53 protein-coding genes and 2 tRNA genes are annotated in these 56765 nt (G+C 68.3%); 33 read left to right on the top strand and 22 right to left on the bottom strand.

Annotated features, from left to right (window positions below; genetic code table 11):
- Nucleotides 1–372 (top strand): glycerate kinase (locus ABD663_RS12515; protein WP_344739031.1); only part of this gene is annotated, 372 nt, incomplete at its 5' end.
- Nucleotides 373–391: 19 nt separating this feature from the next.
- Here the strand turns inward: ABD663_RS12515 and ABD663_RS12520 are convergent.
- From ABD663_RS12520 to ABD663_RS12535, 4 genes are read right to left on the bottom strand one after another with little or no spacing between them, the layout of a single operon-like run.
- Nucleotides 392–1435 (bottom strand): LacI family DNA-binding transcriptional regulator, encoded by a 1044-nt coding sequence (locus ABD663_RS12520; protein ID WP_344739034.1) that lies wholly within the window; start codon nt 1433–1435, stop codon nt 392–394.
- A 57-nt stretch (nt 1436–1492) separates the two neighbouring features.
- Nucleotides 1493–2371, bottom strand: a complete 879-nt coding sequence (locus ABD663_RS12525) for a sugar phosphate isomerase/epimerase family protein (protein WP_344739037.1) — start codon at nt 2369–2371, stop codon at nt 1493–1495.
- The gene (locus ABD663_RS12530; protein WP_344739039.1) at nt 2368–3585 is read right to left on the bottom strand and encodes a DUF993 family protein; all 1218 of its coding nucleotides are present in this window, start codon (nt 3583–3585) and stop codon (nt 2368–2370) included. The genes ABD663_RS12525 and ABD663_RS12530 overlap by 4 nt, the downstream gene beginning before the upstream one ends.
- A 14-nt stretch (nt 3586–3599) precedes the next feature.
- Entirely contained in the window at nt 3600–4805 is a 1206-nt protein-coding gene (locus tag ABD663_RS12535) for a Gfo/Idh/MocA family protein (RefSeq protein WP_344739041.1), read from the bottom strand.
- 357 nt (nt 4806–5162) lie between these two features.
- On the opposite strand from ABD663_RS12535, the gene ABD663_RS12540 reads away from it, so the two are divergent.
- The 5 genes from ABD663_RS12540 (at nt 5163) to ABD663_RS12560 (ending at nt 11614) form a co-directional block, all read left to right on the top strand.
- A complete protein-coding gene (locus tag ABD663_RS12540; protein WP_344739043.1) occupies nt 5163–7343 on the top strand; it encodes an alpha/beta hydrolase-fold protein in 2181 nt (726 codons plus the stop codon).
- Between the two features lie 151 nt (nt 7344–7494).
- Nucleotides 7495–8475, top strand: coding sequence for a sugar phosphate isomerase/epimerase family protein (locus ABD663_RS12545; RefSeq protein ID WP_344739045.1), 981 nt, complete (start codon nt 7495–7497; stop codon nt 8473–8475).
- Entirely contained in the window at nt 8472–10199 is a 1728-nt protein-coding gene (locus tag ABD663_RS12550) for a dihydroxyacetone kinase family protein (RefSeq protein WP_344739047.1), read from the top strand. Before ABD663_RS12545 ends, ABD663_RS12550 begins: the two co-directional genes overlap by 4 nt.
- Before the next feature lie 3 nt (nt 10200–10202).
- Nucleotides 10203–10664 (top strand): ribose-5-phosphate isomerase, encoded by a 462-nt coding sequence (locus ABD663_RS12555; RefSeq protein WP_344739049.1) that lies wholly within the window; start codon nt 10203–10205, stop codon nt 10662–10664.
- Nucleotides 10661–11614: a 3-hydroxyacyl-CoA dehydrogenase family protein gene (locus tag ABD663_RS12560; RefSeq protein WP_344739051.1), complete on the top strand. Its 954-nt coding sequence runs from the start codon at nt 10661–10663 to the stop codon at nt 11612–11614. The genes ABD663_RS12555 and ABD663_RS12560 overlap by 4 nt, the downstream gene beginning before the upstream one ends.
- Before the next feature lie 68 nt (nt 11615–11682).
- Here the strand turns inward: ABD663_RS12560 and ABD663_RS12565 are convergent, their stop codons facing one another.
- The 3 genes from ABD663_RS12565 to ABD663_RS12575 all read right to left on the bottom strand — a co-directional run bounded on the left by ABD663_RS12565 (nt 11683) and on the right by ABD663_RS12575 (nt 14682).
- A complete protein-coding gene (locus ABD663_RS12565; RefSeq protein ID WP_344739053.1) occupies nt 11683–13146 on the bottom strand; it encodes an alpha/beta hydrolase in 1464 nt (487 codons plus the stop codon).
- 29 nt (nt 13147–13175) lie between these two features.
- Nucleotides 13176–13505: a hypothetical protein gene (locus ABD663_RS12570; RefSeq protein WP_344739055.1), complete on the bottom strand. Its 330-nt coding sequence runs from the start codon at nt 13503–13505 to the stop codon at nt 13176–13178.
- A 145-nt stretch (nt 13506–13650) separates the two neighbouring features.
- On the bottom strand, nt 13651–14682 hold the full coding sequence (locus ABD663_RS12575; protein ID WP_344739057.1) for a LacI family DNA-binding transcriptional regulator: 1032 nt from the start codon (nt 14680–14682) through the stop codon (nt 13651–13653).
- A gap of 377 nt (nt 14683–15059) precedes the next feature.
- On the opposite strand from ABD663_RS12575, the gene ABD663_RS12580 reads away from it, so the two are divergent.
- From ABD663_RS12580 to ABD663_RS12605, 6 genes are all read left to right on the top strand, one after another.
- Nucleotides 15060–16430: an ABC transporter substrate-binding protein gene (locus ABD663_RS12580; RefSeq protein WP_344739059.1), complete on the top strand. Its 1371-nt coding sequence runs from the start codon at nt 15060–15062 to the stop codon at nt 16428–16430.
- Nucleotides 16431–16500: 70 nt separating this feature from the next.
- A complete protein-coding gene (locus ABD663_RS12585; protein ID WP_344739061.1) occupies nt 16501–17427 on the top strand; it encodes a carbohydrate ABC transporter permease in 927 nt (308 codons plus the stop codon).
- Nucleotides 17424–18353 (top strand): carbohydrate ABC transporter permease, encoded by a 930-nt coding sequence (locus ABD663_RS12590; protein WP_344739063.1) that lies wholly within the window; start codon nt 17424–17426, stop codon nt 18351–18353. The genes ABD663_RS12585 and ABD663_RS12590 overlap by 4 nt, the downstream gene beginning before the upstream one ends.
- A 66-nt stretch (nt 18354–18419) precedes the next feature.
- On the top strand, nt 18420–19925 hold the full coding sequence (gene arfA, locus ABD663_RS12595) for an arabinosylfuranosidase ArfA (RefSeq protein ID WP_344739065.1): 1506 nt from the start codon (nt 18420–18422) through the stop codon (nt 19923–19925).
- 46 nt (nt 19926–19971) lie between these two features.
- Nucleotides 19972–21354 carry a glycoside hydrolase family 5 protein gene (locus ABD663_RS12600; RefSeq protein ID WP_344739067.1) on the top strand — a complete coding sequence of 461 codons (1383 nt, stop codon included), beginning with the start codon at nt 19972–19974 and terminating at the stop codon, nt 21352–21354.
- 14 nt (nt 21355–21368) lie between these two features.
- Entirely contained in the window at nt 21369–22376 is a 1008-nt protein-coding gene (locus tag ABD663_RS12605; protein WP_344739069.1) for a LacI family DNA-binding transcriptional regulator, read from the top strand.
- Between the two features lie 92 nt (nt 22377–22468).
- Here the strand turns inward: ABD663_RS12605 and ABD663_RS12610 are convergent, their stop codons facing one another.
- From ABD663_RS12610 to ABD663_RS12630, 5 genes are all read right to left on the bottom strand, one after another.
- Entirely contained in the window at nt 22469–24010 is a 1542-nt protein-coding gene (locus ABD663_RS12610) for an alpha/beta hydrolase-fold protein (RefSeq protein WP_344739071.1), read from the bottom strand.
- Nucleotides 24011–24100: 90 nt separating this feature from the next.
- A complete protein-coding gene (locus ABD663_RS12615; protein WP_344739073.1) occupies nt 24101–24379 on the bottom strand; it encodes a hypothetical protein in 279 nt (92 codons plus the stop codon).
- Between the two features lie 152 nt (nt 24380–24531).
- Nucleotides 24532–26310, bottom strand: a complete 1779-nt coding sequence (locus ABD663_RS12620; protein WP_344739075.1) for an ABC transporter ATP-binding protein — start codon at nt 26308–26310, stop codon at nt 24532–24534.
- 145 nt (nt 26311–26455) lie between these two features.
- Complete coding sequence (gene aztD, locus ABD663_RS12625; RefSeq protein ID WP_344739077.1) at nt 26456–27646, bottom strand: zinc metallochaperone AztD; 1191 nt, start codon at nt 27644–27646, stop codon at nt 26456–26458.
- A 164-nt stretch (nt 27647–27810) separates the two neighbouring features.
- Nucleotides 27811–28800 (bottom strand): NADP-dependent oxidoreductase, encoded by a 990-nt coding sequence (locus ABD663_RS12630; RefSeq protein WP_344739079.1) that lies wholly within the window; start codon nt 28798–28800, stop codon nt 27811–27813.
- A 54-nt stretch (nt 28801–28854) separates the two neighbouring features.
- Between ABD663_RS12630 and ABD663_RS12635 the strand changes: the two genes are divergently transcribed.
- The 5 genes from ABD663_RS12635 (at nt 28855) to ABD663_RS12655 (ending at nt 32840) form a co-directional block, all read left to right on the top strand.
- Nucleotides 28855–29853, top strand: coding sequence for an alpha/beta hydrolase (locus tag ABD663_RS12635; protein WP_344739081.1), 999 nt, complete (start codon nt 28855–28857; stop codon nt 29851–29853).
- A gap of 123 nt (nt 29854–29976) precedes the next feature.
- Nucleotides 29977–30813 (top strand): DUF4397 domain-containing protein, encoded by an 837-nt coding sequence (locus ABD663_RS12640; RefSeq protein ID WP_344739083.1) that lies wholly within the window; start codon nt 29977–29979, stop codon nt 30811–30813.
- Nucleotides 30810–31466, top strand: coding sequence for a class F sortase (locus ABD663_RS12645; protein WP_344739085.1), 657 nt, complete (start codon nt 30810–30812; stop codon nt 31464–31466). The genes ABD663_RS12640 and ABD663_RS12645 overlap by 4 nt, the downstream gene beginning before the upstream one ends.
- Before the next feature lie 23 nt (nt 31467–31489).
- Nucleotides 31490–32044 (top strand): RNA polymerase sigma factor, encoded by a 555-nt coding sequence (locus tag ABD663_RS12650; protein ID WP_344739087.1) that lies wholly within the window; start codon nt 31490–31492, stop codon nt 32042–32044.
- On the top strand, nt 32031–32840 hold the full coding sequence (locus ABD663_RS12655; protein WP_344739089.1) for an anti-sigma factor: 810 nt from the start codon (nt 32031–32033) through the stop codon (nt 32838–32840). The genes ABD663_RS12650 and ABD663_RS12655 overlap by 14 nt, the downstream gene beginning before the upstream one ends.
- 39 nt (nt 32841–32879) lie before the next feature.
- On the opposite strand, the gene pgm is transcribed toward ABD663_RS12655, so the two are convergent.
- The gene (pgm, locus tag ABD663_RS12660; protein WP_344739091.1) at nt 32880–34523 is read right to left on the bottom strand and encodes a phosphoglucomutase (alpha-D-glucose-1,6-bisphosphate-dependent); all 1644 of its coding nucleotides are present in this window, start codon (nt 34521–34523) and stop codon (nt 32880–32882) included.
- 107 nt (nt 34524–34630) lie between these two features.
- On the opposite strand from pgm, the gene pheA reads away from it, so the two are divergent.
- The gene (gene pheA / locus ABD663_RS12665) at nt 34631–35608 is read left to right on the top strand and encodes a prephenate dehydratase (RefSeq protein ID WP_344739093.1); all 978 of its coding nucleotides are present in this window, start codon (nt 34631–34633) and stop codon (nt 35606–35608) included.
- An 83-nt stretch (nt 35609–35691) separates the two neighbouring features.
- Here the strand turns inward: pheA and ABD663_RS12670 are convergent, their stop codons facing one another.
- The 3 genes from ABD663_RS12670 to ABD663_RS12680 all read right to left on the bottom strand — a co-directional run bounded on the left by ABD663_RS12670 (nt 35692) and on the right by ABD663_RS12680 (nt 38874).
- Nucleotides 35692–36753 (bottom strand): LLM class flavin-dependent oxidoreductase, encoded by a 1062-nt coding sequence (locus ABD663_RS12670; RefSeq protein WP_344739095.1) that lies wholly within the window; start codon nt 36751–36753, stop codon nt 35692–35694.
- Nucleotides 36754–36784: 31 nt separating this feature from the next.
- On the bottom strand, nt 36785–37381 hold the full coding sequence (locus ABD663_RS12675) for a hypothetical protein (RefSeq protein WP_344739097.1): 597 nt from the start codon (nt 37379–37381) through the stop codon (nt 36785–36787).
- 131 nt (nt 37382–37512) lie between these two features.
- Nucleotides 37513–38874 carry a cryptochrome/photolyase family protein gene (locus ABD663_RS12680; RefSeq protein WP_344739099.1) on the bottom strand — a complete coding sequence of 454 codons (1362 nt, stop codon included), beginning with the start codon at nt 38872–38874 and terminating at the stop codon, nt 37513–37515.
- Nucleotides 38875–39134: 260 nt separating this feature from the next.
- Here ABD663_RS12680 and ABD663_RS12685 point away from each other — a divergent pair, with 260 nt between their 5' ends.
- Nucleotides 39135–39704: an Lrp/AsnC family transcriptional regulator gene (locus ABD663_RS12685; RefSeq protein WP_344739101.1), complete on the top strand. Its 570-nt coding sequence runs from the start codon at nt 39135–39137 to the stop codon at nt 39702–39704.
- 39 nt (nt 39705–39743) lie between these two features.
- Here the strand turns inward: ABD663_RS12685 and ABD663_RS12690 are convergent, their stop codons facing one another.
- Nucleotides 39744–40790 carry a diacylglycerol/lipid kinase family protein gene (locus ABD663_RS12690; RefSeq protein ID WP_344739103.1) on the bottom strand — a complete coding sequence of 349 codons (1047 nt, stop codon included), beginning with the start codon at nt 40788–40790 and terminating at the stop codon, nt 39744–39746.
- A gap of 53 nt (nt 40791–40843) precedes the next feature.
- Between ABD663_RS12690 and ABD663_RS12695 the strand changes: the two genes are divergently transcribed.
- The 6 genes from ABD663_RS12695 (at nt 40844) to ABD663_RS12720 (ending at nt 45564) form a co-directional block, all read left to right on the top strand.
- Nucleotides 40844–41542: a hypothetical protein gene (locus ABD663_RS12695; RefSeq protein ID WP_344739105.1), complete on the top strand. Its 699-nt coding sequence runs from the start codon at nt 40844–40846 to the stop codon at nt 41540–41542.
- Between the two features lie 95 nt (nt 41543–41637).
- The gene (gene serS, locus ABD663_RS12700) at nt 41638–42903 is read left to right on the top strand and encodes a serine--tRNA ligase (RefSeq protein WP_344739107.1); all 1266 of its coding nucleotides are present in this window, start codon (nt 41638–41640) and stop codon (nt 42901–42903) included.
- A complete protein-coding gene (locus tag ABD663_RS12705; RefSeq protein WP_344739109.1) occupies nt 42900–43808 on the top strand; it encodes an HAD family hydrolase in 909 nt (302 codons plus the stop codon). The genes serS and ABD663_RS12705 overlap by 4 nt, the downstream gene beginning before the upstream one ends.
- 116 nt (nt 43809–43924) lie before the next feature.
- A tRNA-Ser gene (locus ABD663_RS12710) sits at nt 43925–44009 on the top strand.
- 27 nt (nt 44010–44036) lie between these two features.
- Nucleotides 44037–45335, top strand: coding sequence for an LCP family protein (locus tag ABD663_RS12715; RefSeq protein WP_344739111.1), 1299 nt, complete (start codon nt 44037–44039; stop codon nt 45333–45335).
- 140 nt (nt 45336–45475) lie between these two features.
- Nucleotides 45476–45564 (top strand) — tRNA-Ser (locus ABD663_RS12720).
- A gap of 56 nt (nt 45565–45620) precedes the next feature.
- On the opposite strand, the gene ABD663_RS12725 is transcribed toward ABD663_RS12720, so the two are convergent.
- Together ABD663_RS12725 and ABD663_RS12730 are read right to left on the bottom strand one after the other, a co-directional pair.
- On the bottom strand, nt 45621–46736 hold the full coding sequence (locus ABD663_RS12725; protein WP_344739114.1) for a tyrosine-type recombinase/integrase: 1116 nt from the start codon (nt 46734–46736) through the stop codon (nt 45621–45623).
- 210 nt (nt 46737–46946) lie between these two features.
- Complete coding sequence (locus ABD663_RS12730; RefSeq protein WP_344739116.1) at nt 46947–47549, bottom strand: hypothetical protein; 603 nt, start codon at nt 47547–47549, stop codon at nt 46947–46949.
- 114 nt (nt 47550–47663) lie between these two features.
- Between ABD663_RS12730 and ABD663_RS12735 the strand changes: the two genes are divergently transcribed.
- The 4 genes from ABD663_RS12735 (at nt 47664) to ABD663_RS12750 (ending at nt 49759) form a co-directional block, all read left to right on the top strand.
- Nucleotides 47664–47930, top strand: coding sequence for a glutaredoxin domain-containing protein (locus ABD663_RS12735; RefSeq protein WP_344739118.1), 267 nt, complete (start codon nt 47664–47666; stop codon nt 47928–47930).
- A gap of 284 nt (nt 47931–48214) precedes the next feature.
- Nucleotides 48215–48988, top strand: coding sequence for a hypothetical protein (locus ABD663_RS12740; RefSeq protein ID WP_344739120.1), 774 nt, complete (start codon nt 48215–48217; stop codon nt 48986–48988).
- On the top strand, nt 48985–49266 hold the full coding sequence (locus ABD663_RS12745) for a hypothetical protein (RefSeq protein WP_344739122.1): 282 nt from the start codon (nt 48985–48987) through the stop codon (nt 49264–49266). Before ABD663_RS12740 ends, ABD663_RS12745 begins: the two co-directional genes overlap by 4 nt.
- 280 nt (nt 49267–49546) lie before the next feature.
- On the top strand, nt 49547–49759 hold the full coding sequence (locus tag ABD663_RS12750) for a hypothetical protein (protein ID WP_344739124.1): 213 nt from the start codon (nt 49547–49549) through the stop codon (nt 49757–49759).
- 51 nt (nt 49760–49810) lie between these two features.
- Here ABD663_RS12750 and ABD663_RS12755 read toward each other — a convergent pair whose 3' ends face one another.
- Nucleotides 49811–50815 (bottom strand): zeta toxin family protein, encoded by a 1005-nt coding sequence (locus tag ABD663_RS12755; RefSeq protein ID WP_344739126.1) that lies wholly within the window; start codon nt 50813–50815, stop codon nt 49811–49813.
- A complete protein-coding gene (locus ABD663_RS12760) occupies nt 50812–51066 on the bottom strand; it encodes a hypothetical protein (RefSeq protein WP_344739128.1) in 255 nt (84 codons plus the stop codon). The genes ABD663_RS12755 and ABD663_RS12760 overlap by 4 nt, the downstream gene beginning before the upstream one ends.
- A gap of 421 nt (nt 51067–51487) precedes the next feature.
- Between ABD663_RS12760 and ABD663_RS12765 the strand changes: the two genes are divergently transcribed.
- The 4 genes from ABD663_RS12765 to ABD663_RS12780 all read left to right on the top strand — a co-directional run bounded on the left by ABD663_RS12765 (nt 51488) and on the right by ABD663_RS12780 (nt 54950).
- The gene (locus tag ABD663_RS12765) at nt 51488–51799 is read left to right on the top strand and encodes a thioredoxin family protein (RefSeq protein ID WP_344739130.1); all 312 of its coding nucleotides are present in this window, start codon (nt 51488–51490) and stop codon (nt 51797–51799) included.
- Between the two features lie 262 nt (nt 51800–52061).
- Nucleotides 52062–52670: a GIY-YIG nuclease family protein gene (locus ABD663_RS12770; protein WP_344739132.1), complete on the top strand. Its 609-nt coding sequence runs from the start codon at nt 52062–52064 to the stop codon at nt 52668–52670.
- Between the two features lie 132 nt (nt 52671–52802).
- Nucleotides 52803–53753, top strand: coding sequence for a DUF4268 domain-containing protein (locus ABD663_RS12775; RefSeq protein WP_344739134.1), 951 nt, complete (start codon nt 52803–52805; stop codon nt 53751–53753).
- Between the two features lie 198 nt (nt 53754–53951).
- Nucleotides 53952–54950, top strand: coding sequence for an HNH endonuclease (locus ABD663_RS12780; RefSeq protein ID WP_344739136.1), 999 nt, complete (start codon nt 53952–53954; stop codon nt 54948–54950).
- A 212-nt stretch (nt 54951–55162) separates the two neighbouring features.
- Here the strand turns inward: ABD663_RS12780 and ABD663_RS12785 are convergent, their stop codons facing one another.
- Nucleotides 55163–56650: a toll/interleukin-1 receptor domain-containing protein gene (locus ABD663_RS12785; RefSeq protein WP_344739138.1), complete on the bottom strand. Its 1488-nt coding sequence runs from the start codon at nt 56648–56650 to the stop codon at nt 55163–55165.
- Nucleotides 56651–56765: the final 115 nt, after the last annotated feature.

Below are 56765 nucleotides of genomic sequence, written 5' to 3' on the forward strand. Positions count from 1 at the left end.
GCCGGCGCCGGCCCCGCCGGCGGCGCCGGCTTCGGACTGCTCGCGTGGGGTGCGCAGCTGGTGCGCGGCTCGGCGGCCGTCGCCGACCTGATCGGGCTCGACGCGGCGATCGCCGGTGCCGACGTCGTCGTGACCGGCGAGGGCTCGTTCGACGGTCAGTCGGCGGGCGGCAAGGTGCCGGCGCACGTCGCTGCGGTCGCCGCAGCGGCCGCGATCCCCGCGCTCGTCGTGGCCGGACGGATCGCGCCGGACGCCGACACCGCGGCGTTCGCGGCGTCGCTCTCGCTGTCCGAACTCGCCGGGTCGGACGAGGGGGCGATGGCCGACCCTGCACGGTGGCTGCGCGAGGCGGGCGCGGCGCTCGCGGGCTGAGGCCTCGGCCTGTGGCGGGTCAGGCTCGGCCCGGGGTGCTGCCGCGCACGATGACCTCCACCGGCAGCGCCGAGGGTGCGGCGTGCCACTCGTCGGCCACGACCGCGTGGAGTGCGCGGGCCCCGATCTCCTCGAGGGGCACGCGCACGGTCGTCAGTCCCGGGCGGATGTCGCGGCCGGTCGCGACATCGTCGAAGCCGGCGACCGCGATGTCGGGTCCGACGCGTCGACCGGCCTCGCGCACGGCCGACATCGCGCCGATCGCGACCACGTCGCTCACACCGAAGAGCACGGTGCCGTCGGCGAGGCCCTGGTGGAGCAGCCGTGACGCCGTCTCATAGCCGGAGTCGCGCGTGAAGGCGCCGCGCTCGACGCGCGGAGGAGCCCCACCCGCTCGGACGAACCCCTCGGTGAATCCGGCGATGCGGTCGTCCGATGTACGCACACCCTCGGCAGCCCCGATCACGACGGCATCGCGATAGCCGAGGGCGCCGAGCCGCTCGCCCAGAGCCGCGGCGCCGGCCCGGTTGTCGAGCGGCACCGCGCGCAGCCCGCCGGCCTCGCCGTCGACGCGACCGAGGGCCACTACGCGTGCGCCGGTCGCGGCGAACGCGTCGAGCTCGCCGCGCAGGCCGGCCGAGTCCTCGGCGTCGGTGCGCGACGCCGCGAGGATCAGGCCGCGCGGACGCTGACCGCGCAGCGCGCGCACGAGGCGCACCTCGCGCTGCGGGTCGCGCTCGGTGATGCCGATCGTGACGACCAGGCCCGCGCCATCCGCCGCACGTGCGACGCCGGCGGCGATCTGGCCGAAGTAGGGGTCGGCGATGTCTGCGACCAGCAGTGCCACGATCGCCGCCGTCCCGCGTGCGGTGGCCTGTGCCGAGAGGTTGGCCGTGTAGCCGAGTTTGTCGGCGGCGGCCTGGACGCGCACGGCGTACGCTTCGGCGACCTTGCGCGTCGACCCGTTGAGCACGCGCGACGCGGTCGCCAGCGACACACCCGCTTCGCGTGCGACGTCGTGGAGGGTGATGGCCCCGCGGTTCGGGCTCGACGGTCCGCTCACAGGCCCGATTCTAGAGGCGTGGCAGGGCCACGCCCGGCGGCGGGAATCCCCATCTGGTCACGCCCGAACCGGATCGAGGTGGGGCGACACGGCGGCCGCGAAGCTCTCGGCGGTCTCGCGCACGATCGTGCCGGTGTCCTTCGCCCAGATGTCGGCGTTGAAGATCTCGACCTCGATGTCGCGGTCGTAGCCGCTCTCGACCACCGCGCGGGTCATGGGTCCGAAGTCGATCACGCCGTCGCCGGGGTAGTGGCGGCTCAGCAGCACGTCCGCGGGAAGCGGTGTCTTCCAATCGCACACCTGGTAGGTCGCGATGCGGCCCTCGCGGCCCGCGCGTTCGATGGCGCCGATCACATCGGGGTCCCACCAGATGTGAAAGGTGTCGACCGTCACGCCGACCACCGCGGGATCGAAGTCGGCCGCGATGTCGAGGGCCTGCCCGAGCGTCGAGACGACGCAGCGGTCGGACGCGTACATCGGATGCAGCGGCTCGATCGCCAGCTGCACGCCGGCAGCCGCGGCATCCGGCGCGAGTTCGCCGATCGCGTCGCGCACGCGCTCGCGGGCGCCGATCACGTCGCGGGAGCCGTCGGGCAGCCCCCCGGCGACGAGCACGAGCACCGGCTGCGAGCCGGGGGCGCCGGCGGCGGCGAGGGTCGCGGCCTCGTCGATCGCGACGCGATTGTCGTCGATCGACGCGCGTCGTGCGGGTCCTTCGGGCATGGTGAAGAAGCCCGAGCGGCAGTGGGTCGAGAAGCGCAGGCCCGAGTCGGCGAGCATGGCCGCGGCGGTGGCGAGGCCGACCTCCTGCACCGGCTCGCGCCACAGGCCGATCGCCTGCACGCCGGCCGCCGCGGTCGCGCGCAGCGCCTCGGCGAGGTCGGCGTACTTGACGGTGCCCTGGTTGATCGACACGCGGGGGTCGACGGCGGTCATGCGAGCACCCCCGGCACGTCGAGGCCGTTGTGACGCAGCATCCCGTGCCAGCGCACCGCGGCGAGCTCGGGCTTCTCGAGGGCGCCCGACGCGTTGGCGAGCTCGACGATGCGCGACAGGTGCGGCAGGCTGCGAGCGGAGTGCAGGCCGCCCACCATCTGGAACGCCGGCTGATGTCCGTTGAGCCACGACAGGAACGCGACGCCCGTCTTGTAGTAGAAGGTGGGCGCGGCGAAGATCTGCCGCGACAGCTCCTCGGTGGGGCCGAGGACTTCGAGGTAGCGCGCAGGGTCGCCGGCGTCGAGCGCCTGGATGGCGGCAGAGGCGACCGGAGCCAGCGCGGCGAACGCGCCCAGCAGCGCGTCGGAGTGCTGTCGCGGGGAGGAGGGATCGCGCTCGGGTTGCGCGGCATCCGGCACGGAGGCACCCCCGATCAGGCCCACGTAGTTGAAGTCGTCGCCGGTGAACATGCGCACGCCCTCGGGCAGGCGCTCGCGCACCGACACCTCGGATGCGGCGTCGAGCAGGCTCATCTTCACACCGGCCACCTTGTCGGTGTTCTCGCCGATGATCTCGAGCAGCACGTCGGATGCCGCCCGCCAGTCGGTCGCGCCGAAGTATCCCTCGAGCTCCGGGTCGAACGCCGTGCCGAGCCAATGCAGCACGACGGGGCCGCCGGCCGAGCCGAGCACCTCGCGGTAGACGCGGCGGTAGTCGTCGGCCGACTCGGCGACCCGCGCCAGGTGGCGCGACGCCATGAGCACCGGGCCGGCGCCCTGCTCCTCGGTGTAGTGCAGCTGCTCCTTGTAGGCGTCGATCACCCGGTCGATCGAGATGTGCGCGTCGTCGACGTGGTCGGTGTTGACGCCCACGACGACCGAACCGCCCTCGTCCCGTGCGACCTCGGCCGAGCGGGCGATGAGCTCGCGTGTGGCGGCGGCGTCCAGCCCCATGTTGCGCTGAGCGGTGTCCATCGCGTCGGCGACGCCCAGCCCCCAAGAGTAGACGGCGCGGCGGAAGTCGAGTGTGGCGTCCCAGTCGACATCGGCGGGCTGTCCGGGGGTGTTGTCGGCGGCGATCTTGGGGACGACGTGCGCGGCGGCGTACGCGACGCGGCTGCGCAGCGGTCCGTCCGGTTTCGTGTACCCGGCGGCTTCGACGAGGCCGACCTGCGAGGTCGCCCCGTCGACGCCGAGGAGGGTGAGGTGCGGCATTGCGTGCTCTCCGATCAGCCGAGCTCGAGCGCGGGCAGCTCGACCTTGCGGCCCTCGCGGCTGGACTGCAGACCGGCTTCGGCCAGCAGCACGCCGCGAGCGCCCGCGAGCAGGTCGTACTCGTAGTCGGTGCCGAGCACGTACGACGCGAGGAACTCCTCCCACTGCTGGCGGAAGCCGTTCATGAACACGTCGTTCGTGGGCACTTCGGCCCAATCGTCGTCATAGTCGTGGTCGTCGGCGAGGTCGGGGTTCCACACCGGCTTCGGGGTGGCGTTGCGGTGCTGGATCTTCGCGCCGAACAGGCCGACCACGGCCGACCCGTGCGTGCCGTCGACGTGGAACTCGACGAGCTCGTCGCGGTTGACGCGCACGGTCCACGAGGAGTTGATCTGGGCGACCACGTCGTTCTCGAGCTCGAAGATGCCGTACGCGGCGTCTTCGGCGGTCGCGGTGTAGTGCTCGCCCTGCTCGTCCCAGCGGTCGGCGATGTGCACGGATGCCTGTGCGTACACCGTCTTCACGCCGCCGAACAGGTTCTCGAGGATGTAGTTCCAGTGCGGGAACATGTCGACGATGATGCCGCCGCCGTCCTCGGCGCGGTAGTTCCAGCTGGGGCGCTGCGCGGGCTGCCAGTCGCCCTCGAACACCCAGTAGCCGAACTCGCCGCGCACCGAGAGGATGCGGCCGAAGAAGCCCGAGTCGATGAGGCGCTTGAGCTTCTGCAGGCCCGGCAGGTAGAGCTTGTCGTGCACGACGCCGGTCTTCACGCCGGCTTCGGCGGCGAGCTTCGCGAGCTCGAGCGCCTCGTCGGCGGTCTCTGCGGTGGGCTTCTCGGTGTAGATCGTCTTGCCGGCGGCGATCGCCTTGCGCAGTGCCGTCGCGCGCGCCTTGGTGACGAGGAAGTCGGCGTAGATCTCCCAGCGGGGATCGGCGAGCGCCGCGTCGAGGTCGGTTGTGTAGTCGTCGATGCCGTGACGGGCGGCCAGTTCGGCGAGCTTGGCCGCGCTGCGGCCGACCAGCAGCGGCTTGACGGTGACCTTCGTGCCGTCGGGCAGCTCGATGCCGCCCTGCTCGCGGATCGCGAGGATCGAGCGGACCAGGTGCTGGCGGTAGCCCATGCGGCCCGAGACGCCGTTCATGATGATGCCGATCTCGCGTACCTCGGGCAGGGTGTCGGATGCGGCGGCGGTCGCGGGTGCGATGGTCGTGTCGGTCATGAGGTCCTTCTCCTGATACAGCTGGTAAACGCTTTCCACATCTTCACACATCGAATCCGTCCGGCGCAACATCACCGTCGCGCGTTCAAGGTCTGAACGGAATGTACAACGTTGGAATTGACCCTTGACCTGTACTCCGTTCTCGCGCAACATGGGGCGTGACGGGATTTACGACGTTGTAAACCGACACGGAGCTTCGTCGGGGGTCACGTCGAGACGCGCGCCGGAGCTGCTCGATCGGCTCAGGTGACGCTCTCGCACAACGCGATGCGGGATGTATACGAGAGGAAATCAAAGGTGATTGTGACAGAACAGAGGCGGGGCAGCGAGAAGCGCTCCCGCCGAGCATGGGTGGCGTTGGCCACCGCTGCGGCGATGGGGGCATCCACGCTCCTCGTGGCGCAGCCGGCCGCGGCCGAGGAAGACCCGTGGGTGTCCGAGGTCGACAACGTCGTCTCGGATGTGTACCGCTTCGCCGTGCCCGACGCGGCGATCGAACCGGAGACCGGCGTCGACCCGTCGGTCGTGGCCGTCGAAGGCAACTTCGGTCCCGGGAAGACCTGGACGAACCTGAACATGGGCTCCGGCAGCACGTGGACCTCGACGATCGGCCCGCTCGAGCCCGGTCTTTACTACTACGAGTACACCGCCCGGCCCTCGTGGAGCGAGGACAAGGTGGCGTTCCGCAACCCCGCCAGCCCGCAAGAGGTCACGTCCAAGCCCACGTGGAACACGCTGTTCGTCGACGGTCCCGGAGCCGAGTGGCTCGCGGACGTCGAGGGCGGCGGCAGCCTCGAGGAGTTCAGCTACGACAGCGCCGTCACGGGCGCCGAGCGCTCGGCGCTCGTGTGGACGCCTCCGGGCTACGACGAGGACCGCGCCAAGGCGTACCCGGTGCTCTACCTTCTTCAGGACGAAGGGCAGAGCTACCGCGAGTGGGCGGAGCTCGGTCGACTGCAGCAGATCCTCGACAACCTGACGCTCGACGGCGACGCCGTGCAGATGGTCGTCGTGATGGCCGACGGAGAGGTCGACGACATCAGCCGCGAACTGGTCAAGAACCTGCTTCCGGCCGCCGAGGACGCGTTCAACGTCTCGAGCGACGGCGAGGACCGCGCGATCGCCGGTATCGGTCGCGGAGCCGAGCAGGCGCTCAGCCTTCTCGTCAGCGACACCAAGGCGTTCGCCAACGTCGGTTCGTTCTCGACCGATGCCGCGGATGACCTCGGCAACGGTGCGGGCAAGATCAGCAACGGGAAGGCGAAGCAGATCAACCGCGCGACCGATCTCGTCCGGCTGTACGTCGGCAACGTTACCGACCCGAACTACAACGCGACGGTCGATCTGGCCGACAAGCTCGCTGCCGCCGACGTCGAGTTCCAGTCGGACGGCTCCGACCCCGAGACCGGCGGCACGTGGGACACGTGGCAGAAGAGCCTGCACGACTTCGCGCAGCGCGTCTTCCAGGCGTCGGGCGACACCGGACCGAGTGAGGGCCACCTCGCGCTCGAGCCGCACTCGTTCCCCGAGTCGGGCTTCACGCCGACCCCGTTCATCGACGAGAACAGCGTGGTCACCTTCGAGACCGGCACCGAGTTCGCCGACGCGAACAACGTGACGGTGTGGGGCAACTTCGGTCCTGCCGGCAGCTGGCCGCGCACGCCGATGACGCTGCAGGATGACGGCCGCTGGCGCCTGAGCATGCCGGTGGAGGCGGGCTCGTACTACTACAAGTTCGTCGTCGAGGGCTCGGACCACAAGGACGAGACCAACCCCACCACCGTGCTCTCCGAGCCGAACTGGAGCACCTTCCAGGTTCCCGGTGACGAGACGCTCCGCGGTGAGTTCACCACCCCGGTGGCGCCTGAGGACCGCGGCAACGTCGAGATCATGAACTACACGAGCAGTGCGAACGGCAACCCCGAGCGCTCGGCGTACGTGTGGACGCCGCCGGACTACGACGCTGATCGCGCCGAGCCGTACAACGTCTTCTACCTCCAGCACGGTGGCGGACAGACGTGGACGGACTGGATCGAGGTGGGCTTCGCCGCCGAGATCCTGGACAACCACTACGCCCAGGGCAACATCGAGCCGATGGTGGTCGTGATGGCCAACGGCAACGGCGTGAACTTCCCGACGGAGATCACCCAGCGCATCACCGTGGCCGCCGAGGCGCATTACAACGTCAGCAGTGACGGTGAGGACCGGGCTCTCGCGGGCCTGTCGATGGGATCCGGGCACACCCTCAGCACGCTGTGGGCGTACCCCGGTGAGTTCGCGTACATCGGAGCGATGTCGGCCTTCGGCAGCGTCCCCGGCAGCGCGGACGTCCAGGCCATCAACGACGGCACCGAGCTCCTGCGCGTCTACTCCGGTGACGTCCAGGACTTCACCTACGGTGCGACGCTCAGCCTGATCAGCAGCATGACGAACCGCGGGGTGGAGCACGAGTTCGCTCCGATCATCCCCGGTCCGCACAGCTGGGACGTCTGGCAGAAGTCGCTGATCGACTTCCTGCCGAGGCTCTTCCAGGGCTGATCACCCACCCGGTCGTCCTGACGTGATGACCGACAGTGAGGGCGAGGACATCGCGTTCTCGCCCTCACGCTCGTGCGTTCGGTCGTGTAACGTCGACTTCGGATATGCAACGTTGTAATTCGCGGTTCACCAGCAGTCAGAGGAGACATTCGTGAGCACACCCGAAGCGTGGCCCATCGCGTCGGCCATGCTGTCGCTCGGCAACGCGGACCCGGAGGCGGGGGTCGCACAACCTCTGCGCGACAGATGGCTCGCCGACCTCACGGAGGTGCGCGGCGCGGGGTTCGACCGCGTAGACCTCACGGACTCGTGGCTGCACTACGGCGATCTCTCCGCCGGGCAGCTCGCCGATCTGCGCGCGTGCCTCGACGAGGCGGCACTGTCCGCCGTGTCGATGTCCGCGATCCGCCGCAGCGTGATCGATGCGGATGCCGGCGACGCCCACCTCGCGTACCTTCATCGCTGCATCGACGCGGCCGCGGAACTGGGGGTTGGGGTCGTGTCGGCCGGACTGCACCGGGCGCTCACGGACGAGCAGCGGGAGCGGCTGTGGTTCTGGACCGCGGTCGGCCACGTCGACGACCCCGAGGACGCCGAAGCCTGGCGGCGGGCGGTGTCGCGGTTCCGGGAACTCGGCGCGCACGCCGAGAACGTCGGGCTGCTCCTCTCGCTCGAGCTGTACGAGGACACGTACCTGGGCTCCGCATCCTCGGCGGTGCGGCTTGTGGAGGAGATCGGCTCGGACGCGGTCGGCCTCAACCCCGACATCGGGAATCTGATCCGCCTGCCGCGTCCCGTCGAGCACTGGCGGGAACTCATCGAACAGACCGCGCCCTACGCCAATTTCTGGCATGTGAAGAACTACGCGCGCTACGAGGATCCCTCCACGGGGCTCTACAGCGCGGTGCCCGCGTACCTCGAGTCGGGAGTGATCGACTACCGCACGTGCATCAAGGTGATGGCGCAGGCGGGGTTCGACGGTGTCGTGTGCGTCGAGCACTACGGCGGCGACGGGTTGAGCATGAGCGCGGCCAACCGCGACTATCTGCATGATCGCGTGCTGCCGGCGGCACGCGGCATCGAAGGCACCAGCCGCGTGCGTCAGATGTCGTCGACGGCGGGGGCGGCATGACCCGCATCATCGCCGACCCCGAGACCTTCGTCCCCGACGCGCTGCGCGGGTTCGCGCTCGCCCATCAGGGCGAGGTGCGACTGGTGTACGGCGGAGTCGTGCGCGCTCAGCCCCTGCCCGCGGGTCGCACCGCCGTGCTCGTCGGCGGGGGGTCCGGTCACTATCCGGCCTTCGCCGGCTACGTCGGACAGGGAATGGCTGCGGGTGCGATCTGCGGCAACGTCTTCACGTCGCCCTCGACAGGCCAGGCGCTGCGCGTCGCCGAGGCCGCCGATGCGGGTGGGGGCGTCCTGTTCACCTTCGGTCAGTACGCCGGCGACGTCATCCACTTCGGCGAAGCGCAGCGTCGCCTGCGCGAACGCGGCGTCGACGCCCGCACCGTGCTCATCACCGACGACGTCGCCAGCGCCCCCGTCGGGGAGGAGGACCGGCGCCGTGGGATCGCCGGGATCGTGTGCGTCTTCCACATCGCCGGCGCCTCCGCGGAGCGCGGAGACGGAATCCATGACGTCGAGCGCCTCGCCCGACGTGCCAACGAGCGCACGCGCAGCCATGGCGTGGCCTTCGCGGGGTGCACGCTGCCGGGTGCGGAGCATCCGCTCTTCGACGTACCCGATGGCGCGATGTCGGTGGGTCTGGGGATCCACGGCGAGCCGGGAGTCCGCGATGTGCCGATCGAGGACGCATCCCGCCTCGCTCAGACTCTTCTGGCGCCGCTGCTGGAGGAGCGACCCGAGGGGGCCGACCGGGCCGTCGTGCTGCTCAACGGGCTGGGCACGGTCAAGTACGAGGAGCTGTTCGTGCTGTTCGGCCACGTCTGTGATCTGCTCGAGGAGAACGGAGTGACCGTCGTCGAGCCCGTGTGCGGCGAGCTGGTGACCAGCCTCGACATGGGCGGGGTGTCGCTGACGACCATGTGGCTCGATGACGAGCTCGAGGAGCTCTGGCGCTCCGCCGCGTCGGCGCCCGCCTTCCGCAAGGGCACCGTGACCCCGTCCGCAGCGGAGGCGGAGAAGCCGGCTGCCGGACGGCGGCCGCCGGCACGCCCGATCACCCTGTCGTCTCGTCCGCCGGCTTCGGAGGCGTCGCGGTCGGCTGCAGCTGTCGCGCGTGAGCTGCTCGCCGTCGCGCGGGAGGCGATCTCCGTCGAAGCGGAGCGGCTCGGCGACCTGGATGCGATCGCCGGCGACGGCGACCACGGAGTGGGGATGCTCCGGGGTCTGACCGCCGCATCCGACGCCGCCGGGCGCGCCGACGCTGAGGCCGGCGTGGACACCGTGCTCGAAGCCGCCGGAGATGCCTGGGCCGAGACGGCCGGCGGCACCTCCGGTGCCCTCTGGGGCGGCGCGCTCGTCTCGCTCGGCGCATCGCTGGCGGCAGCGCCGGATCTCGACGCCGAGCATGTCGGCGCCGCGATCCGCGCCGCCCGGGAGCGCATCGAATCGCTCGGCGGCGCTCAGCCCGGCGACAAGACCATGCTCGACGCGATCGCGCCTTTCGAGTCGGCGTTCGCACGCGCCGCCGGTGACGGCGGAGACGTCCGCCGTGCACTGTCCGCCGGCGCCGCGGCCGCGCGCCAGGCCGCGGATGCCACCGCCGACCTCTCGCCGCGTCGCGGCCGGGCTCGCCCCCTTGCAGAACGGAGCGTCGGTCACCCGGACCCGGGAGCGGTCTCGTTCACCGTCGTGGTGGACGCGGTCGAACGACGCATGAGACAGGAGTGATCCATGGGTTGGAGGATCGTGGTCGGCGCAGATGACGCCGGCAGAGAGTACAAGGACGCGCTGAAGGCGCTGCTGGAGGAGGACGCGCGTGTCGACGCGGTGACCGATGTCGGTGTCGGACCCGACGACACCACCCCCTATCCGAGCGTGGCCGTGCGCGCCGCCGAACTGGTCGCTGCACAGGACGCCGATCGTGCGCTGCTGGTGTGCGGCACCGGGCTCGGCGTGGCGATCGCCGCGAACAAGGTGCCGGGTGTTCGGGCGGTCACGGCCCACGACTCGTACTCCGTCGAGCGTTCGGTCCTCTCGAACAACGCGCAGGTTCTGACGCTGGGCGCGCGTGTGATCGGTCCGGAGCTGGCGAAGAAGCTCGTCACCGAGTGGCTCGGATACCGCTTCGACCCCGGCTCGGCGTCGGCACGGAAAGTGGAGCTCATCGACGATTACGAGAGCGGTGCACGATGATCTCCCGCGTGGCGGTGGTCGGATCCGGCTACATGGGGGGAGGCATTGCGCAGGTGATCGCGCTATCGGGTCGCGATGTCGTGATCGCCGACGTGAGCGCGGAGGTCACCGAGGCCAATCGGGAGCGTCTCCGCAAGGAGGCGCACGACTTCGAGGAACGCAGACTGTTCCCGCCCGGGGCCGCCGAGGCGGTGCGTGAGCGCATCACTGCGGCGGCGTCGATCGAAGAGGCGGTCGCCGAGGTCGACCTCGTCGAGGAGGCGGTGCCCGAGATCGTCGAGATCAAGCACGACACCCTCCGACGCATCGCCGCCGCTGCGAGACCGGAAACGCTGATCGGCAGCAACACGTCGACGATCAGCATCGCCGTGCTCGCCGAAGCCCTGCCCGACGCCCGTCGATTCCTGGGCATCCACTTCAGTAATCCGGCCACATTCATCCCGGGAGTGGAGGTCATCCCTCATGCGGGGACCGACCCCGACGCCGTCAGGCAGGTCGTGGAGCTGCTCGACGACTGCGGCAAGACCGGGGTGACGATCACCGACGTGACCGGCTTCGTGCTCAACCGGCTGCAGTACGCACTCTTCAGCGAAGCGGCCCGGCTCGTGGAGGAGGGCGTCGCGTCGGCGGAGTCGGTCGATCGCATCGCGCGTACGACCTTCGGGTTCCGGCTGCCGTTCTTCGGGCCTTTCGCCATCGCCGACATCGCGGGGCTCGACGTGTACGACTTCTGCTACCGGTCGCTCGGTGCCGAGTATCCGGAGCGCTTCGCGGCCCCCGACATTCTCACCGAGCGCGTCGCCGAAGGCGCCCTCGGGGTCAAGAGCGGACGCGGGTTCCTCGCGACCTCGCCCGAACGCACCGCGGAGCTGGTGGCGTACCGCGACCGGGCGTACGCCGCGATGACGGCCCTCCTCGCCGAGATCGGCCCCGCCCCGGTCGACTACTGACCGACGAGCCCTCCGGCGGATGCAGCATCCTCCGGAGGGCTCGTCGCGTCAGAGCGCCGTTCGGCTCGTCAGGAGGTGATGTTGAGCACCGCTTCCTGGGCTGCCGTCGTCAGCGCGGCTGCCTGCGCGGCGGTCAGCTTCCCCTCGGCCAGGAGCGACGCGACCTGGCCCGTGAAGTCGGACGAGAGCAATGCCACCGCTTCGGCGGTCTTCCCCTTGTCCAGCAGCTTGTCGGCCTGATCGATCTTCACGGTCAGCGCGTTCTTCACCCCGCCGTTGACGCCCAGGGCGGCGACAGCGTCCTCGAGTCCGGAGAGCTGCTCGGTCACGGTGACATCTCGGACCGAGATCGTGACGGTCTTGGTCGACGACAGGCTGTAGGACTCGTCGCCATCGCTCGCGGTGAACGTCACCGTGTAGTCGCCGGACTGGGTGTAGTCGGGCGTCCACGCGAACTGCTGCGTCGCGGGGTCGAAGGTCGCGCCCGCCGGCAGGCCCGACGCGCTGTACGTGATCGCGTCGCCGTCGGGATCCGTCGCCTCGACGCCGAACTCCAGAGTTCGGTTCTCGTCCACCGTCTGCGTCTCACCGCCGGTGGTGAACACCGGGGCTCCGTTGACGAAGGCTCCTCGCTGCCACAGGAAGTCCTTCGCGAAGATCGCGAAGAGCTGAGGCCAGGCGTTGAAGTCGTGTCCGCCCGCGATGAGCGAGTACTTGTAGTTGACCTTGCCGTCGAGCGCCGCGAGCTGCGAGGCCGTCGGGCACAGGTTGAGGTTGTCCCACACCCCGCATCCGATGTGCACATACGCCTGGTCGAGGTTCGGCGTGTTGACGTTCACGCCGGCACGGAAGCTCCAGATGCCGTAGTAGCCGAACCGCAGCGGGTTGTTGTTGATGATGGCGGTGGTGGTCGATGCCCCCATCGACAGGCCCGCGAACGCACGGTCCATCCGGTCGGTCGACACGTTGTAGTTGTTCTCGACGAAGGGGACGATGGTCGTCGTCAGGTTGCTGGACGCGTTGCCGCCCAGGTACTGCGAATTCGTCGTCACGACGACGGCGGGTTCGGTGAGGCCGTCCTGGAGCAGGTTGTCCATGATGATCGGGACGCTGCCGATGTTGAGCCAGTCGGACTGGTCCTGACCGCTGCCATGCTGGAGATAGATCGTCTTGTACGGCTTCTCACGGTCGGGGTCGTAGCCCGGGGGCAGGTAGACGCCGAGTGTGCGGGTAGCCGCGCCGATCTGGATCGGCACGTAGCTCCAGGTGCCCTTGGCCGTGTCGGGCCGAGGGTTCGCGATCACGCGCTCGGCGAGGGGCGCGTAGTTCTGCTTCTCCGCGTCGTACGGCACGTATACGGCATTGAAGGCCCGGCGCGCGTTGCCGGTGAGACCGTCCGGCGCGTAGATGGGCGGGTTCGCGGGGTCGACGATCCACGCCTGCGTGTTGTTGTTGACGTAGAACCAGTACTGGTTGACGACGGCGGCGAGCGGTACATCGTGCACCCAGTAGCCATCACCGACGTTCGTCATCTGGACGTCGTACGCGCCAGCCCCTCTCATCAGGCCCGGGCGGTACTCGGACGGCTGGTACACCCGCGTCGCGGAAGGGTTCTCCCAATCTTCAAGAGGATGTCGGCGACGAAGCGCACGCTCGTCGCGGTCGGGTTGTAGTACACGAAGTGTCCCGTGTAGCCCGTAGGCGAATTCGGGTCCTCGACGATCGTCGGACCGGGCGTGAGATCTACCTCATCGGCCTGGGCCACGGCGGGCACGGTGCCGACGGCGAGCACGAACGCGAGACCCACCGCTGCAGCCGACTTCCACAGTCGCCGCGGGGCGGCCCCGGTGATCTCGTCGCGTGCTTCGCGACGGGTGAACAGACCATTCATCACTTTTCCTCCTCGAACAGCCGTCGAGCGTTCAGGGCCGCTCGCCGAGGTCAGAGTCGAGCACGCTTCATCACGTTGTAAATAGCGAGTTTGCAACGTTGTGAACCGCGCGCGATGGTGGGTTCCGCCGATCCGCGGGAGTGCCCTATTCGCCCTCGATCGTCGGGAAGCCCGTCGACTCTCGCTTGACGATGCGGAACTCCGGTTTGACGGTCTCGGGCGGTCGCCGATCGGCGGTCTTCTCGCTGATGCGTTCGATCAGCCGGTCCACTGCGAGGACGGCGATCTCCTCCCGCCCCGGGTCGACGGTCGTCATCGACGGTACGGAGTAGTTGCTCTCATCGATGTTGTCGAAGCCGATGACCGCGACGTCGTCGGGCACGCGCAGGTTCTCCTCGCCGAGGGCGCGCAGCACGCCGAGTCCCAGTGTGTCGCTGAGCGCGAAGACGGCGTCGAACTCGACGCCGTCACGCACGAGGAGATGCGCGGCTTCGGCTCCGCCGGCTCTGTTCCACCGCGACATCTCTGTCGTGCGCACCAGCGCGGGATCCATCTCGATGCCCGCTTCTTCGAGGGCGCGCATATAGCCCTTCAGACGCAGGCTGGCCGAACTGGTCTCGTCGATGCCGTTCAGATCAGCGCCCACCAAGGCGATCCGTCGACGACCGATCTCGAGGAGATGCTGCACAGCGGCTTGGGCCGACGACATGTTGTGCATGGTGACGTGATCGGTCGGTCCGTCGAAGATGCGCTCTCCGAGCAGAACCAGGGGGCCGTCGATGGCGAGCGCCCCGGCGTCTTCCTGACCGAGACTGACCGGGCTGAACAGCAGCCCGTCGAGGAAGCGCGGGCGGCTCGTCGAGACGGCGAGGAGCTCCTTGTCGCGCTGACCGCCGGTCTGCTCGACGATGACGCCCAAGCCGCGCGCCTCGGCCGCGCGGATCACCGAGTCGGCCAGCTCGGCGAAATAGTTCTCGCGCAGCGAGGGGACGGCGAGTCCGATGACGCCGGTGCGACCGGATCGCAGCCCGCGCGCGGAGAGGTTGGGCCGGTAGTCGAGCTGCTCGATCGCCTCGATGACGCGGTCTCGCGTGCCCGGTCGGACGTGAGGATAGTCGTTGATGACGTTGGAGACGGTTTTTATCGAGACGCCCGCGACGCGGGCGACATCGTGCATCGTCGGTCCCATCAACCCTCCCGTCTCCCCGTCTGACGTTCTACGTACTCTACTGCGCTCCGGTCGCCGCGACCGGCGGCAGGCGGGTCGGTGAGGGAGCGATGCTCGAAGCATATGCAACGTTGGAGAGAGTTGCGGGGTCGGGGTCGGGTCTCGTCTCAGCTCCGCTGCGGACGGCGACCACCCGAACTTTCGCTCGGGATACGGGAAAGTTCCGATTGTCTCTTGACACCCGACCACACCGGTGCAAAAGTGTCTACAACGTTGCTCTACAACGTTGTAGACCAACCGGAGCATCCGGTCGCTTCCCGAGTGACCGCGACGTCCGGAGCGGTCGTGCACCGACGAAGAAGTCCAGCAAACCGAAAGGAACTCCAGTGAAGACGAAACCAGTCCTTGCTGCGATCACCACGCTCGCTGTCGCGGGTGCCCTGGCTGCCTGCTCCGGTGGAGACGGCGGTGGCGGTACCGACGGAGGCGGTGGCGGCGGAGACGCATCCAACTGCACCAACGAGATCAAGAACCCCGACGCCCCCGTCGTGACGCTCTGGGCGTGGTACCCCAACTCCGAGACCGTCGTCGACAACTTCAACGAGAACAACGACGACGTCCAGGTCTGCTGGACGAACGCCGGCGCCGGCGGCGAGGAGTACGACAAGCTCCAGACCGCGATCTCGGCCGGCAGCGGCGCTCCCGACGTCGTCATGGTCGAGGCCGACCGGATCGCCCCCTTCCAGGCGCAGGGAGGGCTCATCGACCTGACCGACCTCGGATACGAGGACGTCAAGGACAACTTCAGCGAGGGCGCGTGGAAGGACGTCTCGGTCGGCGACGCGGTGTACGGCGCGCCGATCGACGGTGGACCGATGGGCATGATCTACCGCACCGACATCTTCGACCAGTACGGCCTGACCCCGCCGACGACGTGGGATGAGCTGGAGGCGACCGCGCAGGAGCTGAAGGATGCCGGCGGTCCGGTCTTCGCGAGCTTCGCGGCGAACCAGCCCGCGACGCTGACGGCGTACTTCTACGGGAACGGCGCCCAGCCGTTCACCTACGACCCCTCGAACGAGGGCGAGATCGGGATCAACCTGAACAGCCCCGAGATCAAGGAGGTCCTGGACTACTGGGACGGCCTGGTCGACCAGGGTCTGGTGGGCACGGAGGACCAGTTCACGCCCGAGTACATCGCCGGCGTCATCAACGGCGACTACGCGACATATCTGTCGGCGGCTTGGGCCCCCGGATACCTCCAGGGTGCGGGCGTCGGTGAAGGCGCGGATGCCGGGGTGTGGGCCGTTGCGTCGATGCCGCAGTGGGATCCGAACAGCCCGATCGCCATCAACTGGGGTGGATCGGCGTTCGCCGTGACCAGTCAGGCGTCGAACCCCGAACTGGCCGCGAAGGTGGCGTTCGGCGTCTACGCCGACCAGGCATCGCTCGACGAAGGCTGGCAGAACCAGATCATCTTCCCGCTCAACAACACCGTGCTCGATTCGGAGGAGTTCCTCAACTACGAGGTGCCCTTCTTCGACGGACAGCAGGCCAACAAGGATGTCTACGTCCCCGCGGCCAACGCGTACGAGGGAATGACCTACACGCCGCTCGGTCAGTACTACTACTCCGCGCTCACCGATCAGATCGCCGCGATCATCGAAGGCTCGGCGACCGGCTCCGAGGCAGCCGACGCTCTCCAGGAGGACGTCGTCGCCTACGCGGAGGAGCAAGGGTTCACTGTCACCCAGTGAGATGAGTTCGGGGCCGGTCCGTGCTCGCACGGACCGGCCCCGGCCCACCCCCCAGCGACCCGGAGCACTCATGACCGATACCGCAGAACGTCCCCTCTCGACGAAGAGCCGACGATCCACCACGCGCCGCCAGAACCTCACAGGCTGGGCGTTCGTCGCCCCCTTCGGCATCATCTTCCTCGCGCTGCTCGTCCTCCCGATCGGGTACGCGCTCTATCTCAGCCTCTTCCAGAAATCGCTCATCGGCGGGACGAGGTTCGTCCTCTTCGGCAACTATGCGAAGGCGTTCAGCGACCCGTCGTTCCTCGACGGCGCCCTGTTCGTGATCCGCTTCTCGCTCGTGCTGATCCCCCTGCAGATGGCCGTCTCGCTCGCGATCGCGCTCATCCTCGACATCATCGTCACGCGATTCGCCCGCTTCTCGCGACTCATGATCTTCATGCCGTACGCGATCCCGACCGTCATCGGCGCGCTCATGTGGGGGTTCCTCTACAGCGACAACTTCGGCCCGCTCGCGGAGATTTTCGAAAGTTTTGGTCAGCAGGCGCCTGATTTCCTGAGCAGCAGCCTCATTTTTTACGGCTTGCTGAACATCGTCACGTGGCAATGGGCCGGCTATTACATGATCATCCTCTACGCGGCACTGCAGGGGATCGACCCGACCCTGTACGAGGCCGCCCGCATCGACGGTGCATCGCAGTGGCAGATCGTGTGGCGCATCAAGATCCCGCTGGTGACGCCGGCGCTCCTGCTGATCCTGGTGTTCGCCCTGATCGGCACGCTGCAGTTCTTCAACGAGCCGAAGATCCTTCAGCAGCTGGCCGCGGGAGCGATCCCCGACGACTTCACTCCGAACATGTACGCCTACCAGCAGGCGTTCTCGCTCGGCAACTACAACTACGGAGCCGCGATCTCCTTCGCACTAGGCGCGGTGGTGTTCATCTGCGTCTACATCTTCCTGTTCGCCACCCGCAAGCGAGGGAGCTTCTTCTCATGAGCGCCACACCCGTAGAGCTCACGGACACGCGCCGCAGGCCGCGCAAGGCCCTGGAGCGCCGTAGTAACGCACCGCGCACCCGAGGTCGGGTGCCGCTGAACATCGTGCTCGCGCTGCTGATGGTCTACTTCCTGATCCCGTTCTGGTGGCTCATCGTCAACAGTTCCAAGAGCTCCGCCGGACTCTTCGGCGGGACCAGCGCGCTGTGGTTCGCCGACGACATCAACTACATCCCCAACCTCATCGATCTGTTCACCTATGGCGGCGGGATCTACGCCCGATGGCTGGCCAACTCGGCGCTCTACGCGATCGCCGGCGGCGTCGGAGCGACGGTGCTCGCGGTGCTCGCGGGCTACGGCTTCGCGAAGTACTCGTTCGCGGGTCGGCGTCTCTCGTTCGCGATCCTGCTCGGCGCGGTCATGGTGCCGACGACGGCGCTCGTCATCCCGACGTTCGTCCTTTTCGCGCAGGTCGGGTGGACGAACACGATCTGGGCGGTGATCTTCCCCACGCTGCTCAACCCGTTCGGGGTGTACCTCATGAACGTGTACGCGCGCGACGCCGTGCCGGACGAGCTGCTGGACGCCGCTCGTGTCGACGGCGCGGGGGAGTTCCGCTCGTTCCTTGTCGTGGCACTGCCGCTGCTGCGCCCTGCCATCGTGACGGTGCTGCTGCTGTCGGTGGTCGCCTCGTGGAACAACTACTTCCTGCCACTGGTCATGCTGTCGGACAACCGGCTGTTCCCGGTGACGGTCGGGATCGGCCTCTGGCAATCGACCGCGTCGACCTATGGCGCCGCCGGCGGTCAGAGCCTGTGGAGCATCATCGTGCTCGGCTCGCTCGTGTCGGTCATCCCCCTGATCATCGCGTTCCTCGGCCTTCAGAAGTACTGGCGTGGCGGGCTGGCGATCGGAAGTCTCAAGTGACGTGATCGCCGAGCACCCCCGCCCCTGGTCCGTCGCTCCGGCGCCACTCGATCCCGAAAGAAAAGCATGATCCGCGCACATCTCACCGTCGACCCGCACTTCACCGTCGGCCCGATCAACCGACGCCTGTTCGGCTCGTTCGCCGAGCACCTCGGTCGCTGCATCTACGACGGCATCTACGAACCCTCGCATCCGACCGCCGACGAGGATGGATTCCGCTCGGATGTCATCGACCTCGTGCGAGAGCTGGGGGTCTCGACGATCCGGTACCCGGGTGGCAACTTCGTCTCGGGGTACCGCTGGGAGGACGGGGTCGGCCCGCGAGAGGATCGTCCTCGTCGATTGGACCTCGCATGGCACTCCACCGAGACGAACGAGATCGGGCTCGACGAGTTCGCGACGTGGTTGCAGAAGGTCGACTCCGAGCTCATGTACGCGGTGAACCTGGGGACGCGTGGCGTGCTCGACGCACTCGACGTCCTCGAATACGCGAACCTCGGCTCAGGCACGCATTGGGCCGACCAGCGCGTGGCGAACGGCCGCAGTCAGCCCTACGACATCCGGATGTGGTGCCTCGGCAACGAGATGGACGGGCCCTGGCAGCTCGGACACAGTAGCGCGGAGGCGTATGCGCAGCTGGCGGCGACGACGGCGGCGGCCATGCGGCAGGTGGATCCCGACCTGGAACTCGTGGTGTGCGGCAGCTCCAGCGCCGACATGCCCACCTTCGGCGAGTGGGAGCGCATCGTGCTCGAGAAGACGTACGACTGCGTCGACTTCATCTCGTGCCACGCCTACTACGAGCCGAAGGGCGACGACTACGGAAGCTTCCTCGCCTCCGCCGTGAACATGGACCGCTTCATCGATGCGGTCGTGGCCACTGCAGACTCGGTCAAGGCGGTCCTGCGCAGTGACAAGACGATCAACATCTCATTCGACGAGTGGAACGTCTGGTACCAGTCGCGCTACCACGAGGTCGACCGGATCACCGACGTGCACAGCTGGCCGGTGGCCCCTCGCCTGCTCGAGGACTCGTACTCGGTCCTCGATGCCGTCGTCTTCGGCAACCTGCTGATCTCTCTGATCCGTCACGCCGATCGCGTCACGGCGGCGAGCCTCGCGCAGCTCGTCAACGTGATCGCGCCGATCATGACCGAGCCGGGCGGCCCGGCATGGAAGCAGACGACGTTCTTCCCGTTCTCGCTGACCTCGCAGCTCGCGCGCGGCACGGCGCTGGAACTCCGACTCGACACGCCGACCTACTCCACGCAGGAGTACGGAGACGTCTCGCTCGTCGACGCTGTCGCGACCCACGACGAGGGCGGGACCACGATCTTCGCCGTCAACCGCAGTCTCAGCGAGGAGGTGACCCTCGAGATCGACACCCGTGCGCTCGGGGTCGTCGATCGCACCGAGGCCGTGTCGCTGTTCGACGACGACATCCACGCCGCCAACACACTCGACGATCCGAAGCGCGTCTGTCCGCGCGTGAACGATTCCGCGCAGATCGCCGCGGGAGCGGTCACGATCACGCTCCCGCCGGTCTCGTGGACCGCGCTGACGCTGTCTTGACGGGCGGCATCGGCGGGTGTTGTGAGCGGCCCGAGAGGGGAAGAGGATGACGCAATCGAACATGCTCCGGGTCGACGGTGCGCGCATCGTCGACGGAGAGACCCCTGTCACGCTGAAGGGCTTCGGGCTCGGCGGCTGGATGAACATGGAGAACTTCATCACGGGCTACGCCGGCGCCGAGTCGCAGCAGCGCCGCGCGCTGCGGCGGGTCCTCGGCGATGAGGGCTACGAGCGCTTCTTCGCCCGATTCCTCGCCGAGTTCTTCACCGATGAGGACGCGGCGTTCCTCCAGTCGCTCGGGCTGAATTCGCTGCGGATCCCCTTCAACTACCGCCACTTCGAGAGCGACGACGCGCCCTTCCACATCAGGGAGGAGGGGTTCGCGGTCCTCGACCGCGTGGTGGACTCCTGCGCCCGTCACGGCATCTACACGATCCTGGATCTGCATGCCCTTCCGGGCGCCCAGAACCAGCACTGGCACAGCGACAATCCCACCCAGTGGGCGCACTTCTGGGCTCAGCGCCAGTTCCAGGACCGGGTCGTCAATCTGTGGGAGCACCTCGCCGAGCACTATCGAGGGAATCCCTGGGTCGCCGGCTACAACCCCATCAACGAACCGGGCGACGCTCACGGGACGACGATCGGCCCGTTCTACCGGCGGCTCGAGGCCGCCATCCGCGCCGTCGATCCGGATCACATCCTGTTCCTCGACGGGAACCGCTACTCGACGCAGTTCGACCAGCTCGGCGACCCGCTGCCCAACACGGTCTACACCGCGCACGACTATGCGCTTCCCGGCTTCGTCGACGGCGGTCCGTATCCGGGGTTCTCGCGCGGTCAGTTCGTCGATCGGGATCGCGTCGAGCAGACGTTCCTTGAACGCACTGCCTACATGCGCGAGACGGGCACCCCCATCTGGGTGGGGGAGTTCGGCCCGGTCTACACCGGCGACAGCGCGAAGGACGAGCAGCGGTACCGACTGCTCGAGGACCAGCTCGAGATCTTCGACAGGTACGACGCGAGCTGGGCGCTGTGGACCTACAAGGACATCGGGCTGCAGGGTGTCGTCACGGTCGACCCCGGGTCCGACTACATACGCCGCATCGCTCCGGTCGTGGAGAAGAAGGATCGGCTGGGTGTGGACTCATGGGGGTCGACGGATGCCGGGGTGCGCAAGATCCTCGAGCCGATCGAGCGACTGTTCGAGAAGGAGTTCCCCTCGTTCCAGCCCTACCCCTGGGGTGCGCGTCGCTGGATCCACGGGCACGTCCGTCACGTCATGCTCGCCGAGGCGATGGTGGACGAGTTCGCCGCGGCATTCACCGGCGTGGAACCCGACGAGGCCGAAGCGCTCGCCGACGCCTTCTCGTTCCGCAACTGCCGCCTGCGGGAGGGCCTGGCGACCATTCTGCGTCGTGCCGCGCGCTGAGCTCCGGTGGTGAGATGGGCCAGACCAGACGGGTGACCCTCAAGGAGATCGCCGCGCAGACGGGGGTCTCGATGACGACGATCTCGAAGGTGCTCAACGGCGCCGCCGATGTGTCGACGACCACACGTGCGCTCGTCGAAGAGCAGCTCCGCCAGAGCGGATACCGGCGCCGGAGGAGCCGGCAGAGACGCGAGTACATCGAGATCGTGCTCCACGAGCTGGAGGGCGACTGGGCGCTCGCGATCATCGAAGGCGTCCGCGAGAGCGCGGCCGAAGTGGGCCTGGCCATCTCGCTGTCGGTCAGCGGAGACCGGCACGCCCCTGGACCGGAGTGGCTGGACGCCGTGGTCCGTCGTGGCCCGACGGGGATCATCCTCCTCCTCGCCGACGTGCCGCGCGAAGGGCGCGAACGGCTGAAGGCCCGCGGCATCCCTTTCGTGATCATCGATCCGGCCGGCGACCCGGCACCGGGCATCCCGTCCGTCGGCTCGGCGAACTGGTCCGGCGGGCTCGCTGCGACGCGCCATCTTCTCGGGCTCGGCCATCGCCGCATCGCGGCGATCACCGGCCCCGAGCACGTCATGTGCTCGCTGGCGCGCCTCGACGGGTACCGGGCGGCGATGACCTCGGCGGGAGTCGCCGTGGATCCGGGCTGGATCCGCCACGGGGACTTCCGCCGCGAAGGCGGGGAGCAGCACGCGCTCGACCTGCTGCGCTCGGCGAGCCGGCCGACGGCCATCTTCGCGGGGAACGATCTGCAGGCCCTCGGTGTGCTGCACGCGGCGGCCGCGCTCGGGCTGTCCGTTCCTCGCGATCTCTCGGTCGTGGGATTCGACGACCTCGCGATCGCGGATCTGACCAGTCCCCGGCTGACGACGATCCATCAGCCGCTGCGCGAGATGGCGGAACAGGCGACGGGGCTCGTCCTGCGGCTGCTCGAGGAGGTCCCGCCGGAGGTCACGCGCGTCGAGCTGACGACCTCGCTGGTGGTCCGCGACTCCACCGCAGCGCCGCGCGCCTGAGATACGCCTCTCGCCCGCATCTGCGGGCGGCTGCACAGAAGGATCGCCGGCGGGGCGAGGACCCGCCGGCGATCCTTCCGATCAGCGGATGATTACTCCAGCCAGAAGGTCAGGTTGCCTCGGATGTCGTCGGCGAGGTCGTTGAGCCCCACCGCCTGCTCCTCGGTCACCTTGCCGTTGGCGACGAAGGCGGCCACCTGGTCGGTGTATCCGTCGAGCACCTCGAGCGCCTCGACGCTGTTGCCCTTCGCGATGAGCTTGAGCGTCTGGTCGAGCTTGACGGTGAGGGCGTTCTTGTTGCCCTTGTTCAGGCTCGTCGCCGCGACGTTGTCCTTCAGCTGCCCGATCTCGTCCTGGATGAACGCCTCGGGGTGCCAGAGGTAGTCACGCGCCCAGATGGAGAACAACTGGTTCCAGGCGTTGAAGTCGTGCGCACCCGCGACCACCGTGTTCTCGACGAACGCGACGTTGTCGAGGTTGTTCACGGTGTTCGCGTTGGGCAGACCGAAGTCCCACGCCCCGCCGCCGTAGTGGATGTACGGCTTGTCGATGTCCACCGTGCTCGCCGGCACCGAGATGCCACCGCTCCAGGGACCGTAGTACCCGAACCGCAGGGTGTCGAATCGCATGATGTTCTGCGTGGCGAACGAACCCGCCGACAGGCCCGCGAACGCCCGGTCGATCGCCTCGGTCGAGACGTTGTAGTTCGCCTCGACGAAGGGGATCACGATGTTGCGCAGGTTGGGATACCCCTGGTTCGACGCGCCGAGGTAGTTCGTGTTCGTCGTGATGACGACCGCGGGCTCGGTGGTGCCGTCGTCGAGCAGATTGTCCATGATGACCGGGACGTTGCCCATGTTCATCCAGTCGGACTGGTCCTGACCGCCGCCGTGCTGCATGTAGATCGTCTTGTACGGCTCGGCGCGGTTCGGGTCGTAATCCGGCGGGAGGTAGACGCCCATGGTGCGCGTGACGCCGTTCAGCGGAGGCAGATCCGGGATCTCGACGTAGCTCCACGATCCCTTCGCCGAGTCTTCGCGGGGGAGCTCGATCTGCCGGGCGGCGAGGGGCTCGAAGTCCTGCTTCTCTGCGTCGTACGGCACGAACACCTTGTTGAACGCGCGACGCGAGGGGAACGAGATTCCGTCCGGCGCGAAGATCGGCGAGTTCGCCGGGTCGGCGAGCCAGGCGTTCGTGTTGTTGTTCACGTAGAACCAGTACTGGTTGGCCCCGGCCGCGAGCGGCACCTCGGTAACCCAGTAACCGTCCTCGACCTCGGTCATCTCCACGTCGTACCCGCCGCCGCCGCGCATGAGGCCCGGCTCGTACGCCGAAGGCTGGTAGACCGTCGGGTCGGTCCGGTCCGCCCAGTTGCGCAGCAGGATGTCGGCCACGAACCGCACACTGGTCGCGTCCGGGTTGTAGTAGACGAAGCGGCCCGTGTAGCCCGTGGGCGATTCGGGGTCGGCGTAGACGGTCGGTCCCGGCGTCAGGTGGTCATCGGCCTGGGCGGGCATCGCCGTGAGGCCGAGCGCCAGGGCCGTCGACAGCGCGAGGACTCCGATCGTCTTCACTCCCGTCGACCGGCGGCTGTCCCGGGCCCGAACGTCGTGCCCTTGTTGACTGCGTTGCATCACCAATCCTCCTCGAATGGTCTGAGGACGCGAGGGGGCGTCCGTCGGCGCCAGGCTAGCCCCGAAGTTACTACGTTGTAAAGAGGTGATCTACAACGTTGCACTGACTGATGTCCGGACGGGCACCCGGACGAACGCGACCCCCTGGGGCGCGAGTTCGATGACGTCGACGGCATCGCCGCTCTCGGCGTTCGTGCCGGCGACGGCGACGGCGGCCGGGTCGTCGCCGTGGTTGATGAGCGTGACGAGCTCGCCGCCGAGCCGGACGAGCGCCCCGCGCCAGCCGTGCTCGGGGGTCCACAGGCCGGCCAGCGCGAGCAGTGCGCACGCGACGGCGAACGTCTGCGTTCTTCCGCGTGTGACGTTCATTGTCCGTATCTTGCGGTGTGCGCTGCTCCTGGTGCTCTGGAAAGCGCTTGCCCACAACGGTACCCCGAGGAAAAACGTTTCGCAAGCCAAAACTTGAACGATTCATCACAGTCCGGTCACGACCGGGCCGATAGGCGGCACGACAGCCGTCGTCAGGAATCGACTCCGGCCTGCGTCGCGTGCAGTCGGGCGTAGCGCCCCGATCGGCCGAGAAGGTCGTCGTGCGCTCCGATCTCGACGATCCGGCCGTGATCGAGCACGACGATGCGGTCGGCCCCGCGGATCGTCGAGAGCCGGTGGGCGACCACGAGGGTCGTGCGCCCGCGCATCAGCCGGTCGAGCGCCTCCTTCACGAGGGCCTCGGACTCGGGGTCGAGCGCCGATGTCGCTTCGTCGAGCAGCAGGATGCGCGGGTCGCGCACGAGCGCGCGCGCGATCGCGAGCCGCTGCCGTTGGCCTCCCGACAGTCGGGCTCCGCGCTGACCGACCACGGTGTGCCACCCTTCGGGCAGGGCGTCGACGAACTCTGCCGCATTCGCGTCGGCCAGCGCCGCCCGCAGCCGATCCTCGTCGACGTCGTCGAGCCCGTACGCGATGTTCTCGCGGATGCTGCCCTCGAACAGCACCGACTCCTGCGGCACGACCGACACCGAGCGGCGCACCGTCCGCAGGTCGAGCTCCTGCATGTCGGCACCGTCGAGCAGGATGCGCCCCGACGTGGGGCGCACGAAGCCGAGCACGAGGTTGAGCATCGTCGACTTGCCCGAGCCCGACGAGCCGACGAAGGCGACCGTCTCGCCGGGCGGGATCAGCAGTGAGATGTCGTGCAGCGCGTCGCGGTCCGCGCCCTCGTAGCGGTGCGAGACGTGGTCGAGCTCGAGGCGTCCCCCCACGCTCTCGACGGCGCGCTTGCCCTCGTTCAGCTCGAGGTCGGGCTCCTGCAGCACCTCTGAGATCGAGCGCATCGACTCGAGTCCGCGTGCGCCGACGGGGATGAGCATGAGCAACTGCGTGAGGCCACCGGTCAGCAGCGTGAAGTACGCCGAGAGCAGCACGACCTGCCCCGGGGTGATCGGCAGCACACCCGTGAGTGAGAACACGGCTGCCAGTACGAGGCATCCGAGGCCCAGTATCTGCATCGCCACCCATGAGATCGATGCGACATGGCCGTTGAGCATGTCGAGGTGGAGTCCGGCGCGCCGCACGCCGTCGGCGCCCGTTGCGACGCGGGTGACGGCCGTCTGCTCGAGCCCGTGCGCGCGTGTGACGGGAATGAGGGATGCCATCTCGCCGACCCGCGCGGACAGGGTCTCGACCTCGCGGCGAAACGTTTCATTGCGTTGGCGCGATCTATTGCGAAGTCCGAAGCGGATGCCGATCGCGATCGGCACGGCCAGCGCGTACACGGGCAGGAACTGCGGCACCTCGATCGCCGTCATCGTGACCGCGCCGACCATCACCATCGTCGCGGACAGCAGTGGATGGGTGACCTGCTGGAGCATCAACTCGATGTTCTCGACATCGCGCACGAGCTTGGTCTGCACGATCGACGAGCTCACGCGCGTGTGGTACCCGATCGACAGGCTCTGCAGGCGCGCGGCCAGGGCGTTGCGCAGATTCGCGCCGGTGTCGCGCACCACCGTCATGAAGTTGCGCGTGTACACGATGTGCATGGGGTAGTTCTGCAGCAGGAGCGCCAACGCGATGGCGAACCAGATCAGCACCGACTCGACGCTGCCCCCGGTGGCGACGATGTCGATGATCTGTGCGGTCACCACGGGCAGGAACCACAGCGGGATCTCCTTCACCGCGAAGGCGAGGAACGCCACGATCAGGCGGCCGGGACGCCGCAGGAGCAGGTGAAGGACCGACCGTGCAGGCCGTGCCGGGTTCACCACTCGGATGGCGCCGGTGAGCGCTTTCTGGGCCATGCCGACCATGCTAGCGGCGGCCTGTGCGGCGCGCTCCGCTCACGCCGCGGCCGGCGCCTTCCGGCCGCGCCGCGAGCGGCGGAGACGGATCCCGCATGCCGGGAGGTCGGCATCCGCACCCTTGGTCCGTCTCCGCCGCGGTCGGTCACCCCAGCGCGATCGCGATCTCGTTGGGAGTGTGGTGCAGCTCGACCGATGCCACGACCTCGCCGGTCGTGAGGTCGACCGCGTGCACGCTGTCGGTGGCGGGCTCGGTCACGTACGCGATGTCGCCGTCGACCTTGATGGCGGGGTGGGGGTTCTGCCATTCGCTCGGACCCTCCCACGCGCCGATGACCGGGTAGGCATCGGTCAGCGCGCCCGTCTTCGGGTCGAGCACGTGGATCTGCCCGTCGGTGGAGAGGACGTAGGCCAGCTCACCGGGGCCGCGTGCGATGCCCCGCCAGGTGTACTGCACACCGTTCGGCAGGTCGACGACCTCGAACGTCTCGGCCTCGGTGTCGATGAGGGCCACCGAGCTGAGCAGGTAGCCATCGGCATCAGGGTCGCTCTTGTAGTCGCCGACGATGAGCGGGCTGGTCTCCGAGACGTAGGCGTTCCCCATGCGGCCGTACTCGTCGGGGGCGTCGAGCTTCACGAACTCCCCGTCGTGGTACAGCAGGGCGCCGTTCTCGCAGCCGAAGACGACGGCCTCGTCGGCCGCGGTCCCCTCGCCGTGGAGGCCGGGGCAGTCCGAGCTGGACGCGTGCTCGTCGTAGTGATCGTTGTGGGGGTGGAGGGCGACGGCGCCACTGCGATCGGGGATCGTGGTCAGGAGGGTGCCGTCGTCGAGCACGACCGAGACGCCATGGTGCGGCTCATCGGCCGTATGGGCGGCGGTGCGAGGCAAAGACGCGTAGCCATCGGCGAACGCGTCGGTGTCGACGATCGTCGACACCCCTGTGCCGTCGTCGAACAGCACGGTCGTGCCGTGGTGGGCCACGACGTGGCCGGCGGCATCCGCCTCGAAGACCAGGTCGGTGAGCGCCGGCTCGGCCGTGTCGAGCAGGTGGAACCCCTCGGACGTGGTCACCACGACCGTGCGGCCGTCACCCCACGGGTTCAGCCGGATGAACTCTTCGGAGTCGATCTCGGCCAGCTCTTCGAGTGTCGCCGCCTCGAGCACGACGATGCCGCCCTCGTAGGCGACGGCGACGCGACCGCCCTCAGGGGCGACGGAGGCGGCGTCGTCGGTCGGCGCCGAGGCGGGGTCACCACCCGGGGTCGCGCAGGCGGTGGCCGTCAGCGCAACCGCGATCGTCGCCGCCGCCGTGGTCAGGCGCAGGTGTCGTCTCATCGTTTCCTCTCGCTGGGCACCCCGCGGGTGCCTTCCTTGGTGTCGGGTGCGACCCGGGCGATGCAACGGCATGCGCCCGCGGGCCACGATGGTGAGCCTACACGAGAGTGAGAATCATTCTCACTAAGGAAGAAGTGAACACGCTCGGGCGGCGCGACTCGCCGCTACGGCATGGCCTCGAACAACTCGCGAGCCCGCAGAGTCCGCACGCGCGTCACCGGGTTGGTCGCGAGCACGATCTTGCCGCGGGCATGCAGCTTGTGCAGGTCTTCGTATGCCTCGACGACGTCTTCGATCGAGTACAGCCCCGATACGAGCAGCCGGAACGCACCGCCGGCCGCGAGGTCGGCCGCCTGCTGCAGCATCCGCGTCGCATGCGCGATCGAGTCGGGGTCGTCGCGCAGAAGCGCGAGTTCGACGGCACGGCGGTCCTCGCTCGAACGGTAACGCTCCACAGGCACGCCGAGCTCCTCCGCGACCTCGTGGCCATCCCTGCCGAAGTTGTCGATGAACGCGGTGACCGGTCCGTGGGCGACGCGCGCGATGCGCTCGACGATGCCCTCGCCGTATCGCACCGGAATGATGCCGAGCTGACGCAGGTAGTCGAAGTTGCGCTCGCCGCACGTGCCGATCACGCGTGCCCCTCGGTGACGCGCGACCTGCGCCTCGATGCTGCCGACGCCGCCCGCCGCGGCTGAGATCACGACCGTGTCGCCCGGGCCGACCCGCAGGTCGTCGAGGGTGTCGAGCGCAGTGGCGGCCGCCAGGAACAGTCCGCCCGCGACCTCCCACTCGATCCCGCGATGCTTGCGCACGAGGTGCGTCGTCGGCACGACGAGGTGCGAGGCATGCGCGCCCGTGCGCACGTGGCCGATGACGTCGTCGCCGACCGAGAACCCGGTGACGCCGGTGCCGACCCGGCGGACGATGCCGGCGAAGTCGCTGCCCGACGCACGCGGCCACGGGTCGTCGTGCCAGGTGTCCTCCTTGCCGTTGCGCAGGAAGACCTCCATGTGGTTGATGCCGGAGGTGACGATCTCGACGAGCACCTCGTCGTGGCCCGGACTGGGCAGCGGCGTGTGATGGCGGTGCAGCACGTCGGCATCGCCGTAGCGGGTGTAGCGGTACGAGTAGACATCGTCGGTTGCTCGCATGATCGTCCCTTCTGGGTATCCTTCGGTGTGCACCGAGGAGCGAAGGGGTATTCCGTGGCGGAGTCCGGTTTGGATGCACCCGCGCCCGATCCGACTGCGGATGCCGCGTACGCGCCCCGCCGCGACGCCGTGTCGTGGGTCGCGTTCGGCGTCGCCGTCGTCGCGATCGCGGTCGTCGCCTGGGCGTGCGTCACCGAATGGGGCGGCATCGTGCACGGGCATCCGGCGTACGCGATCCTGCTCGCGGTGACCCTGGCCGGCGCTGCCACGACCATCATGCTCACTCTGCGTCGGCGCGTGCGACGACCGGGCTGGCGTCGGGCGCTGCGCATCGTCGGCATCGTGCTGGCGCTCGGCTGGATCGCGCTGATGGCGTGGCTGCGCCCGTACTCCGCCGAGGAGCCCGCCGTGTCCGCGATGGCGGGCGACGCGACCGTGACGGTGACCGACTCGGCGACCCGCATCGTGATGACCCCGGCAGAGCCGGTCGACGGCCCGGCTCTGCTCTTCCAGCCCGGCGCCCTCGTCGATCCGCGAGCGTACGCCGCGGTCCTGCGGCCGATCGCCGAGGCCGGCCACACCGTCGTGATCGCGAAGCAGCCGCTGGGCATCGCTTTCCTCGCCCTCGGCGCGCTCGACGATGCGCGTGAGGCGGTGCCCGACGCGGATGCCTGGATCATCGGCGGGCACTCGCTGGGGGGTACCTTCGCGGCCATCCAGGCCGACGACGCCGATGCGGACGCCTCGTCTCCGGCGGTCGGCCTGCTGCTGTACGCGTCGTACCCCGCCGGCGACATCAGCGGATCGCTCTCGGCGGCGGCGATGTCCGTCTCGGGGAGCCAGGACGGGCTCTCCACACCCGCGAAGATCGACGCGTCGCGGGACGACCTGCCGCCGGACACCGTCTTCGTCGTGATCGACGGAGCCTCTCACGCGCAGTTCGGCGACTACGGACCGCAGGCCGGCGACGGGACCCCGACCATCTCACACGACGACGCGCGCGCCCAGATCTCAGCGGCGACGCTCGCTTTCTTCGCTGCCCAGCCGCGCTGATTCGAAGTTTTCTCGCTTCGGCTGCATCCAAGCGCCCCTCGACCGCGGAAAGACCCTCCTGAAGGCACCACTCCCGGTGCACGACCCAGCGGCGGCTCTGCCGTCGGACACAGGAGGACACTCATGCGCAAGACAACGGCAGCCGGCATCGCCGCAGGCGTCGTCGCGGCCCTCGGGATCGCGATGCCCGCGAGCGCCGACGCCACCGCCGACGAGGCCACCCTCTCGGTGCTGCACGGCATCCCAGACACGCCCGTCGACGTCTACGTCAACGGCGATCTCACCCTCGACGACTTCGCCCCGGGCGATCTCGCCGGGCCTCTCTCGCTTCCGGCCGGCGACTACGAGGTGGCCATCACCGCTCCGGACGCCGCGGACGCGAGCTCTCCGATCCTCGGCCCGGCGTCGCTCACGCTCGATGCCGGTGTGAACTACACCGCCGTCGCGCACCTCAGCGAGTCGGGCGAGCCGACACTCACGCCGTTCGTCAACGACACGTCCGCGACCGCCGCGGGCGAGGGTCGCCTGACTGTGCGCCACGTCGCCGCAGCACCCGCGGTCGACATCCTCGCCGGCGACACCGCGGTGATCACCGACCTCGCCAACCCGGACGAGGCCAGCCTCGACCTCGCTGCGGGAACCGTTCCGGCCGCCGTCGCTCTGGCCGGCACCACCGAGCCGGTGCTCGGCCCGGCCGACGTGACGGTCGCCGAAGGCGAGCTGACCATCGTGTACGCGTGGGGCAGCGCCGAGGATGAGAACCTGGCTCTTGCCGTGCAGACCGTGACGGGGCTCCACTCCAGCCCCGACGGCGTGCCGTCGGGCACGGCGGGCTACCTCGCCCAGCAGGACGCCGCTGGAACGACGCTGCTGTGGGCCGCCGGAGGCGGGCTCGTCCTCGCCGGCGCCGTGACCGCGCTGCTCGTCGCCCGTCGTCGCGAGGCCGCTGACCGGGCATGATCCGCAACCGCGCACGCCGGTACGACCGGAACCGTCGCCGCCTCACGGCGGTGGCGGTTCCGGCCGCGCTCATCACGGTGCTGACCGCATGCGGCTCCGCCGCAACCGTTGCGGCGCCGTCACCCACTGCGACGGTTCCGGCACCGGCGCCGACAGCAGTGGTCGACGTCGCGGTGACCTCGAGCGCGCTGCAGCCGGCGCGTGAGGCGATCGCGCCGGTGCGTCTGCGCGTCGACGTCATCGACGTCGACATGCCCGTGGTGCCGGTGGGTGTCGATCCGTCGCGACAGATGGCTCTGCCCGCCGACCCCGCCACCGCGGGGTGGTATCGCTACGGGGCCGACGCGCGCGCCGCGGAGGGCAACACCGTCCTGGCCGCGCACGTCGATCAGCCGGAGTATCCGGTCGGGCCGCTGGCACGGTTGCGCGAGCTGTCGCCGGGCGCGAGCGTCGTCGTCGTGGACGATCGCGGGACGCCGCGCCAGTACGTCGTCGAGTCGGTCGTGTTCCACGAGAAGGCGCAGCTGCCGGTCGATGACATCTTCGCCCGCGCAGGCGACCACGCCGTCGTGCTCATCACGTGCGGCGGGCCGTACGACTGGTCGGTCGGGCGGTACCGTGACAACGTGGTCGTCGTCGCCCGCCCGGCGTGACCACCGATCAAGGAGATGCCCCGATGGATGACGACGGCGCAGAGGCAGCACTCGCCAGTCGGTTCCGCCTCGGTGATGAGCGGGCGCTCGAAGAGCTCTACCGTCGCTGGTCGCCGGTGGTGTTCACCCTCGCTCTGCGGTCGCTGGGCGACCGCGGCGATGCGGAGGACGTCACCCAGCGGGCGTTCGTGTCGGCCTGGACCTCGCGGGAGTCGTTCGACCCGGCGAAGGCGAAGCTGTCGACCTGGCTCATCGTGATCGCCCGGCGGCGCATCGCGGACGCGCACGAGGCCCGAGCGCGCGTGCGTGCCGTGCAGGAGGAGGTGCTGCGCACCACCACGGCGGAAGACCTGGTGCGCGAGCCCCCCGATCTGGCCGACACGATCCTCGTCGCCGACGAGATCGACCGGCTCGAACCCGATGCGCAGCGGGTCGTGCGCCTGGCCTTCTACGATGACCTGACCCACGCCGAGATCTCTCGCAGGCTCGACATGCCGCTGGGCACCGTCAAGAGCCACCTGCGACGAAGTCTCACCCGGATGCGCGACAGATTGGAGGTCACCCGTGTCGCACCTTGATCCCGAACAGCTGACACTGCTCGCCCTCGGCGAGTCGGTGGCATCCCTCGCCGACTGCGCGCACCTGCGCGCCTGCGAGCAGTGCGCCGCCGAACTCGACGGACTGCAGTCCACCGTGCAGGTCGCCCGAACCGTCGCCGCCGAGGACGATGCCCTCGAGGCGCCGCCCGAGCGCGTGTGGCATGCCATCCACGAGGAACTGGGGCTGCGCACCGTCTCGACCGCGACGATCGACGAGCCGGATGCCGCCGGCCCGACGACCCCGGAATCGGCGACCGCCGCGCCGCCCGTGGAAGCACCGCCCTCCCCCCCGCAGGCCGCCCCCACCGCGGAGCCGCCCGGCGAACCGCCGGCGGCGGGCCGAGGGTTCCGGACGCTGTGGGCGCTCGCGGCCGTCTTCGTGCTGGTGGCCGGTGTCGGCGTGGCGGGTTGGGTCGTGCAATCGTTCAACGCGCCGACTCAGATCGCGGCCGCGCAGCTCGCGCCGTTCCCCGCGCATCCGGATGCCACGGGCACCGCCGGCGTCGAGGAGGCACGAGACGGCACGCGCACGCTCGTGGTCACGGTCGGCAGCGACACCGCACCCGACACCTACCGAGAGGTGTGGCTCATCCGCAACGACGCCGGCGCCCTCATCAGCCTGGGCGTGCTCAACGGCGACACGGGGTCGTTCGTGATCCCCGAAGGCGTCGACCTCGCCGAGTACAACCTGGTCGATGTGTCGGTCGAGCCGATCGACGGCGACCCGGCGCACTCCGGCGACTCGATCGTGCGGGGCGAGCTCAGCCCGGCGTGACCGAGGGACGGCGATTCGACCGATCGACCCGGCGGGGGTTCACGCCCCGCCCAGGGCCTCCGTCACGACCGCGCGGGCCTCGGCCTGCACTTCGGCGAGGTGCTCGGGTCCGCGCAGCGATTCGGCGTACAGCTTGTACACGTCTTCGGTGCCCGATGGCCGCGCGGCGAACCAGGCGTGCTCGGTCTGCACCTTCAGGCCGCCGATCGCGGCGCCGTTGCCCGGAGAGTGCGACAGCTTTCCGGTGATCGGCTCGCCGGCGAGTTCGGTCGCGGTGACGGCCTCGGGGGACAGCTTCGCGAGCGCCGCCTTCTGCGCGGGCGTCGCCGGCGCGTCCACACGCTGGTAGGCGGACGCGCCGAACTCGGCTTCGAGTTCGGCGTAGCGCTGCGACGGGGTCTTGCCCGTCACCGCGAGGATCTCGGCCGCCAGCAGGCACAGGAGGATGCCGTCCTTGTCGGTCGTCCACACCGAGCCGTCGGTGCGAAGGAACGACGCGCCCGCCGACTCCTCGCCGCCGAACGCCACCGAGCCGTCGAGAAGGCCGGGCACGAACCACTTGAACCCGACCGGCACCTCCAGCAGCGTGCGGCCGAGCGACTCGGCGACCCGGTCGATGATCATCGACGACACCAGCGTCTTGCCGATCGCCGCGTCGCCCGGCCATCCGTCGCGGTGCGCGTACAGGTAGTCGATCGCGACTGCGAGGAAGTGGTTGGGGTTCATGAGCCCGGCGTCGGGCGTGACGATGCCGTGCCGGTCGGCATCCGCATCGTTGCCGGTGAGGATGTCGTAGTCATGACGTCGGGCGACGAGGGCGGCCATCGCCGACGGCGACGACGGATCCATGCGGATCTTCTCGTCCCAATCGAGGGTCATGAACCGCCAGGTCGGGTCGACCTCGGGATTGACGACGGTCAGCTCGAGTCCGTAGAGCTCGCCGATGAGGGTCCAGTAGTCGACGGATGCCCCGCCGAGCGGGTCGGCGCCGATCCGCACGCCCGCGCGCTTGATCGCCTCGACGTCGATGATGTTCGCGAGATCGCGCACGTACACGTCGCGGAAGTCATAGGTGCCGAGGGCGTCGAGGTCGATGTCGGCGTGGCGCGTACGCGAGACGCCCTCGAGGCCGGCTGCGATCAGCTCGTTGGCGCGGTCCGCGATCCACGCCGTGGCGTCGGTGTCGGCCGGACCGCCGTGAGGAGGGTTGTACTTGAAGCCGCCGTCGCGGGGCGGGTTGTGGCTCGGGGTGACGACGATCCCGTCGGCCCTGCCCGGGTCCGCGGCATCCCGGCCCCGGTTGTGGGTGAGGATCGCGTGCGACAGCGCGGGGGTCGGCACCCACGAGTCGCGGGAGTCCAGCCGCACGTCGACGCCGTTCGCGACGAGCACCTCGACCGCGCTGCGCTCGGCCGGCAGCGACAGACCGTGCGTGTCGCGGCCGAGGAACAGCGGGCCCTCGATGCCCTGCGCGCGCCGGTAGTCGACGATCGCCTGGGTGGTCGCGAGGATGTGATCCTCGTTGAACGACGACGACAGCGACGACCCGCGGTGGCCGCTGGTCCCGAACGCGACGCGCTGTTCGGCGACCTGCGGGTCGGGCTTCCTGTCGTAGTAGGCGTTGATCAGCTCATCGATGTCGATGAGGTCGGAGGCTTCGGCGGGCTGTCCTGCACGACTCATGAGAACAGTCTGCCTGTCTCGGGCCCGGAGTGCACCGGGTTGACACGCCCGGTCATCTGGATGCGGCCCCCGCGGAGCCGAGCGTCATCCGCAATAGGCTGTCACGCGTGACTTCCGAGGCCGCCGCCGTCGAGGCATCCGAACCCGTCCGCCGCAGGTACAGCTTCCTGGGCCCGGCAGGCACGTTCACCGAGGCCGCACTCGCGCAGGTGCCCGAGGCGCGCGGGCAGGTGTGGCATCCGGTGCACAATGTCGGCGAGGCCCTCGACGACGTCGTCTCGGGCCGCTCGCACGCGGCGATGATCGCGATCGAGAACTCGGTCGACGGCGGAGTCTCGACCGCGCAGGACGCACTCGCCACGATCCCCGGGCTGCGGATCGTGGGGGAGTACCTCGTGCCGGTCGACTTCGTGCTCGTGGGCCGCCCCGGCACCACCCTCGACGATGTGGCCCTTGTGGCGGCGCACCCCGTCGCCTACGCCCAGTGCCTGCAGTGGCTCACCCGCACACTCCCGTCCCACGCGCACATCCCGGCCGCCAGCAACGTGGCATCCGCGACGGGCCTCGTCGAGGGGACGAGCGATGCGGATGCCGCGATCGCGCCACCCGGCATCCTCGAGCATCACGACCTCGAGCTGCTGGCGACCTCGATCGGCGACAACGCGAACGCGGTGACCCGGTTCGTGCTCGTCTCGCGGCCGGTGGCTCCGCCGCCGCCGACCGGTGCCGACAAGACCTCGCTCATCGTCGAACTGCCCGACGACCACCCTGGCGGACTGCTCGAGATGCTCGAGCAGTTCGCCACGCGCGGCATCAACCTTTCGCTGCTGGCGTCGCGCCCCATCGGCGACGAGCTCGGGCGATACCGCTTCGTCATCGACGCGGATGGTCACATCCACGACGAGCGCATGGCCGACGCGCTGCTGGGGCTTCGCCGGTTCAGTCCGCAGGTCGTGTTCCTGGGGTCGTATCCTCGGGCCGACCGCGCGGTCGTCCACTATCCCGATCGGTACTCCGACGACGTGTTCGTCGAGGCGCGCGACTGGCTGCGGGGCCTCATCAGCGGCGAGCCCGACCCGCAGTAGCCGCCGTGCGGCGTGCCGAACTCCTGAAGAACGGTCGGCTCGGCGGGGGTTGAGGCCGTTTCGGCGGGGTGCCGGCCCGGATCTCAGGAGTTGGGGCCGCCCGCCGCCAGCAGCTCCAGCGTCTGCAGCCGGCCGGGTGAGACGTCCAGCGGCTCGGCGTCGTACGACGCCGCGACCGGCGACACCATGACCTCGTCGACCCCCCACCGCTCGGCGAACGTCGCGATGCGGGATGCCACGTCGTCGGCGGTCCCGACGAACCACCGATCCCGCAGCGAGTCGACGAGCGCACCCGCGAGGCCGTCCTCGGCCTCGGCCGCGGCGGCCTGCTCGACGGTCTCCAGCGGCACGAGAGGCCGGTTGCCGCGCAGGCGCGCCATCATGCGGGCCTGCGGCAGCATCCGCTCTTCGGCTTCACCCGCATCCGGTGCGACGATCGCATTGACCGTGAGGAAAGTCCGGGGCTCGGCGGCGGCGGCCGACGGCTGGAACTGGGCGCGATAGAGGTCGAGAGCGCGCTCGAGGCCCTCGCCCGAGAAGTGGTTGGCGAACACGTACGGCAGACCCAGGCTCGCGGCCAGCTGCGCCGAATAGTCGCTGGATCCGAGCAGCCAGACCTCGGGGGTGCCGGATGCCGCGGGGGTGGCGTGCACGTCGTACGTGCCGCCCGACGTGAACCGCAGCGACGCGCCCTCGGGCGAGACGAGGGCCATGATGTCGCGCACGTGCTCGGGGAAGCGCTCGACATCGCTGGTCGGCCCGCTCTGGCGCAGCAGGTGGGTGACCACCGGATCGCTGCCGGGCGCGCGACCGATGCCGAGGTCGATGCGCCCGGGCGCGATCGCCTCGAGGGCGGCGAACTGCTCGGCGACGACGAGCGGCGCGTGGTTGGGCAGCATCACGCCGCCCGACCCGACGCGGATGCGCCGGGTGCGGGCCGCCGCAGCGGCCGCGAGGACCGGCGGGGTCGTCGATGCCACCGCGGGCATGTTGTGGTGCTCGGCGAACCAGTACCGGCGGAAGCCGAGCTCGTCGGCCCGCGCGGCGAGGGCCAGCGAGGCCGCAACGGCCTGCGGGCTGTTCTGCCCTGCCCGTACGGGCACCAGGTCGAGGACGGAAAGGGCGGGGGGCCGATCGGCAGACATCATCAGAGGCGAACCGCGGGCAGCCCTCGCGTTATTCCGCCCATGCGAAGGCCACTGTGGTCCGGTGGCCTTCGGTCCACAGCGCGATCGTGCTCTCGTCGGCGTCGCACGTGTAGCCGGACGCGGCGACCGGCCACTCGGCGAGTGTCTCCTGGGTGGCGCCGGCGAACAGCGCGCTCCCGGTTCGATCGTCGGCGGGGATCACCTCGAGGTCGTTCTCGACCGGGGTGAGGGCGAGCTCGGACCCGTCGGCAGCGGTCGCGATTCCCGTCATCGAGCCGGTGAGGCGCACGGAGGCGGGGTTGCCCTCCCAGCTGAGGTCGACCGGCACGTCCTGCGTGAACGTGAACCCGCCTGCCTCGTCGAAGGAGATCGTCGCGGTCGCGTCGGGATCGATCGAGGCTTGCGGGTAGTCGAGTTCGAGGGGGATCGCGTCGTAGACGGGCTGCAGTTGCTCGCCGCTCGCCGTCCACGTGCCGACGAGGCAGGCGGGAAAGGCCTCGGCGACCGGCGTCGGCGACGGCGGGTCGAGCGTGACCGGCGGTTCGGGGTCTGCGGCGCATCCCGCGAGCATCCCCGCACCGAGCGCGAGCGCGGCACCCGTCGCGAACCATCCTGACCGTGTCACGCGTACATCGTCGCACCCCCCTGTCGAACGGACGGGAATGCCCGCGACACGCCGGGGGAAGGCGTGCATTGCCGTCCGCTCGACAACAAGGCCGGCCGATGGGCGGACGGGCGGGTAGGGCGAGCGCGGGGTCAGCGCGCCCGCTTGACGGCCTCGTACGCCTCCAGTGCCGCCTGGCGGGTCTCGCGCAGGTCGACGATCTGGTCGCGCTCGTCGGCATCCGGTGCCCACCGGGCCACGTACCGGCCGTCGGGGTCGAACTTCGCCGCCTGCAGCTCGGGGTTGAAGATCCGGAAGTACGGGGCGGCATCGGCCCCCGACCCCGCGACCCACTGCCAGTTGAACGGGTTGTTGGCGGTGTCGGCGTCGACCAGGGTGTCCCAGAACCACTCCTCGCCGCGGCGCCAGTCGATCATGAGGTTCTTGATCAGGAACGACGCCACGACCATCCGCACTCGGTTGTGCATGTACCCGGTGCGCCACAGTTCGCGCATGCCCGCGTCGACGAGCGGTATGCCGGTGCGCCCGCGTTGCCACGCCTCGAGCATCGTCGGTCGCAGTCGAGGCCACGGGAACGCGTCGAACTCGGGCTTGAGGTTCTTGTCGGCGAGCGCCGGGAAGTGGAACAGCGTGTGCCACGCGAACTCGCGCCAACCGAGCTCGGACAGGAAGCGGTGGGCGGATGCCGCGTGCCGCCCGGATCGCGCGGCGTCCACCGTTTCGTGCCACACCGTGTAGGGGCTGATCTCGCCCCATCGCAACCGGGGTGAGAGCAGGGAGGTGGCCCCTGCGGCGGGCTCGTCGCGGGCGGCGTCGTACGAGCCGAGGTCGTCGTCGAGGAACGCGCGAAGGCGTCGCCGGGCTGCCGGTTCGCCCGGCTCCCACGTCTCGCGCAGACCCTCCGCCCAGTCGGGATCGGTCGGCAGCAGCGACCACTCGTCGAGGTCGTCGGTCGCGGGTGCACGCGCGGGTCCCGGCACCTCGCGCGGCTCGGGCAGCGGTGCGCGCGGCGCGGGCAGCGCGAGGCACGCCTTCCAGAACGGCGTGAACACCGAGTAGTGGTCGCCGACGCCCGTGCGCACGGTCCACGGTTCGAAGAGCACGGATGCCGCGAACGACTCGACCTCGACACCGTCCTCGCGCAGTCCGGCCTTGAGCGCCGTGTCGACCGCCCGCTCGGCCTCGCCGTAGCGGCGGTTCCACAGCACGGCGCCCGCTGCGGCATCCCTCACCGTCTCGGCGACCACGCGCTCGGCGGGGCCGCGGCGCAGGATCAGCAGCGACCCGCGCTCGCGCAGCCGCGCGTCGAGCGAGGCCAGCGAGTGGTGCAGCCACCATCGGGCGGCGCCACCGAGCGGCCGCACGCCGTCGGACTCCGCGTCGAGCACATAGAGGCTGATCACCGGCTCGCCGCGATCGAGGGCGGCGCGCAGTGCAGGATTGTCGGCGATGCGCAGGTCGTCGCGGAACCACACGATCGAAGGGCCGGTCATGGTCTCATCCTTCCGACATGCGGGCTCGGGCCGACGGGGGTTGACACGCACAGCGAGGTCGGCGGTCCGCAGATCGTCCTGGAATCCGCGGCCCGCGTGCGTGCGCCACAGCCTCGTGGGTGCGCACGCGGCCGTTCTTCGACGCGGCGCACAAATCGTTCTTCGACGCGGCGCACAAATATTGCGCGCCATGATGGTGCGCGGGCGTCGTGATGCCATAGTTGGACGATCAATCGCTCCGACCGATGAGGGGATCGGATATGGACGGATACAGCGCCACCGAGGACCGACGCCGGCACGGGCCGACCGCCAGTCCGGTCAGCACGTCGCCACTGGCGGCCCTGGCCGATCTCATCGCCCGGCCGGTCGAACCGGTCGTGCTCGATGAGATCGACGTCAGCATCCTCACGGCGCTGAGATCGGACGCGCGCAAGTCGCAGCGTGCGCTCTCGAAGGAAGTGCCGCTCTCGCCGCCGGCGATCGGCGAGCGCATCGCGCGCATGGAGCGCATGGGCGTCATCCGCGGCTACACGCTCGAGATCGGCTGGGCCGAGGCCGGGTTGCCGATGATGGTGCACATGTCGATCGCGACGGGCACCGGTGCCGACCTCGTCAGCATCGTCAACGAGCTGCGCCGGATCCCCGAACTCGTGGCCGTGCACATCGTGACCGGCGGATGGGACCTGCTGGTGCGCTTCCGTATCCGCGATCAGGTGAACCTGCAGAACGTCCTGCTCGGCAGCGTGTGGCAGATCGACGGCATCCAGCGGGTGGAGACCAACATCGAGCTCGCCCACTTCGAGGGCGACGAGATCTTCCTGCGCGGCTGAACGACAGTACGAGCCCCGGCGGACGAAGCCGCCCCGGGGTCAGAGCTTCGAGACGTCGTGGCCTGCGGGCACCGAGACCAGAAGCGACTTGGGTGCGATGTGGCAGCTGATGCCGACCGCCACGCCGAACTCGTCGCCGTCGAGCTGGACGGGCTTGGGCTCCTGCGCCGCCATTTCGACACCGTCGCCCTTGTAGTAGCGCACCGAGTTGTCCTTCGTGCGCAGCTTCAGCACTTCGCGTCCCGCGCGGAAGCGCCGCAGCACGCTGTTGTCCCACGCGACACGGCGCCAGACGAAGACCCAGCCGAGCGTGCCCTTGGGCTGGAAGATCACGACGTCGAGCGCACCGTCGGCGACGGATGCCTCGGGGATGAGCTCGAGCCCGGCCGGCAGCGACCCGCAGTTCGCGAACAGCATGCTCTGCACCTTGCCGGTGTGCAGGCGGTGACCGGCCAGCTGGTAGGTGACCCGGAACGGCTGGGCGTTCGCGAGCGACCGGGCGGCGCCGTCGACGTACGCGACCCAGCCGACCGTCTTCTTCAACTGCGGGTTGGTGTGCTGGATCATCGCGGCGTCGAGGCCGATCCCGCCCATCACCACGAACGCGTGGTCGTCGGTCTCGCCGCCGGGGCGCGTGATGTGGGCGAAGCCGACGTCCATCGCGAGGGTGTCGCCGTGGAACGCGGCCTCGACCATCTTGCGAGGCTGCTCCAGCGGCAGTCGCAGGTTGCGTGCGAGAAGGTTGCCGGTGCCGCTGGGCACGATCGACATCGGCACGCCGCTGCCGCTCATGGCCTCCGACACGGCACGCACCGTGCCGTCGCCGCCGGCCACCATCACGACATCGACGCCCTGGGCGAGGGCCTCGCGGGTGACGCCGTCGCCCAGGTCTTCGATGCGAGTCTCGGCGAACAGCGGCTCGCCCCACCCGGCATCCGCGGACGCCTGTGTCACCCAGCCGCGCAGCTTCTGCTGGTCGACCTTGATCGGGTTGTAGATCAGGGCGGCGCGACGGGGCCGGGGCGCGGCATCCGTCACGGCATCCACCGTCGGCTCCGCACGGGTGTCATCGGGGGAGGCCGCCATGCATACACCCTAGAGCCCGCCGCGGCTGCGTGAAGCCGGGATAGGGTTCGCGTGTGACCCTGTTCGAGCCCGGACGGTTCCCGGATCCGCCGCCTCGGCGTCGAGGCTCCAGCGGTGCGCGGATCGGCCTCGCCGTGGCGGTGGTGTGCGGCATCCTCTTCGCCGGCGTCACCTTCATCGGTCCCGAGCGCGTCTCGACCTTCACCAGCGAGCTGTTCACAGGCGGACCGCCGAGCCCGGAGGAGCAGGTCGTCGCGCTCGCCGACAGCGCACAGCTCACCCAGGAGGGACGCGACCTGCTGTTCCGACAGCGGCCGCGCACCGCGTCGCTCGACGAGATCGCCGACATGTGCGGCACGGGCGAGGACCCCGATCTGGTGACAAGTGGATGCTGGAGCTCGAACGGCTTCATCCTCATCAGCGACGAGGTCGACCCCTTCGCGCCGGGCACGGCCGTCACCGTGCTCGCGCACGAGCTGCTCCATGCGGCCTACGACCAGCTCGATTCGTGGGAGGTCGCCACCGTCGACGATCTCGTCGCGGCGGAATACGCGAAGATCCCCGCAGACGACCCCATCCAGCAGCAGATCGACGGCTCGGTGCGCGGTGACCCCGCGTCGCTGCCGACCGAGCTGTTCGCATACCTGGGCACGCAGGTGATGCCGCCGGGCGGTTTCGCGCCCGAGCTCGAGGCCGTCTATGCGCGCTGGTTCAGCGATCGGGCGGCCCTCGTCGCCGTCTATACGGGATGAGTGCGCCGGTGGTCGCCGCAACGCGCAGATGGCCGGACCCGAGCAGTTGTGCTCACGGCCAGGCGCTGTCCACAGCCCGCGCCTAGGATGGTCGGGTGATCGATCCCATCCTTCTTCGTGAGAATCCCGAGCTGGTCAAGCGCTCGCAGGAGGCTCGGGGGGAGTCCGTCGCCGCGGTGGATGCCGCGCTCGAGGCCGACCGCGAGCGCCGCGCGGCGATCACCGCGTTCGAAGAACTGCGCGCCGCGCAGAATGTCCACGGAAAGCGCGTGGCTCAGGCTCCGAAGGACGAGAAGGCGGCACTGGTCGCAGCGGCGAAAGACCTCAGCGAGCGGGTCAAGGCCGCCCAGCACGCGGTGACGGCGGCTGAGGAGGCCGCCGACCAGGCGCTGTCGATCATCGAGAACGTCGTGATCGAGGGAGTGCCCGCGGGCGGTGAGGACGACTTCGTCACACTGCGCACCCATGGCGAGCCGCCGGTGTTCGACTTCGAGCCGCGCGACCATCTCGAACTCGGCGAGAAGCTCGGCGCGATCGACATGGAGCGCGGCACCAAGGTGTCGGGCAGCCGCTTCTACTTCCTCACCGGCATCGGGGCACGCCTCGAGCTCGCACTGATGACCCTCGCCCTCGACCGTGCGCTGCAGGAGGGGTTCGTGCCGCTCGTGCCGCCGACGCTCGTGCGGCCCGAGGTGATGCGCGGTACGGGATTCCTCGGACAGCACGCCGCCGAGGTGTACCACCTCGAAGAGGACGACCTCTATCTCGTCGGCACGAGCGAGGTGCCCCTCGCGGGGTACCACATGGACGAGATCCTCGATCTGTCTGCGGGTGCCAAACGGTACGCGGGATGGTCGACGTGCTACCGCCGCGAGGCGGGTTCGTACGGCAAGGACACGCGCGGCATCATCCGTGTGCACCAGTTCAACAAGCTCGAGATGTTCGTGTACACCAGCCTCGACGACGCCGAGAGCGAGCACCTGCGCCTGGTCGGGATGCAGGAGCGGATGCTGCAGGATCTGGGTCTGTCGTACCGGGTGATCGACGTTGCCGCCGGCGACCTCGGATCGAGCGCGGCGCGCAAGTACGACGTCGAGGCGTGGGTGCCCACGCAGGATGCCTACCGCGAGCTGACCAGCACCTCGAACTGCACGACCTACCAGGCGCGTCGGCTCGACATCCGTCATCGGCCCGACGGGGGCAGGACGCAGCACGTTGCGACCCTCAACGGCACTCTCGCCACCACGCGGTGGATCGTCGCGCTGCTGGAGACGCATCAGCGCGCCGACGGGTCGGTCGTGGTGCCCGAGGTTCTGCGCCCCTATCTCGGGGGTCTCGAGGTCATGGAGCCGATCGCGTGAGCGAAGCGCGCCTCCCGCCTACGGGCAGCGTCCGCGTCGTCAAGGCGAAGAAGGCCGCGAAGCTCGTCGAGAAGATCGCGCGCGACACCGAAGACCCCGATGTCGGCATCGAGCCGCTGCTCATCGTCCTCGACATCGACGGCACGGTGCTGCTCGAGGACGAGACCCTGAGCCCCGGCGTCGTCGAGGCCGTCGAGCACGCGCACCGCGCCGGCCACGAGGTGATGATCGCCACCGGGCGCAGCTGGGAGGGCACGCGAGGCATCCTGCGTGTTCTCAAGATCGCACCCGAGTTCGTCGTGTGCTCCAACGGCGCGGTCGTGCTGCGGCGCATCGACGCCGACGACCTGCTGTACGAGCGGTTCCACGTCGAGGAGTTCGACCCCCACGAGGTGCTCGCCCAGCTGCGCGAGCACCTGCCGGACGCCCGCTACCTCGTCGAACTGCCCGACGGCCGCCGGCTCTACACCGAGTATCTCGACGACTGGAACCTGCATGAGGCACGTCGCGTGCCGTTCGAGGAGCTCTCGGCCCAGCCGGTGTCGCGGGTCGTGGTCGTCTCGCCCGAGCAGGGCGAGAGGGACTTCGTCGAGCTCGTCGACCGTATCGGACTGAGCCAGGTGTCGTACGCCGTCGGCTGGACCGCGTGGCTCGACATCGCTCCGCACGGCGTCGACAAGAGCACCGGGCTCGAACTCGTCCGCACCGAGCTGGGCGTCGACCCGGCACACGTGCTGGTGATCGGCGACGGACGCAACGACATCGGGATGTTCCGCTGGGCGCTCGAGAACGGCGGTCGGGCGATAGCCATGAAGCAGGGGCCGCCCGAGGTGCACGACGCCGCCGGAGAGATCACCGGCACGGTGCATGAGGGCGGCGTCGCCGCAGTGCTGCGCGAGCTCTAGTCCGGAGCGTCGTCCAGCCCTTCCACAGCCGGGCCGGGGAAAATGGAGCGATTGCTCCGTCGACTAGACTCGACGCCTGTTCGACAGGATGCTCCGAAGCCCGAAGCATCCCGTCGGGAGGGTTGTCCGAGCGGCCGATGGAGCTGGTCTTGAAAACCAGTGGGCAGCGATGTCCCGTGGGTTCGAATCCCACACCCTCCGCAGATCCCCCCGCCCGAGAGGACCCGAGTGACCCAGGCAGCCCGACCCCCGCGCGGCCGCCACACGGTGGCGCGCCACGGTGAGCTGTCGTCGCCGCACCCGCTCGCTCTGCTGCTCAAGGTGCTGGGAATCGTCCTCGGCGTCGTTCTCGTCTCGGGTGCCGGTGTGGCCGCGTACGCGGCGATCGACCTGACCGCGAGCTTCACCAGCGACGCGGTCGAGCTTGAGGGCCAGGCGGCTGTTCCGCCCGACATCGGCGCGATCGAGGGCGGCGTCAACCTGTTCCTGGCGGGGACGGATGCCTGCGAACCCGAGTACGCGGCGTACTTCGGCGACCGCTGCACCGGCGCCGATGCGGAGGGCGAACTCAACGACGTCAACATGCTCGTGCACATCTCGGACGAGCCGCGACGGGTCACCGTCATCTCGTTCCCGCGCGACCTCATGGTCCCGATCCCGTCCTGCACCAGCGAGGACGGCAGCGAGACCGGGGCGATGAGCAAGCAGCCGATCAACTCGGCCTACTCGTACGGTGGCCTCGCGTGCGTCGTCAAGACCGTCGCGCAGCTGTCCGGTCAGAACATCCCGTTCGCGGCGAAGGTCACGTGGGGCGGCGTGATCGAGGTCACCAACGCGATCGGCGGCGTCGAGGTCTGCCTGGCGTCCGGCATCCGCGACAGCTACACCGGGATCGACTGGCCGGCCGGGAACCGCACGATCTCGGGGATGGACGCGCTGCAGTTCCTGCGCACGCGCCACGGCGTCGGCGACGGCTCGGACCTCGGCCGCATCTCGAACCAGCAGCAGTACATGTCGCGCCTGGCTCGCAAGCTCATCAGCGAAGAGGTGCTGTCGAACCCCGCCACCCTCTACAAGCTGGCGACCACCGCGGTCGACAACGTGACGCCCAGTCAGAGCCTCACCAACCCGCTGACACTGGTGCAGGTCGCCCTCGCCGTGAAGAACGTGCCGTTCGACGAGATCGTGTTCGTGCAGTATCCGGTGCTCCCCGACCCCGCCGACCCGAACAAGGTGATCCCCGACGCGCAGTCGGCCGATGCGCTGTGGGCGGCGCTCGAGGCGAACAAGCCGATCAAGCTCACCGGCGAGGCCGGGTCGAACGACGGGGTCGTCGTCGTCGAACCGACCGACGAGCCGTCGGCGTCGCCCTCGCCCTCGCCCGAGCCGTCCGGGTCGTCGTCGCCGACTCCGGGTGCCACGACCGAGCCGGCAGAGGAAGCTGTCGAGCTTCCGTCGTCGATCACCGGCTCCACCGCTGCACAGGAGACGTGCTCGAACGGCAACCTGCGAGGCTTCGAGGGCTGACTCCGAACGCGGTGCGGGTCTCGGGGTGGTTCGGTCCGTCTGCCGGTGCCGTCTCCTCGAGCTCACGCCGGTTCGGATGCCTTGGGTCGAGCGGTTATGATTGCCGGGTGTGTTCGCGTGACCCAGGTCGCCGGACGCCTGGAGACGTCGCATAGTCAGGCCTAGTGCACCACCCTGCTAAGGTGGAGTCCCCTCACGGGGACCGAGGGTTCAAATCCCTCCGTCTCCGCAGAAAAACCCCCGGTGAAACGGGGTTTTTCGCGTTTCGGGCACGTGGTGTCTCGATCAGCCGTGGGGTGCGTTTTCGCGCCAAGTGACCCCCAGGTGACCCCCGTCGTTTTCTGCGGCCTCTGCATCGGCGATTCGACGCAGATGTGCAAGTCTTTGCTCTTCGCCCAGGACATGCGCGTATACGGCGAGCACGGTGCGAGGATCGTCGCCGAGGTATTCGGCAACCTCGTTCACCGGGGTTCCGAGCCGCAACCAGGTCGAGGCCGCGTAGTGCCGCAGCGCATGACGCCGGAACCCCAGTGGGAACTTCCTCACGACCCCGACGGAGAGCTGCCCGCCTGACTCGTTGGTGAAGAGGTAGTCATCGGGAGCCTTCCCCGCGGAGTGCTGCTTCATGATCGCGAGCGCGCGGGGCGAGAGCGGGATCTGCCGGGTCCCGCGCCACGACTTGGGATCCTTCTCGGCGTATCGATCCGAATGTGAGCGGTTCACCAGGAGTTGGGGGAGCGGGACCTCGGCGAGCCAGTCGACCCGGATTGCCCGCAGCTCACCCCATCGCACTCCGGTCAGCGACATGAACTCGAAGACGTCCGCGATCAGGGCACGGCGCTCGCGGATCGCTTTGAGCGTGCGCGTCATCTGCACCGCGGTTGGGATGTCCTTGGGCCCGACCGCGCGTTGGGCGACAACGGACAGCTCGGGGATCTTGACCATCGTGCGGATCGGGTGAGGCTGATGGAGTAGACCCTGCTCGTCGGCATACGTGAACATCGCGCTCAACGTTGTCTTCGCGCGGGCGACCGTGGACGGCTTCTTCCCGCTCCGGATCTGTGCCAGGAGGTGAGCCCGCATGTCGGCCGCATGGATCGAGGCGAGTGGGCGTCTCAGCAATGTCGGAGACAATGTCGCGAGATTGTTCTTGTCCGTGTCGAAGGTGTGCGGGTTTCCAAGTTCTCGTGAGCGAAGGAACTCTGTGACGAGCTTCTGGAAGGTGAAGGTTCGCTTGGGGGCGAGCGGTCGCCCCGTCTCCAGCATGTGCTTCTGCTCGCGTTCCCAAGTCTCGGCTTCCCGCTTCGTATCGAACGCCTTGGTGGCGACCTGTTCACGGCCGGACTTCACCCGCACGAGGTAATAGGTCCTTCCGCCCTTGGTTCGTCGCGGTTCGATCATTGGTCGATGCCTGCCAATCGGTGGATGTCGATCCGTCTGTAGACGCGACGATGCTCCGTCAGGTGGATCGCCTCGACAGGTGACTTCCCTGCGAGCGCGAGGCTCCGCAGGGTCGTTCGGTGGAGGCCGAGCCGATCTGCGGCCTCCGCCTCAGAGTAGAAGAAGCACTCGAGGTGCTCAGCGCGGTCTGATGTCTCTGTGGGGGACTCTTCAAGCACCTGCAGGACGGCCGGCGTTGTAGTTCATGCCATCCAGGCGTCCCGCCTTGCGTGCGTCGATGATCCATTGCGACGCAGTGCGGTGAGGGATCCCGAGTTCGTGCTGGATGCGCTTGGCCGGAGGTAGTCCAGCCAGAGCTGCGCTGCCGTAGAGCAGTTCCACGACCTCCATGCGCAGCGCACTCCCGCCGCGTTTGATCACCTCTGCAGCCACGAGCGGCGGCAGGATCCGACCTTCGGCTGTCGTCAGTTGATCCACCGAGAGCCAGACGGCTTTCGGGTCGCTCTCTTCCTCGAGGGTGAGGAAGATGCAGCGCACCGCGGCGGCTTGCACAATGGCCTGCATCCCGACTTTCGCGACGGTGGGGTAGTTGACCTCCACGTCGTCACGGGTCGCGGTATTGGTGACCCCCTTGATGACGTACCGCCCTTCGTCGCGGACGTAGCGAGCGGTGACCGATGTCTCTACGCCGAGTTCGGCATCCGCCGTCGTTGCGACGAATCCGGGTGTAATGCGCAGTGCGGACCCGACCGGCTGCGTGGCTGTGCGCCACGTGACTTTCTTGCCCTCGAGTGTCTTCACGTCGACCTTCACCTCCCTAGTTTGTCTAACCGCACGGCGCTTTCGCACTTCCTACTTGTGCAGGGTAGCAGAAAGTGATTCACTCGGGAATACCTGTTGGAACTTACACAAATGGAGGATCCTGCCATGATCCGAGTCGTCGTCTACTCCAGTGGCGAGGCGTGCATGCAGTGCCGCATGACCGAGCGGCTGATGGAAGCCGCGGGCCTCGTGTTCGAACGCGTCGATCTCTCCGATCCTGCGAACGCCGAGCAGCGCGCTCACGTTACAAAGGATCTCGGCTATGCGACCGCTCCGGTTGTCGAGGCAGGTGAAGGCGTGCACTGGGCGGGCTTCGCACCCGACGGCGTGAAGGACCTGATCTCTCGCCTGACTACCGAGGGCGGGCGGTGACGTTGTCCGACAGCGGGGCTGGCGCCGGCGGTGACAAGCGTTTCGACGATGAAGAGCGTCGCCGGCGCAAACGCGAGATCGATCGGCGATACCGACAGACGCACGCGGACGACGAGCGGGAACGGAAGCGGCAATGGAAGGCGCGAAACCCCGAGAAGGTGAAGGAGTACCGCGACCGTTTCCGTACCGCTCACCTCGAGCGGATTCGAAGAGAGAACCGAGAGCGTGAGCGCCGACGCGCCGCAAAGGCCCGCAGGGCCGCCGCAGCCGCCGAAAGACGGCGCGTGAAAGCTCGCGAGCGCTACGCAGCAGACCCAAAGGCCAACCTCGAGTATCAGCGCAAGCGACGGCGGGCGCAGCGTGCCGCTGACCCCGAGGGCTACCGCGAAGCCAAGAAGCAGCGCAACAAGCGCTGGCGCGACTCGCACAAGGACGAACAGAACGCAAAGCTACGCGCGAAGCACCGGGACAATCCTGAGATCAAGCGCGCCGCTGCGGAGCGCTACTACGCCGAGCACGGCGACGAGGTCCGCGAGCGCCGGCGCGCGTACTACTGGGCGAACCGCGAGAAGCAGCTCGAGAAGCAGCGCCTGTGGCGTGCGCGAGAGAAGCGCCGCCGCGAGCTGGGATTGCCACCCCGACGCCTGCACCGCCTGACCGCGAGTGAGCGTGCTGCGAACGCATCCGCCGCAGACGAGTTCTTCACGCGGCCGCGCACGCCCGACGAAGTGAAGGCGATCCGCCGCGAGCCGAAGACATCGGCTCGCGAGCTCGCCCGGTGGAACCGATCCAGCGCCCGGGCGCGCCTCGCAGCCGGAATCGACGCCGACTCCGACGCGATCCGACCCGTGATGGCAAGCCGACGCCGCGAGAGCGAACGCGAAGCGGCCGCGCGTCGCAAGCGAGAGGCGGCTGCTGCGGAAGCGGCGCGCATGGACGCCATTGCCCGCGAGATCAACGACCGACTGCGGCACGAGCCCCGGCGTTCGCCGACGACACGACGCAGACCAGTACGACGTGCCACACCGCCGTCGACATCTGGAGGACTATCGCTATGAACACCCAGTCGAAGGGAGCCGCCGTGCTCGACCGATCGGAAGTTGAGGCCGCGCTTGCACGAGTCGCGGTGGCCGCTTTCACGTACTACCCGGAGAAGGGAATCGAGGAGCCTGGCTACGTCGTGGAAGAAGACGTCGAGTGGGCGATGGAGCCGCTCCGAGCGCTGGACGACCGAACGCGTGGGGAGTGGTGGCAGCGATTCACCGCCGCGATCGCCGACCCAGCGGCCGACCGTCGAGCCTTCGTTGCGGAGCTGATGGCGCTCGCAGGGGAGTGAGCCGGCAACCCTCCGAAGCTCGAGAGGATAGCAGTCGGTGCCGGCTGCGCACCGGGCTTTCGCGAAGCATGCTCACTCGCTGCGCTCGCTCCGCTACTTCACGGTCCCGATACTCCACCAGCCCCGACCGCTTGATTCGCCATTGTCGGAGGGATGGTGGCGAATGAGGTTGAGGGCGAAGTGGCATCGACAGCGCATGCGCCCGGCTCGATAGACGGCGATGTCGGAGGAGGGTTGCATGCTGATGCCGAGGGGCCCGAAGGGCTCGGCGGGAGATCCTATGAACGAGCAGCTGGCGATGGCGCTGGGGTTGATGTGCGTGTGTAGTGCGGCATTTGCGGCCATGCTGCCGAGACTTGCGATTGCGGTGGGGCGCGGCCAGTTCGCCACGGCCATTCGAGTATCAGCCGTGATGGCGACGTTGGTGGCGATCACGCTAGTTGCTGCTGCGGGGCTGGGCGCTTCACCCGCAGCGTACTCGGTTGTGAGCTGAGCGCCGGGTCGAGACTCGGCCTGCCGGCGCGGGTTCATCCGTTCTGGTCCGCTAGAGAGAGATGCCGCGATCGACGTCGGGGGTTGAGACCGGCGGGCCGTGTCGGTGCTCTGGACGACGCTCGAATTTGCTCGACTGTCGAATGGCAAGGAGTCTTCTCTCGAGCGCCGCTTCCGCGTTCGGGCGCGCCTGCGAATCCTGGGGAAGACGCAGCCCAGGCACGACTTCGTCGCGTCCGATCTCATGGAGTTGGGCCAGAACCTCGGCGAGCGAGACGGGAATCTGTTGAAGGGACACCGCGTAGTCGGTCGCTGCACGCAGCTCGGATAGCCATCGCATCGCTCGGCCGGCCGATTGCCGGGTCACGCGTGCGTCATCGAGCGCGGCGACGGCGCCCGCGAACTCGCGCGGGTCGAGGCGTGATGCATCGAACAACTTGGTCCCGTGGCCATCGATAAGGGTGAGGCGGTCCACGCTCGGCGTTGCCTCGAGAGTCTCGACCAGCGCGCGGCTGTCGAGATACAGGTTGTCGTGGTCTGCGAGGGTCGTGAAGGGCGACGCCCGCCCCATGCGGGCGTCAAGCAGAGACTTGGACGTCAAGGCGAGGAGGCTCTCAGCCCGAGACACGGCGACTACTGTGACGGCGGTCTTGAAGCCGCTGGTGCTGAACAGGCCCGTGGCAGCCAGAGCAACCTCCGACGAGCTGAACGTGCCGTCGAGGAGCAGTGATCGCTTGTTGGTCCTCGCGTGCTGAAGCGCGCTCCGCATCCACACTGAAGCCGAGTCCTGCAGGATGCGCGCGCCCGCGTTCGACCGGTCACGCGACAGCTCGAGGTAGCGGGGGTGGAACGCGCGTAACTCGACAGCGCTCAGGACTGCTGCGGCCTGTCCGTCAGCGAACTGATTCGCGGCACGCGTCACGGCGGTACCGGGCTGACCCACGACGAGAGTCATTGCCGGAGTTTCACCGCGCGGGTGGTCGGGAAAGACGACTGGCACGATGAGCTCGTCGAAGATTCGCTTCGCGTCTAGTTCCGTCAGGGCGAGGTCGGTCATTGCCGCAGGCCCTCAAGCTCAGCCGCTCGTACCTCGACATCGGTGAGCAACTTGTCCAGGCGCGCTCGATCGAAGCCGGCTTCAAGAAGATCGCCGCGGATTCGCTTCGCCTCATCGAGAGAGGCCGCGGTGTCGAGCACTCCCGTGCGCGAGAGACTTAGCAACAACGCGACTACGTCGCCCACGGATTCACGGGCGAGGTCGAACCTCGCAGCGTCGTTTGCGCGCCACGCCGACGAATCGACCGTCATCTAGCCTCCTGCGAGGAGTTTATCGAGCAGGCCGAAAGGCCCGTACGCCGCCGCCCCCCTGCGCCCGGGAGTGTCCCTCGACGCGCCGCACGATGGAGCGTCTGGGTGGACAAGTCGGCTGGCGACGGTGCAGCGGTCACTTGGCGGGTTCGATGCGCTCCGGGCCTGAGAACGTGTCCAGGAAGATGAGGTCACAGACGCGGCACACGAAGCCGTTCCTTGCGCTGTGGAGTACGGCTCCGCACTCGGGACACCGGGGCTGTTGCGCGTCGTCGAGCGGGTCCACGATGCGACGCTACGCCGAGCGTTCGAAATGCGCGAGCGCGATCCGCACACGGGCATTGCGCGGTAGCGGGACGTCGCGTGCGCCGACGACGCGCGCACCTGTTTCGTTGAGTGGATCGGCGGGACAATCGAGGGCATGAAGATCGAGGTCCTCCACATCGACGACTGCCCGAACTGGAAGCGCGCGGACGACAGAGTCCATCAGGCATTGGATCGCCTCGGGGACGCTTCGACAGTGGTGAAGAGTCGCCTCATTCGCACCCGCGAGGAAGCCGTCGCGCTCCCATTCGCAGGCTCACCGACGATCACCCTCGACGACGAGGACCTCTTTCCCACCGAGGGGCGCACGTCGGACCTCGCCTGCCGCGTCTATCTCACACCGGACGGGCTCGCGGGGACGCCGACGGTAGACCAACTGGTGGAGGCGATCGGTTCGCATGGACACTGACAGCGTGATCTGCTCGTGCTGCGGCCGCTCGCTGCCGCGAGCGAAGGTTCACGAGCTCGAGGAAGGGCGAGCACGAATCTGCCGCCGCTGCGGCCTCTGGGTCGCGCTCTGGTGGCGCGGCGATAGGGAACGAGCAAACTAGCCGCCGCGGGATCCCCTTGCGGGCAGTGCGCGGTGGCGGGACCCCGTGCGTGCGCCGGATCTCCAGAACGCTGCGCGGAGGTAGGAATGCGCGTCGTATGCGCCCACTACTGTCATCGCCATGACAACCTCACCGGGTCCAACGCAACTTGTCGGTAGTGCCATTGCCACGTTGAGCGGAAGTCGATGGGCGATCGTCGACGCTGGCACGAACGTCCCCTCCAAGCCGGGGCTGTACGCCATCTATGGCGACGAGCAAGCGTGGGCCGACCTTGGCCTCCCGGTCGAGGCCGATCGACCCTTATACATCGGCAAGGCGGAGGACAGTCTGGTCTCCCGCGATCTCAATGGACACTTCGCAGCGATTCCCGGTTCGGTCGCTCGCACAGGTAGTTCAACGGTGCGCAGATCATTCGCGGCCCTGTTGCGCGAACAACTCAGACTGCGAGCGGTTCCGAGGAACCGCAGCAAACCTGAGCGCTTCGCCAACTACGGCTTGGCTGACGGTGGTGACGATCGGCTCACCGAATGGATGCACCAACGGCTAATGCTGGCGGTGTGGCCCGCACCCTCAGGAATGAGTCCGACATTGGATGCCGTGGAAACGGCGGTGATCCACCACTTCGTCCCGCCCATGAACCTGGCGAAGAACCCTGGCAAGTTGGTTACGCTTTCGCGAGCTCGCGCATCCATGACAGCCGAAGCCGCCAGCTGGGCGCCCGCCACCTGAGTCGCCTCCCGGTCGAGCTCATCCGATCCTCAGACGGGCGTTGACCGCTGGAGGCTCCGAGACGTGCATGTGTCCCGAACGCTCGCGCCAACCTGTACGTTCGGTGGAGCAACGGCACGGAGAGGTAGAGCGATGAGCACGCTGGGCAGACTGCAGCCTGTGTCCCTACGGGAAGTGTGGGCGCACGAGGCTCTCGACTTCACTCAGTGGCTTGCGAAGCCGGACAACCTCGAGCAGCTCGGCGAGGCGCTGGGGATAGAGCTCTACGAGGCCGAAACTGAAGTTTCGGTCGGCAGGTTCTTCGTTGACATCCTGGCGACGGATGACTCCGGCCGGAAGGTCGTCATTGAGAACCAGCTCGCGGCGACTGACCACGATCATCTCGGGAAGATCATCACCTACGCCGCGGGCCTCGGAGCTGAGGTGATCGTGTGGGTTGCCGAAACGGCCAAGGAAGAGCATCAGCAGGCCGTTGAGTGGCTCAACGAAAACACGACCAGCGAGGTCCACGTGTTCCTCGTTCAGATTGAGGCCTGGCGGATCGGTGACTCGCTCCCGGCACCCCGATTCAATCCGATCGCGAAACCGAACGACTGGGCGAAGGACGTGCGGCAGAGCGCCGCGTCGGTGACTCAAGTGAGCGAGGTGAACATCCTCCAGCGGGAATTCTTCGAGAGAGTGCGTGAGTTCGGCCTCGGCGCTGCGCCTCGCATCAAGCGCTGGCAAACGCCGAAGGCGCAGCATTGGTTCGATGTATCGATTGGCACCTCTCAAGCCCACATCTCACTGACCACGAACTCTCTCGAGAAGCGCGTTGCGGTTGAGATTCACATTCCCAATAACAAGCAGCTTTTCGCTGATTTGCTCGACGAGCGCCAGGTGATTGAGGCTCAGCTCAAAATGTCCCTCGACTGGCGCGAGCTTCCTGAGCGAAAGGCGTGCCGAATCGTCATCGAGCACCGCGGCGATAGCGCCGACCCGGGTCAACAGGCCGAGCTGGTGCAGTGGGTGGTCGCGACCGCTGACAGCTTCGCCCGCGTGTTCCCAGGGTTCATCTCCTCGGCGTTGAGCAAGAGCATCTGATTCACGGCTCCGCAGCCACGCCAATCAGGCCACGTACGCATGAGCCGCGTCGGATGGCACCTCCGAGTGCTTGCCCGAGTCATCGCCGCGTTGTCCCGCTGATCGGCGCATCCGGGCAGCGCGCGTGAGCGGGACGCGTGCGAACGCCCGGAGTGGTCGGCGCGGACGCGTGCGGCAGGTGGCCGCTAGCATCGTGGCGTGCGGATCGTCGTCGGAGTGACTGACAGCCGCTGGGCCGCGTTCTTGCGGGACCGTGATGCGATCACGGACGTGAACTTCTGGCAGCCTTCCCCACACGGGTTCAAGGCGTTGCAGGAGGGCGGACCCTTCCTGTTCAAGACGAAGCGACCCGGCGCTTTCCGCGACGTTGACATTCCCGGTTACTCGCTGGTTGGCGGCGGCTTCTTCGAGGATTACTTCGAAATGCCCGTCAGCGAGGCATGGACGATCTGGGGACAAGGAAACGGAGTTGCCACCGAGCAGGAGCTGCTCGACCGTGTGCGGGCATACCGTTCGAATAAGCGGTGGGTGGATGATCCCGACCCCACCATCGGCTGCATCATCCTCCGCAACGTGTTCTTCGCACCGCGCGGTGAGGAACTCCCGCAACCCCCGAACTGGTCGCTGAACAACGTCACCATCGAGGGCTACGAGACGCTCGGCAGAGAACGGAAACCGGACTCGGAGTATGTGCTGCAGGCCTTTCAACTGATGCAACGCAATGCTCGCGTTGACTTCAGCTGGGACACCGACCTTCGGAGCACGGCGATCGAGTGGGACGGGCCAAAGTATGGCGATCCGGCTCTCGTCAGCCCACGGATGGGGCAGGGCAGGTTCCGTCGCGCGGTCGACGAGGCGTACGACTTCCGCTGCGCGGTAACGAGCAGCAAGACGTACCCGAGCTTGGAGGCCGCGCACATTCGCGACTTCGCGCACGACAGTGGCACCCACCAGGTGTCCAATGCCCTCTTGCTCAGGTCCGACGTGCATACCCTCTATGACCGCGGCTACCTCGGCATCGATGCCGACCTCCGCCTGCGTGTGAGTCCAGCGCTCCGCGCGCGCGGATGGAACGGCGTCGAGTTCTACGAGAAAGAGGCCGCCGCGTTCAAGATCCGCGTGCCAGAGAATCCCCGACTCGCGCCCGACCCCGACGCGCTCGCCTGGCACCACGAGAACCGCTTCCGCGCCGCGTAGCCCGCTGAGTACAAGAGGCATCCCCTTGCTGGCAGGGAACGGATGAGGGGCCACCTGGGCGCAATCTCGCGAGACTACGCAGCGGAGGGGGGCTTCGACGCGACTCGGTTCATCCCTTCGAGCCTCGACCAGTGGGGCTGCGGGAGGCTCCTCTCTCTCGGCGCTGTCGTCGCCGTTCGGGAGCATGACGGCTTTAGGGTCGGGGAGGTTCGTCACCACATCCGAGAGCGGACGTGCTTGGCCATCTCGCCAACGCTTACAAGTGCGACTTCTGCGCGGTCGGGGTCGCCCCCAAAGAGACCGTGGAGCAGGGGCGTCCAACCAGCGCCGTGCGCCTTGACTTCTTCGAGCATGCTGACCTCCGGAGGACGATCACCGCGGACATGACGCCATGTGTAGCGCCCGTAGCCACCGTGCGGTCCGTAGTACGGCGCTTGCGCACGAGCGTCCTCCGATACCGCGTCGAGCAGAACTTCGACTCGATCGAAGGCATCTGCATAATCGCCGTCGCTCGAGAAGTGGCTGCGGTAGATCGGAGTGAGCAGGGTAAAGAGGTGATCTGAGATCGGGGTATGCCTGCGGCCGCCACGCTCAGAAAGGAGCGACTCGATCTGATCATCAGTAAGCGATTCGCCGTCATCCTCGACACACAGGAGGGTACCGAAAGGACTCCAGTTGCCGATGCCGATAATGCTCTGGCTGCCCGAAGTAAGGATGAATGGAATTTGCTTCACGTTGGTCGTTGTGACGCGGACGTCCGAGGTCGCGGCGCGGAGCATCGAGTAATTGCTCTTCGCGACTGCGCCTAGGGCAGTCGCGAACGTCGCTACCAGCGCCGGGTACTCATGGATCGACCTATAGATGTCGTGCCCTGCCGGCTGCGTAGATTCCTGCGCCAAGATGCGTAGGGTCTGCGTAAGTTCCTGCTCGTGCTGCTGCGATCCGTACATAGATATGAGCTTGAGCGGCACCAGTATCGGAGCGAGCAGGTCGTCATAGTCACGCATCCTTTCGACCCACTGCCGGACGAATCCAGCGTCTGGCTTTGTCCCATCCGGGACAGTCAACGGGAAACGCTCGCGGTCGAGCAGCGCAGTCCGGACGGGGTCCCGCAACTCCGTCAGATACTCGTCGTAGTCCATGATCAGTGCAGGATTTCGCAACAGCACTCGAAGTTCCTCCACGACGTCGCTCTGCGCGCGACCCGCGTCAGCTGCGGCAGCTGACACAGAGGCCGGTGGGATTCCAGGAGACGCCCCAATCGCTCGCTGGATCGCAATGACGAGACGGCTAACCTGTGCGATCTTCTGAGGCCCGAATATGTCGGCACGATGGATCGAGCGACCCAGCGTGCGCCCCGCGCCCAGGTCGATCTCAGGGATCTCGCACTCGTCGAGGCGAGCGGTCATGAGCCATGCCGCGCCAGGGGGTCTCAGACGGTACTCCTCTGCAGCCAGCGTCAGCTCCTCGAACTGATACGACTTCGCGCGCTTTGCGAGGTTCGATGAGAAGCACGCGAGGAAAACGAACGAGCCACCGCGGATTGCGTTTCGAATCTCCGCCTGCCAGTCGTCGCCCGGCCACAGCTTGTCCTTATCGCGCCAGACGATGAAGTCTGCCGCCTCGAGCGCAGCCTGCAGCTCGTCTATCTGCTCGCTGTCCTCGGTGATGTACGAGATGAATACGTGGTCCCCTGGCACGACGCCTAACCTATCGGTGTCGCTCGATCGATCGAGATCGTCCGTCCATCCGACGACTTCATATGTTCGTCGCAACCTCGCCGTTGATTACAGAGCCGGCGGACGGCCAGACTCG

Origin of the sequence: Microbacterium awajiense (assembly GCF_039536545.1) — a bacterium.
GTDB classification, from domain to species: Bacteria; Actinomycetota; Actinomycetes; order Actinomycetales; family Microbacteriaceae; genus Microbacterium; species Microbacterium awajiense.

Coding starts and splice junctions, on each gene's coding strand:
- ABD663_RS12525 (WP_344739037.1), bottom strand. CDS start 2,371: ATGACCGCCGTCGACCCCCGCGTGTCGATCAACCAGGGCACCGTCAAG.
- ABD663_RS12530 (WP_344739039.1), bottom strand. CDS start 3,585: ATGCCGCACCTCACCCTCCTCGGCGTCGACGGGGCGACCTCGCAGGTC.
- ABD663_RS12535 (WP_344739041.1), bottom strand. CDS start 4,805: ATGACCGACACGACCATCGCACCCGCGACCGCCGCCGCATCCGACACC.
- ABD663_RS12550 (WP_344739047.1), top strand. CDS start 8,472: ATGACCCGCATCATCGCCGACCCCGAGACCTTCGTCCCCGACGCGCTG.
- ABD663_RS12555 (WP_344739049.1), top strand. CDS start 10,203: ATGGGTTGGAGGATCGTGGTCGGCGCAGATGACGCCGGCAGAGAGTAC.
- ABD663_RS12560 (WP_344739051.1), top strand. CDS start 10,661: ATGATCTCCCGCGTGGCGGTGGTCGGATCCGGCTACATGGGGGGAGGC.
- ABD663_RS12565 (WP_344739053.1), bottom strand. CDS start 13,146: ATGACGAACGTCGGTGATGGCTACTGGGTGCACGATGTACCGCTCGCC.
- ABD663_RS12570 (WP_344739055.1), bottom strand. CDS start 13,505: ATGAATGGTCTGTTCACCCGTCGCGAAGCACGCGACGAGATCACCGGG.
- ABD663_RS12575 (WP_344739057.1), bottom strand. CDS start 14,682: ATGCACGATGTCGCCCGCGTCGCGGGCGTCTCGATAAAAACCGTCTCC.
- ABD663_RS12585 (WP_344739061.1), top strand. CDS start 16,501: ATGACCGATACCGCAGAACGTCCCCTCTCGACGAAGAGCCGACGATCC.
- ABD663_RS12590 (WP_344739063.1), top strand. CDS start 17,424: ATGAGCGCCACACCCGTAGAGCTCACGGACACGCGCCGCAGGCCGCGC.
- arfA (WP_344739065.1), top strand. CDS start 18,420: ATGATCCGCGCACATCTCACCGTCGACCCGCACTTCACCGTCGGCCCG.
- ABD663_RS12600 (WP_344739067.1), top strand. CDS start 19,972: ATGACGCAATCGAACATGCTCCGGGTCGACGGTGCGCGCATCGTCGAC.
- ABD663_RS12605 (WP_344739069.1), top strand. CDS start 21,369: ATGGGCCAGACCAGACGGGTGACCCTCAAGGAGATCGCCGCGCAGACG.
- ABD663_RS12610 (WP_344739071.1), bottom strand. CDS start 24,010: ATGCAACGCAGTCAACAAGGGCACGACGTTCGGGCCCGGGACAGCCGC.
- ABD663_RS12615 (WP_344739073.1), bottom strand. CDS start 24,379: ATGAACGTCACACGCGGAAGAACGCAGACGTTCGCCGTCGCGTGCGCA.
- ABD663_RS12620 (WP_344739075.1), bottom strand. CDS start 26,310: ATGGCCCAGAAAGCGCTCACCGGCGCCATCCGAGTGGTGAACCCGGCA.
- aztD (WP_344739077.1), bottom strand. CDS start 27,646: ATGAGACGACACCTGCGCCTGACCACGGCGGCGGCGACGATCGCGGTT.
- ABD663_RS12630 (WP_344739079.1), bottom strand. CDS start 28,800: ATGCGAGCAACCGACGATGTCTACTCGTACCGCTACACCCGCTACGGC.
- ABD663_RS12640 (WP_344739083.1), top strand. CDS start 29,977: ATGCGCAAGACAACGGCAGCCGGCATCGCCGCAGGCGTCGTCGCGGCC.
- ABD663_RS12645 (WP_344739085.1), top strand. CDS start 30,810: ATGATCCGCAACCGCGCACGCCGGTACGACCGGAACCGTCGCCGCCTC.
- ABD663_RS12650 (WP_344739087.1), top strand. CDS start 31,490: ATGGATGACGACGGCGCAGAGGCAGCACTCGCCAGTCGGTTCCGCCTC.
- pgm (WP_344739091.1), bottom strand. CDS start 34,523: ATGAGTCGTGCAGGACAGCCCGCCGAAGCCTCCGACCTCATCGACATC.
- ABD663_RS12670 (WP_344739095.1), bottom strand. CDS start 36,753: ATGTCTGCCGATCGGCCCCCCGCCCTTTCCGTCCTCGACCTGGTGCCC.
- ABD663_RS12680 (WP_344739099.1), bottom strand. CDS start 38,874: ATGACCGGCCCTTCGATCGTGTGGTTCCGCGACGACCTGCGCATCGCC.
- ABD663_RS12685 (WP_344739101.1), top strand. CDS start 39,135: ATGGACGGATACAGCGCCACCGAGGACCGACGCCGGCACGGGCCGACC.
- ABD663_RS12690 (WP_344739103.1), bottom strand. CDS start 40,790: ATGGCGGCCTCCCCCGATGACACCCGTGCGGAGCCGACGGTGGATGCC.
- ABD663_RS12725 (WP_344739114.1), bottom strand. CDS start 46,736: ATGATCGAACCGCGACGAACCAAGGGCGGAAGGACCTATTACCTCGTG.
- ABD663_RS12735 (WP_344739118.1), top strand. CDS start 47,664: ATGATCCGAGTCGTCGTCTACTCCAGTGGCGAGGCGTGCATGCAGTGC.
- ABD663_RS12745 (WP_344739122.1), top strand. CDS start 48,985: ATGAACACCCAGTCGAAGGGAGCCGCCGTGCTCGACCGATCGGAAGTT.
- ABD663_RS12750 (WP_344739124.1), top strand. CDS start 49,547: ATGAACGAGCAGCTGGCGATGGCGCTGGGGTTGATGTGCGTGTGTAGT.
- ABD663_RS12755 (WP_344739126.1), bottom strand. CDS start 50,815: ATGACCGACCTCGCCCTGACGGAACTAGACGCGAAGCGAATCTTCGAC.
- ABD663_RS12760 (WP_344739128.1), bottom strand. CDS start 51,066: ATGACGGTCGATTCGTCGGCGTGGCGCGCAAACGACGCTGCGAGGTTC.
- ABD663_RS12765 (WP_344739130.1), top strand. CDS start 51,488: ATGAAGATCGAGGTCCTCCACATCGACGACTGCCCGAACTGGAAGCGC.
- ABD663_RS12770 (WP_344739132.1), top strand. CDS start 52,062: ATGACAACCTCACCGGGTCCAACGCAACTTGTCGGTAGTGCCATTGCC.
- ABD663_RS12775 (WP_344739134.1), top strand. CDS start 52,803: ATGAGCACGCTGGGCAGACTGCAGCCTGTGTCCCTACGGGAAGTGTGG.